This window comes from Sphingopyxis sp., from assembly GCF_036261875.1.
In the GTDB taxonomy this organism is placed as follows: domain Bacteria; phylum Pseudomonadota; class Alphaproteobacteria; order Sphingomonadales; family Sphingomonadaceae; genus Sphingopyxis.
On the sequence record NZ_DATAJZ010000020.1, the window covers coordinates 1 to 55,164 of the forward strand.

Here is a 55,164-nt window from a genome sequence, read left to right on the forward strand (position 1 = left end):
CTGTTCGTCAGCTCCGAGCTTTGCCTCCGGCTTCCTCCCCACCTCGCCTCGCGACGACGCAGTTGCCATTGGCTAGCGGTTCCGTTCAGCCGGCCCGCAAAGGACTTGCACCTCCAACATCAACGCCATGCCTGGCACACCAGAAAGGGCCGCGTTCCCGTAGGAAACGCGGCCCTCTCAAAAGGTTTGTGCTGAAAAAGCTCAGGCCTCTTCGGCTTCGTCCGCAGCCGGAGTTTCCTCGGCGGCGAGTTCCGACGGAGCGGGGCCCACGTCTTCGAACTCGTCTTCGCTGTCGGGCTCCAGCGCCGAAGCGACGGCTTCGGCCTGTTCTTCCTCGAACATCGCGGCGATGACGTCGATGCCCTGCTTCTGCATTTCGGCTTCGTCGGGCGAGCGCGCGACGTTGACGCCGACGGTCACGGCGACTTCGGGGTGCAGCTTGACCTTGACGTCGACGAGGCCGAGCGACTTGATCGGACGCTCAAGCTCGACCATCGCCTTGGTCACGCCGGTAACACCATCGTCAGCCAGTGCATCGACGATGTCGCGCACCGAAACCGAGCCGTAAAGCTGGCCGGTGTTCGACGCCTGACGGATCAGGACGACCTGCTTGCCGTCGATGTCCTTGGCGCGGCCTTCGGCGTCGGTGCGGCGTTCGGCGTTGTCGGCCTCGATCTTGTCGCGGTTGGCTTCGAACAGCTTGCGGTTCGCGTCGTTCGCGCGCAGCGCCTTGTTGTTGGGCAACAGGAAGTTGCGGGCAAAGCCGTTCTTGACGGTGACGACGTCGCCAATACCGCCCAGTTTCTCGATACGTTCGAGCAGGATGATTTCCATGACGCTGCCCTCCTTACTTCACGATATAGGGAAGCAGGCCGATGTGGCGCGAGCGCTTGATCGCCTTCGCCAGCTCACGCTGCTTCTTGGTGGACACCGCGGTGATCCGCGACGGGACGATCTTGCCGCGCTCCGACAGGTAACCCTGGAGCAGGCGGACGTCCTTGTAATCGATGACCGGGGCATCCTTCTGGCTGAAGGGGCAGGTCTTGCGGCGGCGGAAAAAGGGTCGTGCCATATTGCTGTTCCTTATTCTTCGCCGTCGCGGTCACGGCCACGGCCGCCGCGGCGTTCCTGCTTGCGCATCATCACCGACGGACCCTTTTCGAGTTCGTCGACCTTGATGGTGAGCCAGCGGATGATGTCTTCGTTGATCGCAGCCTGACGCTCGATCTCCGCGATCGCTTCGCCGGTGACTTCGGCCGACAGCATCACATAGTGACCCTTGCGGTTCTTCTGGATCTTGTAGGCAAGCTGCTTGAGGCCCCAGGTCTCGGTCTTGTGGACCGTGCCTTTGAACTCGCCGATGACGTTGGTGACGGTTTCCGCCAGCGCGTCGACCTGAGCCTGGCTCAGGTCCTGACGCGCGATAAAGACATGCTCGTAAAACGGCATGGTTCGCGTCCTTCGATTTGGCCGATCGCTGATTCCGCGCCAATCGCGAAACCCCTCCGGCTGTCGTCCGGCTTTGCCTGTTCGTGCAAAGCAAACGGGGCGACAGGCACAAGGCCTCGCCCCGAATGCGGGCGCCTATACAGATTCGGGCGTGGAAAGCAAGCTTGATCCTGCCTCTTCCGCTTGCGGGAGAAGGAGCTAGGCCAGCTTCTCCAGCAGCTCGCGCCCGAATTCGGTCAGCGTGTCGTCGCGCGCGCCGAGGATCAGGATGCGGTCGCCCGGCTGCGCCTCCTCCAGCATCGCGGCGCCGCATTCGGCGCGGGTGGTGAGGTGGACGGCATCGGCGCCCGCGCCGACGATCTCGGCGACCAGCGCCTCGCTGCCGGTGCTGCGGTCGACGGTGCCGCCGAAATAGACGGGATCGGAGATGTAGAGCTTGTCGCCGTCGCGTATCCCTGCGGCAAAGCTCGCGGCGAGTTCCTTGCCCATCTGGCGCAGCGGGCCATAGCCGTGCGGCTGGAAAAAGAGTAACGCGCGGCCCGGCAGTTCGGCGACGGCAGCGAGGGTCGCGGCGACCTTGTCGGGATTGTGCGCGAAATCGTCGATGACGGTAACACTCTGCGCCTGGCCCAGGACCTCGTAGCGCCGGGCAAGGCCGGCAAAGTCGGCCAGCGCCGCGACCGATTGCGCGACCGGCACATTCACCGCGCGCGCCGCCGCGATCGCGGCGAGAGCGTTGGCTGCATTGTGGCGGCCGGGCATTCGCAGGCGGACTTCATGGGTATCGCCCGCGAAACGGACCGTGAAGCGGCAGCCATCGGGCAAGGCTTCGAAACCGCCGCCGCGCATCGCCGCCGCGTCGGAGAAGCCGAAGCGCATGACATTGGCACCGCCGAGCAGCGGCGCCGATTCCGCATCGTCGGCGTTGACGACGGCGACGCGTGCTTTCGCCGCGAAATCGCCGAAGAGCTGGTGCAGTTCGGCCAGGCTCTTGTGGTCGAGGCTGATGTTGGTGACCACCGCGACGTCGGGGCGATAGAGCGCGATCGAACCGTCGCTTTCATCGACTTCGCTGACGTAAGTGGCGGCGTCGCCGACGAGCGCGCTGGCGAAAGGCGTGTCGGGACCGGCGAAATTGCGCATCACCGCGCCGTTCATCACCGTGGGCTTGCGGTCGGCGCGTTCCAATATCCAGCCGATCATGCCGGTGACGGTCGACTTGCCGCTGGTGCCGCCGACGCCGATCGCCTGTGCGGCGTCGTTGAACAGCGCCGCGTTGAGGTCGGCGCGGGTCAGGCGGGCAAGGCCGAGGCCGTTCGCAGCGGCGATGTCGGGAACATTGTCCTCGATCGCGGCCGAGGCGACGAGCGTCTGGCCCGCCGCGACCCCGCTGCCGTCCTGCGGGAACAGCGCGATGCCCTGCCGCTCGATCCAGTCGAACTTGCTCGGCGAGCGGCCCTGATCGCGGCTGCGATCCGACCCGGCGACCGCCGCGCCGCGCGCCGCGACAATCATTGCGAGCGGCAACATGCCCGATCCGCCGATGCCGCAGAAGAAATAGGATTTGTTTTCCGACATAGCGCGGCGTTATGGCCTTGGCGAGGGGTTTGCAATGCTTCCTGCCTGACCCTCTGCTTCCATCTTCGTCATGCTGAACTTGTTTCAGCATCCATGGCCGGCCTTTTCGGGAAACGCGGTGTTTTTTTTGTTTCGCACAAAGACACAAAGCCACGAAGAGGATGGCTTGGGCCGATCAGGCCCTTTTCTTATCAACGGTGCCGCGGGCCACACGGTCGGAAAGGGAAGCCGCTTCGCGGCAAGTGCGACTTCTTCGTGGCTTTGTGTCTTTGTGCGAAAATACAACTAGCGCCGCCCTATCAACCCGACACCGGGCCATGGATGCTGAAACAAGTTCAGCATGACGAAGAGAGAGGAAGGTCCGGCGGACGGAGCCATTCAGATTTCGCGAAAAACATTATAGAGGCTGGCTATGCGCATCGGAATCGTCGCTCCCTCCACCCCCATCCTCCCCGACGATGCCGAGGCCGTGCGCGCCATTGCCGCGATCGGCTATCCCGACATCGAGCTCGTCTTCGACGAGCAATGTTTCGCGGTCCACGGCCATTTCGCGGGCGAAGACGGGCATCGCTTCGCGGCGCTGGTCGAAATGGCGAACCGTCCCGACATCGATGCGATCTGGTTCGCGCGCGGCGGCTATGGCGCGTGCCGGATCGCGGAAGACGCCGTAGCGGCAATGACCGATGGCGCGCGGCGCAAGGCCTTTCTCGGCTATTCGGATCAGGGCAATCTGCTCGGCGCGCTCTATCGCGACGGTTTCGACCATGTCGCGCATGGCCCGATGGTCGCCGACATCCGGCGCGAAGGCGGCGATGCCGCGGTGATGCGCGCGCTCGACTGGCTGGTCGCGCGCGATCCGGCGGCGTGCGAGCCGGGGCTGGAGCATGGCGCGCGCCATGCGGCGTTCAACCTGATGACGCTGTCGATGCTGCTCGGCACTCCGCTCGAACCCGACCTTGCGGGACATGTGCTGCTGGTCGAGGAGGTGAGCGAATATCTCTACGCCTTCGACCGCGCCTTCTTCCATGTCGCGAGCTATCTGGCGCCGCGCGGGCTCGCCGGGCTGAGATTGGGACGCGTCAGCGACGTGCCCGCGAACGACCGGCCGTTCGGCCTGGAGGCCGAGGAAATCGCCCGCGACTGGTGCGTGCGCACCGGCATTCCATGGCTCGGCCGCGCCGACATCGGGCACGACGCGGCGAACAAGGTCGTGCCCTTCGGCTTGCATCGCGCAAGGTGACGCAATAGGCGCGGGGCTGATAAATCACACCATAGGGGACGCAACATGCGCGCATTCATCTTTCCGGGTCAGGGCAGCCAGGCGGTCGGCATGGGCAAGGCGCTCGCCGATGCGTCGCCGGTGGCGCGCGAAGTGTTTCAGGAAGTCGACGAGGCGCTCGGCCAGAATCTCTTCAAGCTGATGAGCGAAGGGCCCGAGGATCAGTTGACCCTCACCGAAAATGCCCAGCCCGCGATCATGGCGAACGCGGTCGCGACGCTGCGTGTGCTGGAGAAGGAAGGCGGCGTGACGCTCGCCGCCAAGGCGGCCTATGTCGCGGGCCACAGCCTGGGCGAATATAGCGCGCTCTGCGCGGCCGGCGCTTTCGATCTTGCGACGACCGCGCGGTTGCTGAAGACGCGCGGGCAGGCGATGCAGGCGGCGGTGCCGGTCGGCGTCGGCGCGATGGCGGCGCTGCTCGGTGCCGACATCGACACCGCGCAAAAGCTTGCCGACGCGGCTGCCGAGGGCGAGGTCTGCACCGTCGCCAACGACAATGACCCGTCGCAGGTCGTGATCTCGGGCCACAAGGGCGCGATCGAGCGCGCGGTGGCGTTGGTCAAGGATTTCGGAATCAAGCGCGGCGTCCTGCTGCCGGTATCGGCGCCCTTCCACTGTCCGCTGATGCAGGGAGCCGCCGATGCGATGGCCGAGGCGCTCGGCGCGAACCCACCTGCCGCGCCGCTGGTGCCGGTGGTCGCGAACGTCACTGCGAGCCCGGTCAGCGACGCCGAGGTGATCCGCGACCTTCTCGTAAGCCAAGTCACTGGCCGCGTCCGCTGGCGTGAGAGCGTCGGCGCGATGGAGGAGATCGGTGTCGGTCAGTTCATCGAATTCGGTGGCAAGGTGTTGTCGCCGATGGTCAAGCGCAGCGCATCGGGCGAGGTCGAGACGGTGAGCGTGATTTCGATGGATGATATCGAAGCGCTGCTGAAAACCTTTTGAGGTTCACGCGGAGATGTTGGAATTGGATTCACGCGAAGCCGCGAAGGCGCGAAGAGATTGCGCTTGCCGCGAAGCGGCTTTCGTCTTGCAACGTCGCAACAGGTTGCGCCGTGACCCAAAAAATGGCCGTTACGGCCAAAATCTTTTTCTTCGCGCCTTCGCGGCTTCGCGTGAACCATTCTCTTTCCACGCGGGGACTACCCGCACAAATGTCCGCTAATCGGACTCAAGATTAAGGAACAAGACCATGTTCGATCTCACCGGTATGACCGCCCTCGTGACCGGCGCCTCGGGCGGCATCGGGTCTGCCATTGCACAGGCGCTGGCGGCGCAGGGGGCGCGGTTGGCGGTGTCGGGGTCCAACGCCGACAAGTTGAATGGCTTTCGCGACAGCCTCGGCGGCGATCATATCGCCTTGCCTTGCAACCTCGGCGATGCCGCGGCGGTCGATGCGCTCGTGCCGTCGGCGGTTGAAGCACTCGGGCAACTCGATATTCTCGTCAACAATGCCGGGGTCACGCGCGACAATCTGATCATGCGGATGAAGGACGAGGAATGGTCGGACGTGATCCGCATCAACCTCGAGGCCAATTTCCGTCTCGCGCGGGCGGCGGCGAAGCCGATGATGAAGGCGCGGTTCGGGCGCATCATCTCGATCACCAGCGTCGTCGGGGCGACGGGCAATCCGGGGCAGGCCAATTATGCAGCGTCGAAGGCGGGGGTCACCGGGATGACCAAGGCGCTGGCGCAGGAACTCGCGAGCCGCGGCGTCACCGCGAATTGCGTCGCGCCGGGCTTTATCGCCACCGCGATGACCGACGACCTGCCCGATGCGCAGAAGGAAGCGCTCAACCAGCGCATCCCGGCGGGGCGGATGGGCGAGGGGAGCGATATCGCCGCGGCGGTCGTCTATCTCGCGTCGAAGGAAGCAGGGTATGTTACCGGGCAGACGCTGCATGTGAATGGCGGGATGGCGATGCTGTCGTAATATCCCGGGGTTGGGACGTTCGCGACTGAACGGCTGCTAACGGCCGATAGCTGACGTTAGCCCCTCTAGGGGTTGGGGTGGGGGCCATCGGCCTTGCGTAAGGCTGCTGGCCCCCACCCGCTGCGACTAACGAACAAGTTCGTAAGTCTCGCTGCCCTCCCCTGAAGGGGAGGGCGGGATTTTGCCTTAACGTCCGCCCCCCACCCGACAGCGGACTCCCGCTAGAAACTCGCGCGCGCCGTGATGCGGATGTCGCGGCCGGCCAGCGGGACATAATCCTTGGTGAAGCTGGCGTGGCGGCGGGCGTCGACATCGAAGATATTGTCGGCGGCGAGCGTCAGCGACAGGTGCCGGGTTTCGGGCAGCGGGCGCCAGGTCAGCGAGGCGTTGACCAAAGTGAAGCCCTTGGTCGGCGTCTCGAACGCCGCGATGCGGGTCTGGTCGTCGGTCCATTCGACCTCGGCGCGCGCGTCGAGCCGTTCGCTCGATGCCTCGATCCCGCCTCGGACGCGCAGCGGCGGAATGCGCGGCACATAGGGGCCATCGACGATCTTCGCGCGCGTCATGTCGGCGGTCGCGTCGGCGCCGATATGGAAGCCGCCGACCTGCGCGAGCGGCGCGGCGCCCTCGAACTCGAAGCCCCAGACGCGCGCCTTGTTCTGGCGGAACTCGAACAAAGGCAAGTCGTCGGCGATCAGGCCGGTGTCGGTTTCATAGATGAAATTGTCGAACCGGCTCGCATAGCCGGTCAGCCCCGCCGACCAGCCGTCGCGCTTGAACTTCAGCGAGGCTTCGCCGCCCCAGCTCGTTTCCTTGGCGAAATTCGGATTGCCGCGCTCATAGGTCAATGTCGCGGCGTGCGGGCCGTCAGACAGCAGCTCCTCGGCCGAGGGCGCGCGTTCACTGCGCGAGATCGAGACGCTGGCCTTGAGCCCATCGGCGAGCTGATAGCTGAGCCCCGCCGCGCCCGACAGGCTGCTGAACGAGCGGTCGAAGCCGATGCTTTCGGCGCGAACCTGCGACTTTTCAAGGCGCAGCGCGCCTTCGAGCGTCACCGGACCGCGTTCGAGTTCCTGCAGCGTGAAGGCGGCGATGCGCGTTGTTTCGTTCGCGGGCACGAAGGCTTCGTCGCCGATCGCCGCGAAGTCGCGGAAGCTGTACTGGACGCCGCTCGCGCCGCGCCAGCCGCCGCGGTCGTTCTGCGCCAGCTCGGCGCGCGCCTCGATGCCGCGGTTGGTGAAGCGGGTGCCGGGCTCTCCGTCGTCGAATTCGGTATGGGCATAGTCGGCATAGGCGCCGCGCACGCGCAATTTCTCGAACAATCCGTCGCCGAGCTCGACCTCGCCGCGCAGATCGACGCGATACTGGCGCGCCTTGATCGTCGGCACCTCGTCGATGTCGGCGCGCGGCGGAATGCCATATTCGTCCGCGAGATAGCCGAAGCTGATCCCGAGCGAGCCGCCGTCGTCGATGAAGGCGGCGCCGACGCCCGCGCTCTTGCTCGTGCTCTGGCTGTTCGGCACCTTGCCGCGGCTGTTCGCGGCGTCGGTCAGCCGCGCCGCCTCGTCGGCGTCGCCGTCGGCGGTCGCATCGGCGGCGAGGTCGAGCAGATGCGCGCGCAGGGCAGGGGCATAGATAAGCCCGCCGACGCGGACATTGTTCGAATCGCGGTAATTGCCGTCGGCGTGGACGACGAAGCGTTGGCCGACCGGCACGTCGATCGAGGCGCCGGCGCTCTTGTCGTCGGCGGCGGTTCCATAGCTGGCGAGCGCGTCGAGGTGGAAGGGGCTTTCGGGAATGCTGCGCGGAATGCGGCGGTCGAAGACGTTGACCGCGCCGCCCACCGCCTGGCTCGAAAAGAGCAGGACCGAGGGGCCGCGCAGGATTTCGATGCGCTCGGCGGTCAGGGGATCGATCGACACCGCATGGTCGGCCGAGGTCGAGGAGGCGTCGATCGCGCCGAGCCCGTCGATCAGCACCGCCGCGCGCTCGCCCGAAAAGCCGCGCAGGATCGGGCGCGAGGCGCCGGGCGAAAAGCTGCTCGACGACACGCCGGGTTGCGAGGCGAGCGTGTCGCCGATCTGGCCGCGGATATCCTGCGCCAGCTTCTCGCCCTCCATCACCGAGACATTGCCGAGGATGTCGAGGCTGCGGACATAGGGGGCGGTGACGACGATCGCCTGGTCGGTGTGATAATCGTCGTCGCCGGTCGGCTGCGGCGCGGCGTCCTGCGCGAAGGCGGGGGCGGCGATCATCAGGGCGAGCGTGAAACCGGCGGAGGAGAGGAGGCGCATGAAGGGGATTCCTGTTGTTCGGGACAGTAAGTCGCCGCTGCCAGTAATGATATACTGTTACAATGACAAGGGCGGTGCAGCGACGATGGATGCCGTTCGTCGGCGCTCGTGCCCCGTTGGTCGACAAAGCGGGCCTGTCCATGGAGCAAGCGAAGCTGTCTTGCGGCGCTGGGGCGGCGGTCCTAGATCAGGGGCATGACTATTGCCAAAACCAGCCTGGACCTGATCGGCAACACCCCGCTCGTCCTGCTCGAAGGCCCCAGCGAAGCGACGGGATGCGAAATCTGGGGCAAGTGCGAATATGCGAACCCCGGCGGATCGGTGAAGGACCGCGCCGCGCTCTATATCGTCCGCGACGCCGAAGCGAACGGCAGCCTGCGCCCCGGCGGCACGATCGTCGAGGGGACGGCGGGCAATACCGGCATCGGGCTCGCGCTCGTCGGCAATGCGCTCGGTTACAAGACGATCATCGTCATGCCCGACAACCAGAGCGCCGAGAAGATGGCGACGATCCGCGCGCTCGGCGCCGAGCTGGTGCTCGTGCCGCCCGCGCCCTTCGCCAACCCCGGCCATTTCGTCCACACCTCGCGCCGCATCGCCGAGGAAACCGACAATGCGATCTGGGCGAACCAGTTCGACAATATCGCCAACCGCAAGGCGCATATCTTCGGCACCGCCGAGGAAATATGGGAACAGATGGACGGCCGCATCGACGGCTTCACCTGCGCCGCGGGCACCGGTGGGACGATTGCCGGGACGGGGCTGGGCCTCAAGGCGAAGGATGCCGACATCACGGTCGCGCTCACCGATCCGCACGGCGCGGGGCTTTATAATTATTATCAGTGCGGCGAGCTGAAGCCCGAAGGGTCGAGCGTCGCGGAAGGCATCGGGCAGAACCGCATCACCGCCAATCTGGAAGGGGCGCCGATCGACACGCAGTTCCGCATCTCCGATGAAGAGGGGCTGAAGGTCGTGCGTCAGTTGCTCGACGAGGAGGGGCTGTGCCTCGGCCTGTCGTCGGGGATCAACGTCGCGGGCGCGATGGCGCTGGCGCGGCAGCTCGGGCCGGGCAAGCGGATCGCGACGATCCTTTGCGACAGCGGCTTTCGCTATCTGTCGACGCTCTACAATCCCGAATGGCTCGCGAGCAAGGGGCTGGCGGCATGACCGCCGGCGGCCCTTCCGCTTCGACTCCGCCCGCCCCGGTGAATGATTCGATGCGCCGGCTTCAGATCGGGATCGCCGGCTTGTTGACCGTGCTGCTGCTCGTCGGCATGGCCGGGCTCATCGGCGATCGCGCGCGCCAGAATGCGGCGCAGGAGGCCCCGGCGACGACGCAGATGGCGCCGCTCGATGCCGCGAAGGCCGGCAGCGCGCCGCTTGAGGAGCTGGGCGTGCAGCCGGTGTCGAAGGACCAGAATGAGGTCGGCGGCGTCAAGGCGCCGCAGCCGGCTCCTGCGGTTCCCGACCTCGAACCCGATCCAGCGCTCGCGCGGGCCCGCCAATCGAAACAGTGACCGCGCGCCGCCGCCCGGCTGTGCTGGACGCCGTGGTCGCGGTGTCGGCGCTGCTTGCGCTGGTGTGGTTCGCGGGCGGGCAGGCGGCGCTCGGGCGGATCGATCCGGCGCTGGTTCTGCCGTGGCTGGCGTTGGTGTGGGCGCCATTGACGCTGGTCCAGAACCGGATAACGAACCACCGTGTCCCCGCGAAGGCGGGGACCCATCATCCGGCGGCTCAAGATGGCGCTGGCCGGAGATGGACCAGTATCGGGTTGACCATGCCCCGCATGGTCAAGGATCGTCCGGGGGACGATCCGACCCGATGCTCCTTCGCGGGGGAACACGGCTTTCTTGTCGTGGTGCTCCTGCTCCTGTCGGCGCAGGCGATTCTTGCTCTGCTGCTCGCGGGGCAAATGCCTTGGGCGCAACTGGGGCTGGTTGGTGTCGGGGCCGTGCTGGCCGCGTGGCTTGCCGCCCATCTGGCGCGGTGGCGCGCGGGCAGGGCGATGCGAGGCATTGCCGCGCTGCTGCTGATCGGGGTCTGGTTCACCGGGTCGCATCTGTTGCTCGCCGCCCTCTATCGCCCACCGCCCGCTGCGGGCGCGCCCGTCACCATGCTCACCGGCCTGCCGCTGCGCTGGTCGGCGGAAGGCGACATGGCGGCGATGATCGCGCAAGGCATGAACGACGATCCGGCCTTGCAGCGGATCGAGGCGGCGGGGCCGGTGCGCCTGATCGACAGCCTGATCGACCATCCGCCCGCACCGGGCGGCACGCTGTTCCTCGCGCATCCGCGCGCGCTCGCGCCGCGTGAGCTGGTGGCCGTCGATGCTTTCGTGCGTGGGGGCGGGCGTGCCGTCATCCTCGCCGACGCACTGTCGGGCTGGCCCGCGCGCCATCCGCTGGGCGATCCGCGCAACCCGCCGGTCACCAGCCTGCTGACCCCGCTGCTCGACCATTGGGGCGTGACGCTCGGCGCCGCGCCGGCGGGAGAGGGGAAGCCACTGGCGGCCGATGTCGGCGGCGCGCGGCTGCGCCTGTTCAGCGCAGGGCGGTTCGAGCGGTTTCCCGCCACCTGTCAGGCCTATGCCGGCCGCCGCATCGTCCATTGCCGCATCGACCGGGGCGAGGCCTGGCTCGTCGGCGACGCCGATCTGATCTTCGCACCGCTCTGGAGGGCCGCGCCCGGCTGGGCGGCGCATCTGCGGCGGGCCGACACGATGGAATGGCTCGCCGCGTGCCTCTGGCCGCTTGGCAGGCAGGCAATCCTGAGACCCTTGTGGATTCGCACCATCGAACAGGCGGGCGAATAGGCGGGCGAAAGCAAAGGCTTCCCGGCCGCTCCCACGACCGATTCTCCTTTCATTCCCATGCTCGGGGCGCCGCATTGCGGCGTCCGGACCCGTTTTGACGCTCATTTCATCGCGAAATCACCTATTTGGGGCGTAATATCCCTATCTCACCCTAAAATACCCCTTTTCACCCCGATGGAGTCTTGATAGGCAGGAATCGGAGAGGGGCAATCTCCGCCTGAGTCTTTCGGCCCGAATCTGTCGATTCCGGGCGCAGGGAATTATTGCCCGGTGGCACGAGACGGGGGCTTCAGCGATGGCAGTTGTGACGCCTGGCCGTTACTCGGGCACCAACTTTGCCGCGATCGATGGCAAGGGACGCATCGCCGTCCCCTCGCAGTTCCGCAACAATGTGCCCCTCAATGCGGACGGCCAGCGCGTGCTTTGGGTCGGCTTCCACGAAAAGCTGCCGTGCCTCGTCGCCTATGGGCAGGATCAGTACGATCGCCTGTCGGACGAGATCGAGCGCGACCGCGACACGGCGCTGACCCGCAACCTCGATTTCGACGAGGACGAGGCGTTCAAGAAGCGCTTCAGCTATACCGAGGCCTATACCCTCGACGACAGTGGGCGCTTCCTGCCCAATTTCACCGCGCGTGATCGCGTGGGCGAGGCGGGCGCGACCGCCTTCGTCGGGTCGGGCCGCCGTTTCGAGATATGGTGGCTGCCGACGCTCGCCGAATGCGCCGAGGCCGATCCGGTGCTGCGGCGATTGGCCGGGGCCTGGGAAGAGACCAAGGGGAAGGCGCGAAAGTGACCGAACTCCCCCGAGACCTGCCCCGAGATCCCCGGCACGATCCGGTCCTCCGCGAAGAAGTCATCGCCGCTCTTGCCATCGCCCCCGGCGAGCGCCACGTCGATGCGACCTTCGGCGCCGGCGGCTATACGCGCGCGATGCTGTCGGCGGGCGCCGCGGTGATCGCGTGCGACCGCGACCCCGACGCGATCGCCGAAGGGCAGGCGCTGGTCGCCGAGGCCGATGGCCGCCTGACGCTGATCCACGGCCGCTTCGGCGAGATCGACCGGTTGCTCGCCGAGCGCGGGATCGAGGCGGTCGACGGCATCACCTTCGACATCGGCGTGTCGTCGATGCAGCTCGATCGCGACGCGCGCGGCTTTTCCTTTCAGAAAGACGGCCCGCTCGACATGCGCATGGCGCAAGAAGGCGAAAGCGCCGCCGAGTGGCTGAACCGTGCCGACGAGGGAGAGATCGCCAACGTCCTCTATCATTATGGCGACGAGCGCCAGTCGCGCCGGGTCGCGCGCGCGATCGTCGCCGCGCGGCCGCTGTCGCGCACCGGCGAACTGGCGACGGTGATCCGCAAGGCGCTTCGCCATCCGCCCGGCGCGCCCAAGGATCCGGCGACCAAGAGCTTTCAGGCGATCCGCATCCATATCAACGGCGAACTCGACGAACTGGCCGAGGGACTTGCCGCCGCCGAGCGCGTGCTGCGCCCCGGCGGGCGCCTTGCCGTGGTCAGCTTCCACAGCAGCGAAGACCGCATCGTCAAGAATTTCCTGCGCGAACGCAGCGGCGGCGACGCCGGCGGATCGCGCCACCGGCCCGCGCTCCAACCTCCGGCGCGGGCCGCAACTTTCGATCCGCCTGCGCGCAAGGTGCGCCCGTCGAAGGTGGAAGAGGCGCGCAATCCCCGCGCACGCTCTGCGACGCTGCGCAGCGCGGTGCGCACCGCGGCCCCGGCCTGGCCCGGCCAATCGACTATGAAGGAGTCCATGTCATGCTGATGGCGGCCCGCAAGCTCCAGGGAATCGGCCTGGTCCTGCTCGTGCTCCTCTTCGCGATGGCGCTCTATCCGGTCTCGCTGAAGGTCGCGGCGACGCGCAGCGAACTGACGCGGATCGAGCGGCAGATCGACCGGACGCAGGCGAATATCCGCTACCTCGAATCCGAGCTCGCGGTGCGCGCCTCGATGCGCCAGCTCGAACAGTGGAACGCCGACAGCTTCGGCTATTCGGCGCCGTCGGCCTCGCAATATCTGGAGAGCGAGCGCCAGCTCGCCTCGCTCGACGGCCTGCCGCGCGCGCGCGGCGCCAACGAAGTCGCGCCGGTGCTGATGGCGATGGTGAGTCCGGTGGGGGTTAGCCCGGTCGGCACGCCCGCGCCCGTATCGGCCGCCGCCGAGAAACCGGCGACCAAGCCCGCCGCTGAGAAGCCTGTCGTTCTCGCGCAGGCCGAAACCGGCGTGCGGAGCGATTCGCCGCCGCATATGGCGCCGACCCGCCGCCGCGAGCAGCTCAAGATGATCGAGGACCAGTTGCTCGCCGAATCGACGCTGGCCGACCTCAAGCGCGCCGCGGCGCGCGAGGCGAAGGAGGGCCGCACCGCGCCATGAACACGTTGGTCGTCCGTCCGGCCCGGGTGCGCACCGCTGGAGTGCGGCAGCAGATATTGCTGACCGCGCAGCAGCGGCTGATGATGCTCATGCTGGTGTTCATGGCGGCCTTTTTCCTGATTGCGATGCGCCTGCTGTTTTTCGCGCTGTTCGACACCTCGTCGGGGCACGGCAATGGCGCGGCGACCTTCATTCCTGCGCGCGCCGACATCGTCGACCGCAACGGCGTGCCGCTGGCGCGGACGATCGACGGCTATTCGATCCGCGTCGTGCCGTCGAAGCTGCTCAACAACCGGCAATATCTGGCCGACGAGCTGGTCAAGATCTTCCCCGACACCCCGCGCGAGGAATTTCTGGCGAAGCTGAGCGGTCCGCGCCCGACCTATATCCGCCGCCGCGCGCTGCCCGACCAGGTCGCGGCGGTGAACGCGATCGGCGATGTCGGGTTCGATTTTCCGCGCGAGAAGGAACGGCTCTATCCGCAGCTCAGCCTGGCGGCGCAGGTGCTGGGGTTCACCGATGCGGAAGGGCATGGCGTCACCGGCGTCGAAGGCGCGTTCGACAAGCAGCTCACCGACAAGGCGACGCGCGGCGAGCCGCTGGCGCTGTCGATCGACGCGCGCGTTCAGGGCGTGCTCGAAAGCGAACTCGGCAATGCGGTGACCAATCTGGAGGCGATAGGCGGCGCGGGCATCATCCTCGACGTTCACACGGGCGAGGTGCTGGCGATGACCTCGCTGCCGACCTATAATCCGAACAAACTGATCGCCGGCGATATGGCCGCGCGCCGCAACGCGGTGACCTATAATCTTTATGAGCTGGGGTCGGTCATCAAGCCGCTGTCGATCGGCGCGGCGATCGACAGCGGCGTCGTGACCAGCATGGCGAAACGCTATGACGCGACCAAGCCGCTCGCGATCGCGGGATTTCATATTCGCGATTCGCACATGATGGGGCGCTGGCTCAACGTGCCCGAGACGCTGATCCACAGCTCGAACATCGTGACGGCGCAGATCGCCGACCAGCTCGGCAAGGAAAAGATGGAGGCGATGTTCCGCAGCATCGAATTCAACAAGCGTCCGGCCATCGAACTCAAGGAACGCGCCTTTCCGCTGTGGCCCAAGGAATGGGGCCGGCTGTCGACGATGACGACCAGCTATGGCCACGGCATTGCGGTGACGCCGCTGCATCTCGCCAATGCCTATGCCGCGCTCGTCAACGGCGGTATCTGGCGCCCCGCGACGATTGTGAAGCTCGGCGACAAGGCGCCGCCGCAGGGGCATCGCGTCTTCAAGGCGTCGACCAGCGCGCGGATGCGCCAGCTCCTTCGCCTGATCGTCTCGGACGGCACCGGCCGCCAGGCCGACGCGCCGGGCTTTCGCGTCGGCGGCAAGACCGGCAGCGCCGAAAAGCCGGGCGCGGGCGGCTATCGCCGTCACTCGCTCGTCTCGACCTTCGCCGCCGTGTTCCCGATGGACAATCCGCGCTACGTCGTCATCGCGATGATCGACGAGCCGAAGGGCAATGCCTTCAGCTCGGGCCAGCGTACCGCGGGCTATACTGTTGCGCCGGTGGTCAAGAAGGTGGTGATGCGCGCGGGTCCGATGCTCGGCGTCTTCCCCGACGAAAGCCGCGACGTCGACGTGTCCGAACTGACCCCGCTGCTCTGGAAGAACGGGGAAAGCGAATAATGCGCCTGTCCGCGCTGACAGGCGATCATGGTCTGGCAGGGGCGGACCCGGTGGTGACCGGGCTCGCTATCGACCATCGCAAGGTCGCGCCGGGCACGATCTTCGGCGCCTTCGTCGGCGAGAGGTTCAACGGCGAGGATTTCATCCCCGCAGCCGTCGAGGCCGGCGCGATCGCCATCGTCGCGCGGCCCGAGGCGAAGGTCGAGGGCGCGGTCCATATCGCCGACGCCAACCCGCGCCGCGCCTTCGCGCATATCGCCGCGCGCTTCTTTCACCGCTTTCCCGCGACCTGCGTCGCGGTAACCGGCACCAACGGCAAGACCTCGACGGTCGAGATGACGCGTCAGCTCTGGCGCATGGCGGGCTTTCATGCCGCGTCGATCGGCACGCTGGGCATCACGACGTCGAACGACAGTGCCGCGACCGGGCTGACGACGCCCGACATCGTCACTTTCCTGTCCAACATGTCGGGCCTCGCCGCAGAGGGTGTGACCCATGCGGCGTTCGAGGCATCGAGTCACGGCCTCGACCAGTATCGCACCGAGGGATTGCGCGTGAAGGCGGCGGCGTTCACCAACCTCAGCCACGATCATCTCGATTATCATGGCGATATGGACAGCTATATGGCCGCGAAGATGCGGCTGTTCCGCGAGGTTGTCGACGCCGACGGCACGGCCATCATCTGGAACGACGATATGTGGTCGCCCGCCGCCGAATATGCGGCGAAGCAGCGCGGCCTTCGCATGCTCACCGTCGGCACGCACGGCGAGGATTTGCGCCTTGTTTCGCGCGAGCCGACCCAGCTCGGCCAGTCGCTGCTGATCCAGGCGGGGGCGCTGGCGCAGAAGGTCACGCTGCCGCTGATCGGCGCCTATCAGGTCGCCAATGCGCTCGTCGCGGCCGGGCTGGTCATCGCGACTGGCGGCGACGTGCAGCAGACGCTCGCCAATCTCGCGCGGCTCCAGCCGGTGCGCGGGCGGCTAGAACGCGCGGCGATCACGCGTGCCGGGGCGCCCGTCTACGTCGATTATGCGCATACGCCCGATGCGATCGAAGCCGCGCTCGACGCGCTCCGCCCGCACGCCGCGGGCCGGCTGATCCTCGTCTTCGGCGCGGGCGGCGATCGCGACCAGGCGAAGCGCGCCGAAATGGGGCGGGTCGCCGCCGCCAAGGCCGATGTCCTGATCATCACCGACGACAATCCGCGCGGCGAGGATGCCGCCGCGATCCGCGCCGCCATCGCCGAAGGCGCGCCCGATGCGCAAATCATCGGCGACCGCCGCGCCGCCATCGCTGCCGCGATGGCCGAAGCGCGCGCCGACGACATCGTCTGCATAGCGGGCAAGGGCCACGAGCAGGGCCAGATCGTCGGGCGCGGCGAGGCGATGCGCATCCTTCCCTTCGACGATGTCGCGGTCGCGCGCGAGGAGGCGGCATGAATCCGCTCTGGACCGCGCGTGCCATCGCGGCTGCTACGGGGGGCGCGGCCAGCGCCGACTTCACGGTGCAGGGCGTCGCCTTCGATTCGCGCGAAGTGACGAAGGGCGACCTGTTCATCGCGATGAAGGGCGAAGCGACCGACGGCCACAACTATATCGACAAGGCCATCGCCGCGGGCGCCGCGGGCGTCGTCTGCGAGACCGAAATCGATTTCCCGCACGTTCGCGTCGCCGACAGCGTCGCGGCGCTGAATGCGCTCGGCACCGCATCGCGCGCGCGCAGCCACGGGCGGATCATCGGCGTCACCGGATCGGCGGGCAAGACCGGGACGAAGGAAGCACTGTTCGCCGCGCTCGATCGCTTCCGCCCCGGCAAGGCGCATCGCTCGGTCAAGAGCTACAACAACCACGTCGGCGTGCCCTTGAGCCTCGCACGGATGCCCTCGACCGCCGATTTCGGCGTGTTCGAGATGGGGATGAACCACGCGGGCGAGCTTGCCGAGCTGACCCGCATGGTGCGCCCGCACGTCGCGATCGTCACCACCATCGCGCCCGCACATATGGAATATTTCGGCAGCGAAGCGGCGATCGCCGACGCGAAGGGCGAGATTTTCGAAGGGCTGGAACCCGGCGGCACCGCGATCCTGCCGTTCGACAGCCCGCATTATGCGCGGTTGCGCGCCAAGGCGGAACAGCATGCCGCGCATGTCGTCAGCTTCGGGCTGGGCGAGGGCGCCGACGTCCGCGCGGTCGACTGGCTGCCCGACGGGCAGGGCGGTTCGCTCGTCACCGCGCAGGTGCAGGATGCGCTGCTCTGCTTCACCATCGCGCAGGCGGGCGCGCATTGGGTGTCGAATGCGCTTGCGGTGCTCGCTGCGGTGAAGGCGGTCGGCGGCGACCTGCCCGCCGCGGGGCTGGCCTTTGCCGAGATGGGCGGGCTCGCGGGGCGCGGCGCGCGCCACCGGGTTCAGGTGCCCGGCGGCTCGATCCTCGTCATCGACGAAAGCTATAACGCCAATCCCGCCTCGATGGCCGCGACGATCGAACAGCTCGCGGCCGAATCCGGCGAGCGCAAGGTCGCGATTCTGGGCGCGATGAAGGAGCTCGGCCCCGACGGCGAGGCCTATCACGCCGCGCTCGCGGCTCCGCTCGTCGCGGCGGGCGTGCGGTTCGCCCTGCTTGTCGGCGAAGAGATGGCGCCGCTCGCCAAAGCGCTTGAGGGACGCATCGAATTCGAGCATGTGGCCGCCCATCCGGCCGCGACCGCGCGGCTGAAGGACTTGATCCGCCCCGGCGACGCGGTGCTGGTCAAGGGGTCGAACAGCGTTGGCCTGTCGCATGTGGTGACGGCGCTGACCAACGGGGAATATTGATGCTATACTGGCTGGCGGAATGGCTGGGCTTTCCGGGGGCTTTGAACCTCATCCGCTATCTGAGCTTCCGCTCGGGCGCCGCGGTGGCGACTGCGCTGATCATCGGCCTGTGGATCGGGCCGCGTTTCATCCTGATGCTGCGGATGCGGCAGGGGAAGGGGCAGCCGATCCGCGACGACGGTCCGCAAAGCCACCTCGCGAAAAAGGGCACGCCGACGATGGGCGGGCTGATGATCCTCATTTCGCTGATGATCTCCGCCCTGCTGTGGATGGACTTGTCGAACCGTTTCGTCTGGGCGTGCCTGTTCGTCACCGGCGGCTTCGCGGCGGTCGGCTTCCTCGACGATCTCGACAAGGTGACCAAGGCCAGCCATCGCGGGATTCCGGGGCGCGTGCGGCTGCTGATCGAGTTCGCGGTCGCCGCGGTCGCGGTGCTGCTGATCGTCTCGCGCACCGGTACCGACCTGTATCTGCCCTTTTTCAACGATGTTTATATCCCGCTCGGACCCTTTTACTATGTCTTCGCGATGGTGCTGATCGTCGGCTTCGGCAATGCGGTGAACCTGACCGACGGGCTCGACGGGCTCGCGACCTTTCCGGTGATGATCGCCAGCCTGACCTTCCTCGTCATCGTCTATCTGTCGGGTAACGTGAAATTCGCGGGCTACCTCGGCATTCCACACGTGCCGGGGGCGGGCGAGCTTGCGATCTTCGCCGCCGCGATCATCGGTGCGTGCCTTGCCTTCCTGTGGTTCAACGCGCCGCCCGCCGCTGTCTTCATGGGCGATACCGGCAGCCTCGCGCTCGGCGGCGCGCTGGCGACGGTCGCGGTGACCGCGCAGCACGAACTGGTGCTCGTCCTCGTCGGCGGGCTGTTCGTGGTCGAGGCGCTGTCGGTGATCATCCAGGTCTTCTGGTATAAAAGAACGGGCAAGCGCGTCTTCCGCATGGCGCCGATCCATCATCATTTCGAGCAGCTCGGCTGGCCCGAATCGACCGTCGTCATCCGCTTCTGGATCGTCTCGATCGTCCTCGCGCTCGCGGGGCTCGCGACGCTCAAGCTGCGGTGATCACCTCGCGCGCCTTTGCCGGCCGCCGCTATGCGGTGCTGGGGCTGGCGCGCTCGGGTCTGGCGACGGTCGAGACGCTCGTCGCCAGCGGCGCGGGCGTCACCGCGTGGGACAACCGTGAGGCCGCGCGTGACGAGGCGATGGCGCTGAACGCCGACATCGCCGACCCGCTCGAAATCGATCTCGTCGGCTTCGCGGGCGTCGTCGTATCGCCCGGGGTGCCGCTCAACCGCCACCCGATCGCCGCGCACGCGCGTGAGGCGCATGTCCCGGTGATCGGCGACGTCGAGCTGTTCGCCGAAGCGCGCGCTGATCTGCCGCCGCACAAGGTCGTCGGCATCACCGGCACCAACGGCAAGTCGACCGTCACCGCGCTCGTCGCCCATATGCTGGAGAGCGCGGGGGTGCCCGCGCTGATGGGCGGCAATATCGGCCTGCCGATCCTGTCGCGCGATCCCTTGCCTGAGGGAGGCGTCTATGTGCTGGAGCTGTCGAGCTATCAGATCGACCTCGCGCACAGCCTCGCCTGCGACGTCGCGGTGCTGACCAACCTGACCCCCGACCATCTCGACCGCTACGACGGCTTCGCGGGCTATGCCGCGTCGAAGGCGCGGCTGTTTTCGCTCCAGCATAGGGATCAGGTCGCGATCGTCGCGGTCGACGACGATCCGTCGCGGATGATCGCCGGGCGCATCAACCACCGTCTCCACCGCGTCTCGGCACAGGATATCGATCCCGCCGACCAGGCGCGCTGGCCCGCGCTGCAGGGACCGCACAACGCGCAGAACGCGGTGTGCGCGATTGCCGTCTGCCGGATGCTGGGGCTGAACGATGAAGAGATCGAGCGTGGGCTCGCCACCTATCGGGCGCTCCCGCATCGCATGGAATGGGTCGGCGAAGCCGCTGGCGCCCGCTGGTACAACGACAGCAAGGCGACCAACGCGGCTTCCGCTGCACCGGCGCTGGCGGCTTTCCCGCCGGCGCCGGACCAGCGTCTGCACTGGATCGCCGGGGGACAGGCCAAGGGCGACGGCCTGTCCGCCTGCCGCCCTTGGTTCGGTCATGTGAAGCGCGCCTATCTGATCGGCGAGGCGGTGGAGGCTTTCGCGGCCGAGATCGGCGATGCGATCCCGGTCGACCGGGCGGGCGACCTTGTCACCGCGGTCGCGCATGCCGCGGCGGCGGCCGAGCCCGGCGACATCGTCCTGCTCTCGCCCGCCTGCGCGTCGTTCGACCAGTTCCGGGACTATGAGCAGCGCGGCGACGCGTTCCGCGACCTCGTTCGGGCCCTGGCAGGGCGGGCATCGGGGGATGGATGAGGATATGAGCGGGGGGACCGACATGAATGCGACCGAACGCCCGGTCATCGCCGCGACGACGCGGACGGCGAAGCGGCGCGGCCCGCGCCTCAGCCGCGCCGACCGCACGCCGCTCGGCCTCTGGTTCTGGGAAATCGACCGGGTGCTGCTGCTGCTCGTCTCGATGCTGATCGCGGTCGGATTGGTCGCGGTCGCGGCGGCGTCACCGGTCGCGGCGCAAAAGCTGTCGACGACGACCGCCAGCCTCGACCCGCTCTATTATTTCTATCGCCAACTCATGTGGGTGATCGTCGGCGTGCCCGTCATGCTCGGCGTGTCGATGCTGCCCAAGGCGCAGGCGCGGCGCTTCGCCATCTATGGCACGATCAGTTTCCTTGTCCTGCTGTTCCTCGTGCCGCTGATCGGCACGTCGGTGAACGGCGCGCAGCGCTGGATCGGCAGCGGCGTCTTCCGCCTCCAGCCATCGGAATTTCTGAAGCCCTTCTTCGCGGTGTCGCTGGCGTGGATTCTGTCGCTGCGGCTGCATGACCAGAGCCTGCCCGTCGTGCCGCTGTCCTTTGTGCTGACGGGCGTCATTGGCGTGCTGCTGATGGGCCAGCCCGACCTCGGACAGACGATCATCTTCCTCGGCACCTGGCTGGTGCTGGTGATGGTCGCGGGGCTTTCGATGCGGATCATCGGCATTCTCGCGGCCGGCGGCTTCGCCGGGCTGGTCGTGGCCTATTTCACTTACTCGGTCGCCAACCAGCGCATCAACAGCTGGCTGTTCGGCGAGGGCGACAGCTTTCAGGAGGATCGCGCCCACGCGACGATCACCGCGGGCGGGCTGATCGGCACCGGCCCCGGCGCGGGGCTCGCCAAGTTCAAGCTGCCCGAGGCACACACCGACTATATCTTCTCGGTCATCGGCGAGGAGTTCGGGATCATCGCCTGCATCGCGATCGCGATCCTGTTTCTCGCGATCATCGTCCGCGTCCTCGTCCGCCTGCTCGACGAGGAGGATAGTTTCCAGATTCTCGCGGTTGCCGGGCTGATCGCGCAGTTCGGCGGGCAGGCAACAATCAACATGGCGGTGAACACCCAGCTTTTCCCGTCGAAGGGCATGACCTTGCCCTTCATCAGCTATGGTGGTTCGTCCTTCATCGCGCTGTCGATCGGCATGGGTTTGCTCTTGTCGCTGACCCGGCGAAACCCCTATGCCGCGCGGGTGTCGATGACCCGCAACTGGAACAAGCGATGACCGCAACGCGCCACTTTCTGCTCGCCGCCGGGGGGACCGGCGGCCATATGCTGCCCGCCTATGCCCTGGCGGGCGAATTGATTGCGCGCGGGCACCGCGTGGCGCTGGTCAGCGACGACCGCGGCCTGAAAATTCCGGGCGCGCCCGCCGAGCTTGAAACGCATGTGCTGCCCGCCGGCCGCGTCCACGGCGGCCCCGTCGGCTGGGTGAAGGCGGCGCTTGCGATCCGCAAGGGCCGCAGGCAAGCGATCGACCTGATCCGCACCTTCGACCCAGCGGTCGTCGTCGGCTTCGGCGGCTATCCCTCGCTTCCGAGCCTGCTCGCGGCGGGATCGACGAAGCGGCCGCGGGTGATCCACGAACAGAATGCGGTGCTCGGCCGCGTCAACCGGATGATGGCGCCGCGCGTCGACGCGGTCGCGGTCGCCTACCGCAATATCCAGCGCTTCCCGGCCGGGCACGAGATGAAGCTCCACATCACCGGCAATCCGGTGCGCGACGAGATTATCGCGATCCGCGAGGACGGCTTCCCGCCGCTGCCCGAGGACGGCATCTTCCGCCTGCTCGTCGTCGGCGGCAGTCTCGGTGCCACGGTGCTGAGCGACGTCGTGCCCGCCGCGATCGGGATGCTGCCGCGCGCCTTGCTCGACCGCTTGCAGGTCGTGCAGCAGGCGCGCGAGGACGATATCGCGGCGGTGCGCGCCAAATATGCCGAACTCGGCGTCGCCGCCGAATGCGCGCCTTACATCGCCGATTTTCCCGAGCGGCTGCGCTGGGCGCACCTGGTGATCGCGCGCGCGGGCGCCTCGACCGTCGCCGAACTCGCCTGCGCCGGGCGGCCCGCGATCTTCGTTCCCTATCCGCACGCAATGGACGATCACCAGACCTATAATGTCGTCGATATGGTTCAGGCGGGCGGGGCGATTTCCTTCCAGCAGCCTGATTTCACCGCCGCCGAGGTCGCGAAGCATATCCAGCGCATGGCGCTCGAACCCGGCGCGCTCGAAGAGGCGGCCGAGCGCGCTGCGAGCTGCGGGCTGCCGCAAGCGACGCGCGACCTTGCCGACCTGGTTGAATCCTTCGCCGCGCCGCCGATGATGGACGTGATCCGCGTCGGCGCCCCGGCGCGCGCCGCCGTCGCCGGCAGCATCGCCGCTACCCGCGCGGGAGACGCCTGATGCGCGGCGTCGCGACCGATATCGGCATCATCCACTTCATCGGCATCGGCGGCATCGGCATGTCGGGGATCGCCGAGGTGATGCACAATCTCGGCTATCAGGTGCAGGGCAGCGACATCGCGGATAGTTATGTTGTCGAAGGATTGCGCAAACGCGGGATCAAGGTCGCGATCGGGCATCAGGCGGCGAACGTCGATGGCGTCGCGGTCGTCGTCACCTCGACCGCGGTCAAGCGCGGCAATCCCGAGGTCGAGGCCGCGCTCGCGCACCGTATCCCCATCGTCCGCCGCGCCGAGATGCTCGCCGAACTGATGCGCCTCAAATCGACCGTCGCGGTCGCGGGGACGCACGGCAAGACGACGACGACCAGCCTCGTCGCGGCGCTGCTCGACGCGGGCGGGGTCGACCCGACCGTGATCAACGGCGGCATCATCAACAATTACGGCTCGAACGCGCGGCTCGGCGCGTCGGACTGGATGGTGGTCGAGGCCGATGAGAGCGACGGCAGTTTCCTGCGTCTCGACGGCACGATCGCGGTCGTCACCAACATCGATCCCGAACATCTCGACCATTATGGCAGCTTCGATGCGATCAAGGGCGCCTTCGTCGAATTTATCGAGAATGTGCCCTTCTACGGCGCGGCGATGCTGTGTCTCGATCATCCCGAGGTGCAGGCGATCATCCCGCGCATCCGCGACCGGCGCATCGTCACTTATGGTTTCTCGGCGCAGGCCGACGTGCGCGGCACCAATGTGACGCCCGGCCCCGACGGCAACCGCTTCGATGTCGTCGTACGCGACCGCGACGGGAACAGCCGGACGATTGCGGGCATCCACCTGCCGATGTCGGGGCGCCACAATGTCCAGAACGCGCTCGCCGCGATTGCGGTGGCGCTGCATATGGGGGTCAGCGACGACAAGATTGCGTCGGGTTTCAAGGGCTTCGCCGGGGTCAAGCGCCGCTTCACCAAGGTCGGCGAGATCGCCGCCGAGGGCGGCATCGTGACGGTGATCGACGACTATGCCCACCACCCGGTCGAAATCCGCGCCGTGCTGTCGGCGGCGCGCGAGGGCGCCGGGGCAGGGCGTGTCGTCGCGGTGGTCCAGCCGCATCGCTTCACGCGGCTGCGCGATCATATGGACGATTTTCAGCAGGCGTTCAACGACGCCGACATGGTGCTGGCGCTGCCCGTCTATGCGGCGGGCGAGAGTGCGATCGATGGCGTGTCGTCGGACGCGCTGGTCGCGGGATTGAAGGACCGCGGGCATCGTCATGCATCGACCGTCGCGAATGCCGATGCACTGGCCGCGACGATCGGCGAGGCGATGACGTCGGGCCAGCTCGGCGCGGGCGATAAGGTCATCTGTCTCGGCGCGGGCGACATCACCAAGATCGCGGCGGGGCTGGCAGCGGCGGTGGGGGCGGAGAAATGAGTTTCTGCCTCTCCTTCATCCCGTTCGTGTCGAGCGAAGTCGAGACACCCATCGGCCTTAGGCCTAGCCTGAGGGGCATCTCGACTTCGCTCGATGCGAACGGAAAAGGGGGGCGGTCATGAACGCGACCGCGATGCTCCCCACCGTGCGTGGCAAGCTCACCCCCAACGCCCCGCTGGCGCCGCTCGTCTGGTTCAAGTCCGGCGGCCCTGCCGATTGGCTGTTCGAGCCGAAGGACGCCGACGATCTGGCGGACTTCCTTCGCGATCTCGATCCGGCGATTCCGGTGATGGCGCTGGGCCTCGGCTCGAACCTCATCGTCCGCGATGGTGGCTTTCCGGGCGTCGTCGTCCGGCTAGGCAAGGCGTTCGCCAAGGTCGAGGCGATCGACGCTACGACGCTGCGCTGCGGCGGCGGCGCGTCGGGCATTCTCGTGTCCTCGACCGCGCGCGACGCAGGGGTCGCGGGGCTGGAGTTTCTGCGCTCGATCCCTGGCACCGTCGGTGGCTTCGTCCGCATGAACGGCGGCGCCTATGGCAGCGAGGTCAAGGACATATTGGTCGAGGCTGAAGTCGTCTTGCGCTCGGGCGAACGCCGGACGCTGCCGCTTGCCGACCTCGGCTACACCTATCGCCACAGCGAATTGCCCGAGGGGGCGGTGGTGATCGGCGCGACCTTCCGCGGCCGTCCCGGCGCGAGCGAAGCCATTCAGGCTGAAATGGACCGCATCGCGGCGAGCCGCGAAGCCTCGCAGCCTTTGCGATCCAAGACCGGCGGTTCGACCTTCAAGAACCCCGATGGGCACAAGGCGTGGCAGCTCGTCGACGAGGCGGGGTGCCGCGGTCTCGCCGTCGGCGGAGCGCAGGTCAGTGAGAAGCATACCAATTTCCTGATCAACACCGGCGATGCGACGAGCGCCGACATCGAGTCGCTCGGCGAGGAAGTCCGTCGCCGGGTGAAGGCGAAGAGCGGCATCGAACTGCAATGGGAAATTCAGCGCGTGGGAATCGAGAAATGAGCCGGGGTCCGTGGCATGTCGCCGTCCTGATGGGCGGTTGGTCCGCCGAGCGCGAGGTGTCGCTGATGAGCGGCCGGGACATCGCCGACGCGCTTGAGAGCCGCGGCCACAGGGTCACCCGCATCGACATGGACCGCGACGTCGCGCTGCGGCTCGCCGAGGCGAAGCCCGACATCGTGTTCAATGCGCTCCATGGCGTTCCCGGCGAGGATGGGACGGTGCAGGGGATGCTCGACCTGATGGGCCTCAAATATACTCACAGCGGGCTCGTCACCTCGGTGATCGCGATCGACAAGGAATTGACGAAGCAGGCGCTCGTGCCGCATGGTGTGCCCATGCCGACGGGGACGATGGTCGACAGCGAAAGCCTGTTTTCAGTCGATCCGCTGCCGCGCCCCTATGTGCTGAAACCCGTCAACGAAGGTTCGTCGGTCGGGGTCGCGATCGTCAAGGACGACAGCAATTACGGCAACCCGATCGCGCGCGAAGCCGTCGGCCCGTGGCAGGAATTCGACCGGCTGCTCGCCGAACCCTTCATCAAGGGGCGCGAGCTGACCGTCGCGGTGCTCGGCGACACCGCGCTCGGCGTCACCGAACTGCGCGTCAAATCTGGCTTCTACGACTATGACGCCAAATATACCGAGGGACTGACCCAACATGTCTGTCCGGCCGAAATCCCCGCCGACATCGCGCAGCGGATGAAGGACCTCGCGGTCCAGGCGCACCGGCTGCTCGGCTGCAAGGGCACGTCGCGATCGGATTTCCGCTGGGACGACGAGCATGGCCTGGCCGGCATCTATCTGCTGGAGGTCAACACCCAGCCCGGCATGACGCCGTTCAGCCTCGTGCCCGAACAGGCGCGCGCGGTCGGCATCGATTATGCCGAACTCGTCGAGCGCATCGTGGAGGAAGCCCTATGAGCAGCACGCGGATCAAGCGCGGCAAGGCGCCTCCGCGCCGCCCCGCGCGCGCGCCGAAGAAGCGGCGGAAAATCCAGAAGTCGCGGCTGAACGCGGTGATCAACGCGTTGCCGGTCAGCCCGGCGACGCTGCAGCGCGCCGCGAACTGGACGATCGGCATCGGTCTGGCCGCCGCGGTCGCGCTCGCCGCCCACGCGACGGGGGTTACCGCGAAGATCCACGAGGAATATGCGCAGGCGGTCGGCCGCGCGGGCTTTCAGGTCAAGAAGGTCGAGGTCGTCGGCGCCGACCGCATCGACCGGCTCAAGGTCTATGACATCGCGCTCGCGCAGAAGGACCGCTCCATGGCGGCGGTCGATCTCGAGGATGTCCGCCACGACCTGATGCAATATGGCTGGATCAAGGATGCGCGCGTCTCGCGCCGCCTGCCCGACACGCTGGTCGTCGATATCGTCGAGCGCACTCCGGCGGCGATCTGGCAGCATAATAATCGCCTGTCGCTGATCGACGCGAAGGGCGTCGTGCTCGAACCCGTCAGCGTCGCGACGATGCCCGACCTGCCGCTCGTCATCGGCCCGCACGCGAACCGCCGTGCGCAGGATCTCGACCGGCTGCTGGCCGAGGCGAGCTCCCTGAAGGAATTGCTCGCGGGTGCGACCTGGGTCGGCAACCGCCGCTGGGATTTGCGCTTCCGCAGCGGCGAGACGCTGTCGCTTCCCGAGGGCGAGGTCGAGGCGAAGGCGGCGCTCGCCAAATTCGCGCATATGGACGGCGCCAACCGGCTGCTCGGCCGCGGCATCTTGCGCTTCGACATGCGCGATCCAACGCGTTTCGTGCTGCGCCTGCCGCACGAGGGGCAGGTGGCGCCCGCGAAGCTCGACGATGCGCATGATGCGGCCGATGCTGTTGCCGCCGCCGCTTCGGCGGAGAAGGGATAAGCCATGGCGCCGCCCCGCATCGAAAAGATCATCACCGCGCTCGACGTCGGGTCGTGGAAGGTCTGCGCGCTGATCGCGGGGCAGACCGCCGACGGCCAGCTCCATGTCCTCGGCACCGGCCAGCGCGAGAGCCGCGGCGTCCAGCGCGGCTATGTCGCCGACATGGAGCAGACCGAACATGTCGTGCGCGAGGCGATCGAGCAGGCCGAGCGGATCGCGGGGCTCAACATCGACGACGTCTGGGTCAGCTTCTCGGCAGGCAGCCTCTTGAGCGACGTCGCGCCGATCGAGAGCGAGCTCGGCGGCCACCGCATCGAGCAGGAGGATATCGACGACCTGCTCGCCGCGGGCCGCGCCGGGATCGATCCCGAGGGACGAATGATCCTCCATGCCCAGCCAGCGCTTTACACGCTTGACGGGCTGACGGGGGTCAAGAACCCGATCGGACTGCACGCCGACCGGCTTGGCGTCGACATTCACATCATCATGGCCGACGGCGCGCCGGTGCGGAACCTCGAGGCGGCGGTGCGGCAGGCGCATCTCGACGTCAACGCCGTGGTCGCTTCGCCGATCGCCGCCGGGCTCGCCTGCCTGTCGGACGAGGAGCGCGATCTCGGCGTCGCGCTGGTCGAACTGGGCGCGGCGGTCACCACCGTCTCGCTCTATGCCGGCGGAATGCTCGTCGAGATGGCGTCGCTGCCCTTCGGCGCGAGCGACATCACCGACGACATCGCCTCGGCCTTCGGCATCCGGCGCAGCCAGGCGCAGCGCCTGCAGAGTTTCTACGGCTCGGCCTCGGCCTCTCCGCGCGACAATAACGAGATCATCGAGCTCGATCCCGGCGCCCCTGCGGGCAGCGATTCGCCGCGTATCACGCGGGCGCAGCTCGTCGCGGTGATCCGCCAGCGCCTCGACGCGATGATGGGGGACATCGGCCGGACGCTGAAAGACCTGCATTTCGTCGGGCCGGTCGGGCGTCAGGTCGTGCTGGTCGGCGGCGGCGCCGACCTGAAAGGGCTCGCCGACTACACGCAAAGCGCGCTCGGCCGCGCCGCGCGCGTCGGGCGACCGCGCGGTCTGCACGGCCTGCCCGATGCCCATGGCGGTCCGGCTTTCGCGACGCTCGCGGGTCTGGTTCTCTATGCTGCGTCGGACCCGGTGGACCTTCGCGATCTGCCGATGATGGCGCAGGATGTGTATCGGCCGAAGAATGCGGGCATCATCAATCGATTGATGGCCGCTCTCAAAAGCAGTTTTTGAGCGGCGGACGTGGGAAAGGTTAATTTTTTGGGTGATTCCCACGTCACAATAGTGCAATGCGGTCACAGAATTCCGGACGGTGGGACTGACGTCCGGATGGGTCGCAAGGTGAGGGACGCGGCGCAGGTCCGCCGCACAGGGAGATGAGTGGATGAGCATCAATATTGGCCCGCCGCAGGTCGATGAACTGAAGCCGCGCATCGCGGTGATCGGGGTCGGCGGCGCCGGGGGCAATGCCATCGCCAACATGATCGCCGCTCGCGTCGAGGGCGTCGATTTCATCGTCGCGAACACCGACGCGCAGGCGCTGAACGCCTCGCCGGCCGAACGGCGCATCCAGCTGGGGACGCAGATCACCCAGGGGCTGGGCGCGGGTTCGCGGCCCGAGGTCGGACGCGCGGCGGCCGAGGAAAGCATCGCGCAGGTCGAGGAAGCGCTGAACGGCGCGCATATGTGCTTCGTTGCGGCGGGCATGGGCGGCGGCACCGGCACCGGCGCGGCGCCGGTGATCGCCAAGGCGGCGCGCGACCGCGGCATCCTGACCGTCGGCGTGGTGACCAAGCCCTTCACCTTCGAGGGGCAGCGCCGGATGCGGTCGGCGGACTCGGGCATTGCCGAGCTTCAGGACCATGTCGACACGCTGATCGTCATTCCCAATCAGAATCTCTTCCTCGTCGCCAACCCGAACACGACCTTCAAGGAAGCGTTCACCATGGCCGACGAAGTGCTCCAGCAGGGCGTCCGCGGCATCACCGACCTGATGGTCATGCCCGGCCTGATCAACCTCGACTTCGCCGACGTGCGCAGCGTGATGCGCGAAATGGGCAAGGCGATGATGGGTACCGGCGAAGCCGAAGGCGACGGCCGCGCGCTCGAAGCGGCGCAAAAGGCGATCGCCAACCCGCTGCTCGACGGCGTGTCGATGGCGGGCGCGAAGGGTGTCATCATCTCGATCACCGGCGGTGAGGACATGCGCCTGATGGAAGTTGATGAGGCCGCGAACCATATCCGCGAGCTGGTCGATCCCGACGCGAACATCATCTGGGGCAGCGCCTTCAACGACAATCTCGACGGCAAGATTCGCGTGTCGGTCGTCGCGACCGGCATCGACAGCACCGGCGACACGTCGGTGCAGGCTGCGCCCGCGACGCGCAGCTTCTCGTTCCAGCCCGCGCGCACCGTCGCACCGGCTCCGGTCGCAGAGGAGCCTGTCGAGGCGGCCGCGCCCGAAACGCCGGTCGAGGCTCCTGTCGAAACCGACAATGACCCGGCCCCCGGCTTCTCGCTCGGCGACGCGCCGCAGGCCGCAGCGCCCGCCGAAGCCGTTGCCGAGGAAGAGCCGATGGAACTCTCGCAGGTCGCGGCGCGCTACGACGATACCGCCGACGAACTGGTGCTCAGCGAGCCCGAGGCTCCGACCGGTTATCAGCCTGCTGCTCCGGCTGCCGAAGCGGCTCCGCACGCTGCGCCTGCCGAGGATGCGCCCGCGCGTTCGCTCGGTGGCGGAACGCTGTTCGAGCGCATGTCGCGCCTGTCGCGCGGTTCGACCGCCGACCGCGAAGAGGACAAGGAGGACGGGGTCGATATCCCGCGCTTCCTCGGACGCCAGAACAACCAGTAACAGGGCAGTAAGCGGCCGTTGCTCCGGGCAAGGCGGGCCTGAAATCGGGATGATCTGACTTGCCCTTGCGGCCATGGAAAGCGATGCGGCGACACGGTTGGGCCGCCGGACCCGGACGGGCCCGGCGCCTGGCCGCGACGGCGGGCGCGCTGCTGCTGACGAGCGCGGTCGTCACGCCCGCGCTCGCCTTTCAGGCAGCGACGCCCGATGCGGCGACGAAAGCGGCGATGGACAAGCGCACCGCGGCGCGAACGCTGCTGTCGTCGGCGCTCGGGCGGCTGGCGACGAACAGCAATGATGCCGCGGCGCTGCTCGATGCCGGGCGCGCTTCGAACGAGCTCGAGGATTATCGCGCCGCGGTCGGCTTCCTGACCCGCGCCGAGCAGGCGAGCCCGCGCGATGGCGCGGTCAAGGCGGCGCTTGGGTCGGCGATGGTCCATATGGAAAGCCCGACGCGCGCGCTCGACTATTTCGGCGAAGCGCAGCTTCTCGGCGCGCCCGAACGCCTGTTTCTCGCCGACCGCGGGCTCGCGCGCGACCTGCTGGGGCAGCAGGATGCGGCGCAGCGCGACTATCAGCTCGCGCTGTCGATCGCCCCCAATGACGAGGTGACGCGCCGTTATGCGCTCTCACTCGGGATCAGCGGCGAGCCCGACCGCGCGGTGCAGTTGCTGACCCCGCAGCTTCGCGCGCAGGATCGCGCGGCGTGGCGGCTGCGCGCGATGATCCTGGCGATGAACGGCCGCGATGCCGAGGCGACCGAGATTGTCAATGCGACGATGCCCCCGGCGCTCGCGCAGAATATCCTGCCCTATCTGACGCAGATGGACCGGCTCAACCCGGCGCAGCAGGCCGCCGCCGCGCATTTCGGCCGTTTCCCGAGCGGCGAACTCGGCCCGCGCCGGGGGCCGGTGCAGGTCGCCGCCGCGACGCCGGCTCCGACGCCTCCGCCCGCAGTCACAACCGGCAAAAGGGCGGAACGAAGCAAGCCGCCAGCATCGGCCATGCCGAAACCCGCTTCGAAACCGGCGCCGAAACCCGTGCCGGCCGTTTCGCCGGCGCCGCAACCGGCAGCATCCGCGGTACCCGTTCCAGCGGCAGCTCCGCCCGCGTCGCAGCCTCCCGCCGCGCATAGTCCCGCTCCCTCCGCCGCCGGCAGTCCGGCGCCGGTTCCCGCAAGGACGGAAATGGCTATCGCCACGCCGCCCGCCCCCGTTTCGTCGGCGCCGGCTTCGTCTGCGCCTGCCCCTTCCACGGCCACGTCTGTCGCCCCGATCGGTACCAATCCCGTGCAATCGTCGACACCCGTCGGTCCCGGCTTTTCGATCGCCGACGTCGGACGCCCCGCGCCGGCTCCGGCGGCGGCTCCCATGACGCCGCCGCCTTCGATCGCCCCGGCGGGAAGCGCGGTGACGCCCGAGGCGCCGCTGGCCTCGCTCGCCGCTATCGCCAGCTCGATCGAGATTCCGCCCGAGGAACTGGCGCGGCCCGACAATGCGATCGGCGCCGACGTGCTCGCTAGGCTGCGCGAGGACAAGAAGCGCGCCGATGCCGCCGAAGAGGCGAAGCGCGAGAAGGAAGAGGCAGCCGCCAAGGCGAAAGCCGAAGCCGACGCGAAGGCCAAGGCCGAAGCGGCGGAAAAGAAAGCGAATCCCGCGCGCATCTGGGTGCAGATCGCGACCGGCGCCAATGCCAAGGCGCTGGCGTTCGACTATGACCGGTTCGCGAAGAAGAACGCGGCGCTGTTCAAGGGAAAATCGGCCGCAACCACCGAATGGGGCAAGACGCGGCGCCTGCTCGTCGGGCCATTCAAGGATCGCGCGGCGGCGCAGGACTGGCTTGGCGACTACAAGAAGGCGGGCGGCGACGGCTTCCTGTTCAACAGCGACGCCGGCCAGAGCGTCGACCCGGTCAAATGAGCGTCGCCGCCTGCGCCAGCAATCCGGCGCAGAGCCGCGGCCGCCGCCACGAAGAGCCCGGCCGCGTCGTGCGCGGTCCGCGCGACGCCTTTCAGCGCGACCGCGACCGCATCATCCACTCGATCGCCTTTCGCCGCCTGCGCCACAAGACGCAGGTCTTCGTCGCGCCCGACGGCGATCATTATCGCGTCCGCCTGACCCACAGTATCGAGGTCGCGCAGATCGGCCGCGGCATCGTCCGCGCGCTCGGCCTCAACGAGGATCTGACCGAAGCGCTCTGCCTCGCGCACGATATCGGCCACCCGCCCTTCGGCCATGCGGGCGAGGATGCGCTGAAGGCCGCGATGGCGGGTCACGGCGGCTTCGATCATAACGGCCATACGCTGCGGACATTGGCGCGGCTCGAATGTCCCTATCCGCGCTTCGACGGGCTGAATCTCAGTTGGGAGACGCTGGAGGGGCTCGCCAAGCACAACGGCCCGGTGCGTCGCCCCGGCTGGGCGCTGGCCGAGATCGACGGTGAATTTCCGCTCGACCTTCCGAGCCACGCCAGCCTCGAGGCGCAGATCGCGGCGGTCGCCGACGACATCGCCTATGACAATCACGACATCGACGACGGGCTGCGCGCGGGGCTGCTGACGCTCGACCAGTTGATGGGCCAGCCCTTCGTCGCCGCCAATTACCGCGCGGTCGAGGGCCGCTTTCCCGGCGCGCCGCGCGACCGCTTGCTGCGCGAACTGGTGCGCGACCAGATCGGCGTGATGGTCAACGACGTGATCGCCGCAACCGAAGCGAACGTCGCCGCCGCCGGGGTCGCGAGCGTGGGCGAGGTCCGCGCGGCGGGCCGCACGCTCGGCGATTTCTCGGACGAACTCGCGAGGGCGGAGCGCGATCTCAAGCGCTTCATGTATGCGAACCTCTATCACCATCCCTCGCAGATCGAGGCGGCGGCGGGGGCAAAGGAGGTCGTGTCGCGCCTGTTCGGCGCCTATGCGGCCGACCCGCGCCTGATGGGCGAGGATTGGGCGTCGCGCCTGCCCGAAGGCGACAGCGCGACGGTGCGCCATATCGGCGACTATATCGCCGGGATGACCGACCGCTTTGCGATTGACCGCTTTGCCGAGATTTTCGGACGCGAAGCGGTGCCAGAGGCGCTGGCGCACGCCTGAACGCCGCGCACTGTGCGCGAAAAATGACCCACATTGCCAACCCCACCCGACGCGGCATAGGATGGTTCCATGGCGTCACCCGATATCATCCTGATCGGTGCAACCGGCCTTGTCGGCGGCGTTGTGGCACGGTCGGTCGCGGCGACGAGCCTCGTTCGCCGCGCGCCCGATGATCCGGATTCGCAACCGGAAATGGTCGTTGCGCCCGGCGAGCAATGGCCCGCGCTCATTGCCGAACGGCGGCCCGCGATCCTCATCTCCTGCCTCGGCACCACGATCCGGCAGGCGGGGTCGCAGGCGGCGTTTCGCGCGGTCGATCATGATTTGGTTCTCGCCTGCGCGCGCGCCGCGAAAGAGGCAGGGGTGCGGCATATGATCGCGGTCAGCAGCGTCGGGGCGTCATCGAAAGCCTCCAATTTCTACCTGCGGACCAAGGGTGAGGTCGAGGATGCGCTTCGGGCGCTGGGGTTCGATCGGCTCGACCTTCTGCGGCCCGGCCTGTTGACCGGGAACCGCGCGGGGCCGCCGCGGCTGGGCGAGGGCATTGCGATGGTCGCGGCGCCGCTGACCGATGCGCTGCTTCACGGATCGCTGCGCCGCTATCGCTCGATTCCCGCCGAAAGGGTCGCGAGGGCGATGGCCCGGCTGACCGGCGAGCGGGCGTCCGGCGTCTATATCCACGAAAACGACGCGATCCGCGCGCTCGCCGATTGACTCCGTAAAAAGGCGACGCCAAGGCTCGGGCGTCTGTCGGGCCTTCTTGCGGAGATTCGGCCGGCCGCGCGGGAGAGCGCGGAGCAGGGCGACCTGCGCCGCCACCGAAGGAGCAACCGCCCCGGAAACTCTCAGGTCAACGGACCGCGCAGGCTGGAACGGACACTCTGGAAAGCGTTCCGGCGAAGGTCGTCGGGACCACCGAAGGGGTAACCCTGCGTTCTCGCAGGGGAAAACTCTCAGGTTCCCGTGACAGAGGGGGCATGGCGACAGGACGGCATCGGGCCGCGCCTTGCCATGTCAACCGCGGGAGACTGACATGACCGAAACGGACTTTACGGGCGAAGAAGCGGTTCCCACCGCAACGCTGCCGCTCGACGCCTGGCACCGCGCGAAGGGCGGCCGGATGGTCGAATTCGCCGGTTACTGGATGCCGATCCAATATGAAGGCATCATGGCCGAACATCAGTGGACGCGCGAGAATGCGGGTCTGTTCGACGTCAGTCACATGGGGCAGCTCAGCCTTGAAGGCGAAGGCGCCGTGGAGGCGCTCGAAACGCTCGTCCCCGGCGACATCGCGGCGCTCAAGCCCGGCCGCATGCGCTATTCGCTGCTGCTCGGCGAGGATGGCGGCATACTCGACGATCTGATGATCACCAACGAGGGCGATCAGCTCGGCATCGTCGTCAACGGCGCGGTGAAGTGGGACGATATCGGCTATCTTCGCGAAAATCTTCCTGACGATGTCACGCTCAATCATAACGAGGATTATGGCCTGCTCGCGCTCCAGGGGCCGAAGGCGGCTGACGCACTGGCGCGGCTGGTGCCAGAATGCACGGACATGGTGTTCATGCAGGCCGCGCAGGCGACGTGGAACGACCATGCGATCGCGCTCAGCCGCTCGGGCTATACCGGCGAGGACGGCTTTGAAATCTCGCTCCCGAACGAAGCGCTCGCGGCCTTTGCCGATGCGCTGTGCGCGATGGAAGACGTGAAGCCGATCGGGCTCGGCGCGCGCGACAGCCTGCGGCTCGAAGCCGGGTTGCCGCTCTATGGCCACGACCTCAGCGAAGACACCGATCCGATCGAAGGCGACCTTGGCTTCGCGATCGGCAAGCGCCGCCGCGAAGAAGCGAATTTCCCCGGCGCCGCGCGCATTCTCGGCCACCTCGCCGACGGTCCGCCGCGCAAGCGCGTCGGCCTGCTCGTCGATGGCAAACTGCCGGTGCGCGAGGGCGCCAAGCTGTTCGACGGCAACACCGAAATCGGCGTCGTGACCTCGGGCGGCTTTGCTCCCAGCGTCGGCGCGCCGATCGCGATGGGCTATGTGCCGCGCGACCACGCGGCGCCCGGTACCGCGATCGCTGCCGAGGTTCGCGGCAAGCGCGTGCCGTGCACCGTCGCCGCCATGCCCTTCATTCCCCATCATTATGTCCGCAAACAGGGAGGCTGACCGATGCCGCGTTATTATACCGAAGAGCATGAGTGGGTCGATGTCGATGGCGACGTCGCGACGGTCGGCATCACCGACTTTGCGCAGAGCCAGCTCGGCGACATCGTGTTCGTCGAGGTTCCCGACACCGGCGCCGAACTGGCCGCGGGCGGCGACGCCGCGGTCGTCGAATCGGTCAAGGCCGCCAGCGACGTCTATGCGCCGGTCGACGGCGTGGTGACCGAGGGCAATGGCCAGCTCGAAGAGGACCCGGCCCTCGTCAACAGCGACCCCGAGGGCGAAGGCTGGTTCTTCCGCATGACGCTGACCGACAAGAGCCAGCTCGACGGCCTGATGAATGCCGAAGCCTATAAGGCCTTCATCGCCGACCTTTGACCGCTTTCACCCCTCTCCTGAAGGGGAGGGGCCTTGGAGGCTTCGATGAGCGCATCCGACGCCGCCTTCGCCGATTGCCGCCTGATGGTGGCGACGCCCATCTATGACGGGGCGCAGGGCAGCTATGTCCGCGCGGCGCTCGACCTCGCGTTGAAGGCGCAGGCGGCGGGCATCGCGGTGCGGTTCGAGTTCATCCTCTATCAGGCGTCGATCACCCGCGCGCGCGACTTGCTCTCGGCGATCTTCCGCGCCAGCGACTGCACCCATCTGCTGTTTGTTGACGCCGATATCGATTTCGCGGCCGACGATGTCTTTTCGATGCTGCGCGCGATGCGCGAGCAGGAGGATTGCGCGATTCTTGCCGCCGCCTGTCCGCGGCGGATGATCAACTGGTCCAATGTCGCGCGCGCGGTCGAGCGCGGGATGGCGACGGACGATCCCGGCGAGTTCGCGCGCTTCGGCGGCGAGTTCGCGCTGCATTTCCTGCATCGGGACCAGCGTTTCGCGCTGACCGACCTCGTCGAACTGACGCGCGCCGGGACCGGGATGATGCTGATCCGCCGCGATGTGCTCGATGGCCTCGCAGCGCGGCACCCCGAGCTCGCCTTTCGCACCGACCCCGGCGAGCGCATTGCGCACGGCGTCGCGGACAGCGAACAGAGCTTCTTCCTGCCGATGATCGACCCCGACAGCCGCGAATTGCTGTCCGACGATTATGCCTTTTGCCGCCGCGCGCGCGATGCGGGTTTCCGCATCTGGCTCGCGCCGTGGGTGCGCACGACGCACAGCGGCCCCGCGATCTTTCAGGGATCGCTTCCCGACCTCGCCCAGCTTTTTGCCGTCCATTCCGCTTCTTCCACGGAGTAGTTCATGCGTTATCTTCCCCTCACCAGCGACGACCGCGCGGCGATGCTCGCCGCCGTCGGCGCCGCGTCGATCGACGATCTCTTCGTCGACGTGCCCGCCGAAGCGCGGCTCGACGGCACGATCGCCGGGCTTCCCGACCATGCCAGCGAGCTTGCGGTCGAGCGCCACATGGCGGCACTCGCGCGGCGGAACATGGCGGCGGGCGACGGACCCTTCTTCCTCGGCGCCGGCGCCTATCGCCACCATGTCCCGGCGAGCGTCGACCATCTGATCCAGCGCGGCGAGTTCCTGACCGCCTACACTCCCTATCAGCCCGAAATCGCGCAGGGCACGTTGCAGATGCTGTTCGAGTTTCAGAGCCAGGTCGCGCGCCTGCTCGGCACCGATGTTGCCAATGCGTCGATGTACGACGGCTCGACCGCCTGCTGGGAAGCGATCGTCATGGCGCGGCGCGTCACGCGGCGCAGCAAGGCGCTGCTCTCGACCGGGCTTCATCCGCATTATCGCAGCGTTGCCCGCACGATGGCGAAATATACCGGCGACGTGCTCGTCGACGGCGATCCGAACCTCGAGGCTGGCACCGATTGGGCCGCACTCGCGGCGGCGGTCGACAAGGAGACGAGCTGCGTCGTCGTCCAATATCCCGACATCCTCGGCCGCATCGATGACATGGCCGCGCTGGCGAATGCCTGCCAGGCCGCGGGCGCGCTGCTGATCGCGGTGGTGACCGAACCCGTCGCGCTCGGCCTGATCAAGGCGCCGGGCGAGATGGGCGCCGACATCGTCGTCGGTGAGGGGCAGTCGATCGGCGTCGGGCTGCAGTTCGGCGGTCCCTATCTGGGTCTGTTCGGCTGCAAGGCCAAATATGTCCGCCAGATGCCGGGGCGCCTGTGCGGCGAGACCGCCGACGCCAATGGCAAGCGCGGCTTCGTGCTGACGCTCTCGACCCGCGAGCAGCATATCCGGCGCGAGAAGGCGACGAGCAATATCTGCACCAATTCGGGGCTTTGCGCGCTGGCCTTCAGCATTCACATGACCCTGCTGGGCGAAGCGGGGCTCCGCCAATTGGCGGGCATCAACCATGGCCGCGCCAAGGCCGCCGCCGTCGAACTGGCGAAGGTGCCGGGCGTGTCGCTGCTGAACGGCGGCTTCTTCAACGAATTCACCTTGGTCCTGCCGAAGGCGGCGCGGCCCGTCATCCATGAGCTGGCGGAGAAGGGCATTCTCGGCGGCGTCTCGCTTGGCCGCCTCTACCCCGACAATGACGCGCTGGCGAACGGGCTTGTCGTCGCGGTGACCGAGACCGTCACCGAAGAGGATATCGCCGGCTTTGCTGCGGCGCTGAAGGAGGTGCTGGCATGACCGCGCTCAACCGCGCCGGATGGCGCCCCGAAATGAACGCCGGCGGCGTCGACGATACGACGACCTTCACCGGCAACCGTGCGCTGATGCTCGAAGAACCGTTGATCTTCGAGATCGGCGGCAGCGAGACGACCGGCGTCGATTTTGACGAAGCGGCGCCCGCCGCCGACCTCGGCGCGCTTGCGCGCTCGGCGCCGATCGGCCTGCCGGGGCTCAGCGAGTCCGAAACGGTGCGCCATTATACGCGGCTGTCGCGGCAGAATTATGCGATCGACCTCGGCCTCTTCCCGCTCGGAAGCTGCACGATGAAGCACAACCCGCGCCTCAATGAAAAGGTCGCGCGGATGCCGGGCTTCGCCGACGTCCACCCGCTCCAGCCGCAGGAAACGGTGCAGGGCGCCTATGCGGTGATCCACGAACTCGCCGAATGGCTGATCACCCTCACCGGGATGCACAGCGTCGCCATGTCGCCCAAGGCGGGGGCGCATGGCGAACTGTGCGGCATCCTCTGCATCAAGGCGGCCTTGGAAGCGCGCGGCGAGGACCGCCGCGTCATCCTCGTCCCCGAAAGCGCGCACGGCACCAATCCCGCCACCGCCGCCTTCGCGGGTTTCAGCGTCGAGGATATTCCGGCGACCGGCGAAGGCCGCGTCGATCTCGCGGCGCTCAGGGCGCGGCTCGGCCCCGATGTCGCGGGGGTGATGATCACCAACCCCAACACCTGCGGCCTGTTCGAGCGTGAGATGAAGGCGATTTCGGACGCGGTCCACGCCGCGGGCGGCTATGTCTATTGCGATGGCGCCAATTTCAACGCGATCGTCGGGCGCGTCCGCCCCGGCGACCTGGGCGTCGACGCGATGCACATCAATCTGCACAAGACCTTCTCGACCCCGCACGGCGGCGGCGGTCCGGGTTCGGGGCCGGTGGTGCTGTCCGAAGCGCTCGCGCCCTTCGCGCCGCTGCCCTTCGTCACCAGCGAAGAAGGGCGTTTCCGCCTGATCGAGGAGGAAAATGCGGGCGAGGATCATCCACAGACCTTTGGCCGGATGACCGCCTTTCACGGCCAGATGGGCATGTTCACCCGCGCGCTCGCCTATATTCTCAGCCACGGCGCCGACGGGCTCAAGCAGGTTGCCGAGGATGCGGTGCTCAACGCGAACTATGTGCTGCGCAGCCTCGAGGATGTGCTCGACGCGCCGTTCGCGGCGTCGGGGCCGTGCATGCACGAGGCGCTGTTCAGCGACAAGGGGCTGGCCGAGGGCTTCTCGACGCTCGACGTCGCCAAGGGGCTGATCGACGAGGGCTATCACCCGATGACGGTCTTTTTCCCGCTCGTCGTCCACGGCGCGATGCTGGTCGAGCCGACCGAGACCGAGAGCAAGGCGGTGCTCGATCAGTTCATCGGCGCGCTGCGCAGCATCGCGCTGCGCGCGAAGAACGGCGATCCGGCGCTCAAGTCGGCGCCGCATTTCGCCCCGCGCGCCCGGCTCGACGAAACGCTCGCGGCGCGAAAGCCCGTGCTCGCGTGGAGTGAGCCCGAGGTGGCGCCGGGCGCGCCGTCGCTGAGCGAGATCGGCGGCAGTTGACCGGCGCCGACGACGCTGCGGCGAAGCGCCCCGGTGCCGGCTGCCTCGCCGGCGGGGCGCTGTTCGCGGTCATCTTCGTCGCGATCTGGCTGGCCGCGATCACGCTCTACGGGCTGATCGTCGAACAATGGGAACTGGTCCGCGTCCGCCGCGGGTTCAGCTATGACTGGGCTTTTCTCTATGCGCCGCTGATCGCGCTGGGGGTCGGGCTCACGGCGGCCTTCTTCGCGACCCGGCGGCTGCCCGCGGCGCGGATGACGCTGCTGATTCTGACGGTCGGCCTGATCGCGTTGTTCGGCGGCATCCTGCTCTTTGGGCTGGGTGGGTTGATCTGAGCGGGCAGAACGATCATCCCGGCTTTCGCCGGAATGACGAAAGGGGGTTTATATGAGCTGGAACAACCTCTTTCTCATCGCCAATTACTGGGCGATCGCCGGCTGGCTGCTGCTCGCCTTCGCGCCGCGCAGTCCGCGGACATTGTCCACCATCCTCTATGCTGGCGTGTCGCTGCTCTGCCTGCTGTATATCGTTCTCATCATCGGCTTCCTGACCGGGGGGATCGACCCGGGCGGGGCCGGCGGCAGTTTCACGTCGCTCGCCGGGGTGATGAAGCTGTTCGCGGCGCCGGGCGGAGCGACGCTCGGCTGGGTCCATTATCTCGCCTTCGACCTGTTCACCGGCCTGTGGATCGCGCGCGACGCCGACAACAAGGGGTTCGACCGCGTCGTGCAGTTCCCGTTCCTCTTTCTGACCCTGATGGCGGGGCCGGTCGGCTTGTTCCTCTGGCTGGTCGTTCGCGAACGCCGCGCGCGGGAACAGGCGCGCGCCGCATGACCCAGCCGTGGCTGGCAGAGGATGGCGGCGCGGGAGCGAAGCGCCACGCCCCCGCGACGATGCGCAACCGCGATGCGATCGCCGCCGTACTCGCCGACTGGTTGCCGCCCGCGGGCACGGTGCTGGAGGTCGCGAGCGGGTCGGGTGAACATGCCGTCCATTTCGCCGCCGCCTTTCCGGGGCTCTCCTGGCAGCCGAGCGATCCCGACCCCGCGGCGCTGACGTCGATCGCCGCATGGCGCGCCGAGGCGGGTCTTGCGAATGTCGCCATGCCGCTCCTGCTCGACGCCGCCGCGCCCGAATGGCCGGTGGACGCGGCCGACGCGCTGCTGTGCATCAACATGGTGCATATCAGCCCATGGGCCGCGACACTGGGGCTTCTCGCGGGGGCACGCCGCATCTTGCCGCCCGGCGCGCCGCTGATCCTTTATGGTCCCTATGTCGAAAGCGAAGTGGAAACTGCTCCATCGAACCTCGCCTTCGACCGCTCGCTTAAGGAGCGCAATGCCGACTGGGGGCTGCGCGATCTGGACGCGGTCAAGGCGGCCGCCGCCGAGGCGGGTCTCGCCTTTGCCGAGCGCCGCGCGATGCCCGCGAACAATCTGATGCTGCTTTTTCATCGCCGCTGATTGCACCCTGTCACATCTACGCGCTTTTCCCCCACGCGCCGAGCCGCTAGCCTTGCCATCGATTGCAAAAAGCAACGCGATTCGAGGAGAGAGAATCGATGGCCGCCGACCTTTCGGACCTGGTGACGTTCGACGAATTCATTACCCATTGGGCGGCCGACAGGCCGGATCGCATCGCGATGCGCGAGGAGGACCGGGTCTTCACCTATGCCGAACTCGATGAGCGCACCGCGCGCGTCGCGAGCGCCTTGCTCGCCGCGGGGCTGGAGAAAGGCGACCGCATCGCGTGGATCGGCAAGAACAGCGACCTTTATTTCACCATCTTCTTCGGCGCGGCGCGCGCGGGCATCGTGATGGCGCCGATCGGCTGGCGGCTGTCGCCAACCGAATGGGCCTATATCGTCAATGACACGAAGGCGAAGATCGTCTTCACCGGCCCCGGCTTCGACAATGCGGCGGAGCAGCTTGCCGGCAAGCTCGACCACGCTCCGCGGATCATCGGCGCCGACGAAGCGCGCGCGCTGATCGACGGCACGCCGCGCGCCGCCTTCGCGCCTTCGGGGCCGAACGAGGCGGTGCTGCAACTCTATACCTCGGGCACCACCGGCAATCCCAAGGGCGCGGTGCTGTCGAACCGCAACCTCTTCGCGCTGCGCAAGAATTCCGCCGACGCCGACCTTGCCTATACGAAATGGGACGATGACGAGGCGGTGCTGGTCGCCATGCCCTGCGCGCATATCGGCGGCACCGGTCTCGGCATCATGGCGCTCGCGGCGGGGCTGCCGGGCATCGTCCTTGCCGAGTTCAATCCCGACGGCGTGTTCGACGCGGTCGAGCAGCATGGCGTCACGCGCTTCTTCATCGTCCCCGCGGCGCTCCAGATGCTGCTGATGCATCCGCGCTGCGCCAGCGTCGATTACAGCCGGCTCAAATATATCCTCTACGGCGCCGCGCCGATCCCGCTCGACCTGCTGCGCCAGTGCATCAAGATGTTCGGCGCCGAGTTCATCCAGGCTTATGGGATGACCGAGACCACCGGCACGATCTGCATGTTGCCGCCCGAGGATCATGACCCCGAAGGCAATAAGCGGATGCGCTCGGCGGGCAAGGCGCTACCCGGCGTCGAGATCAAAATCCTTGGCGCTGACGGCCGGGAAGTGCCGACGGGCGATGTTGGCGAGGTCGTCACCCGCTCGTCGAACAATATGCTCGGCTATTGGAACCTGCCCGACGCCACCGCGAAGACGATGACCGGGGACGGCTGGATCCACACCGGCGACGCGGGCTATCTCGACGAGGACGGCTATCTCTTCATCCACGACCGGATGAAGGATATGATCATCTCGGGCGGCGAGAATGTCTATCCGGCCGAGGTCGAAAGCGCGATCTTCGGCCACCCCGCGGTGCAGGAGGTCGCGGTGATCGGCATCCCCGACCAGAAATGGGGCGAGACGGTGAAGGCCGTCGTCGTCGCCAAGCCCGGCATGAGCATCGAGGAAGCCGACATCATCGCCTGGGCCCGCGACCGCATCGCCGCCTTCAAGGCCCCGCGCAGCGTTGACGTGATCGAAGCGCTGCCGCGGAATGCTAGCGGCAAGATTTTGCGCAAGGACCTGCGCGCGCCCTATTGGGAGGGGTATGAACGGATGGTGAATTAAGGGACGGCTAACGACCGATTGCGGACATAGGTAAGGATCACACTCTCTCCCCTTGAGGGAGAGATACGAAGGCTTGGCAGCTTGCTGCCTAGCCGAAGTTGAGAGGGGGTTTTGCGTCCGCTGACGTCGCACCCCTCTCCAAGCTTCGCTAGCTCCCAGGGGAGCAAGCTGCGCTATCCTCTCCCTCAAGGGGAGAGGAGGCTATATCCGCTTCCCACCCCAAAGCCGACAAAATGTTCAGAGAATCTCGCGCACCCGGTCCTGCGGGCGGCAATAGCGGACGCCCTTTTCGGTCTCGACGAAAGGGCGGTCGACATAGGCGGGATTGGCCGTCATCGCGGCGACGATCGCATCCTCGTCCGCGTCCGCCAGCCCGCGTTCCTCGGCGTCGGTGCCGCGCAGGCGGAGCGCCTCGCGCGCGGTCAGGCCGGCATCGCGGAAAAGCTGGCGCAGCTTGTCCGCCGTATAGGGGGTCTTCAGATATTCGACCACCTCGACCTCGACGCCGGGGGTCTCTTCGAGAATCGCCAGCGTCTTGCGCGAGGTGCCGCAGGCGGGGTTGTGCCAGATGACTGCCTTCATGCCCCCGCCCTAACGACAGCTTACCGCAGCGTAAACCCGCTATTCATGGCATATATGGCACATCTGCCCGCATGAAGGGGAACCACCAGCTTGCCTTTCCCGGCCCGGATACGATCTATGAGAGATCGAGGGACCGCCAGAGGCGGCCAATGCGGGGTTGCTGCTCAAGTGAATGAACTGATCGATCGGCGGACATTGCTGGCGGGACTGGCGGGTGCGGGGGCGCTCGCCGCGACGTCGGCGCGGGCCGCCCAATTGCCCGGCTGGATGGCGCAGCCGTCGTCACCGATACCCCCGGCGCCCGTGCGGGCGCCGGTCGACTATCTTGCCGTCGCGCGCAAGCAGCTCGCGCTGCAATCGCGCAACATCCACCAGACCGACCGCGTCGGCATCGTCGATTTCGGCCTCCCCTCGTCGCGCCCGCGCTTCGCGCTGATCGACATGGCGGCGGGCAAGATCGAGATGTTCCCGGTGACTCACGGGCGCGGGTCGGACCCGCAGCACGACGGCTGGCTCAAGCGCTTCTCGAACGCGCCGGGCAGCCTCGCCTCGTCGCGCGGCGCCTATCGCACCAGCGACTATTATTGGGGCGCCAACGGCTCGTCGATGCGGCTCGCGGGGCTGGAGGCCGACAACAGCAACGCCGACATGCGCGCGATCGTCATCCACGGCGCCTGGTATGCCGAACCGGCGCTGATCGCGACGCAGGGCAAGCTGGGGCGCAGCGAGGGCTGCTTCGTCTTCGGCGAGGAATTGCTGCCGATGGTCCTCTACAAGCTGGGGCCGGGACGGCTGCTCTTCGCCGACAAGCTGAGCGCGCCGCCGCCGATGCCGAGCTTCCAGATGCCGACGGAGCCGCTGCCGGGGACCGAGAATATCATCCGCACCAGCGCGAGCAGCGGGACGATGCCGAAGACGGCGGAGTAGCCTATATCGAGCGTTAAATCATCATCACCTCAATTCCGTTCGTGTCGAGCGAAGTCGAGACACCCATCGGTATAGCGCTATGCCGATGGGTGTCTCGACTTCGCTCGACACGAACGGAACGATGGGTCAGATTAAGGGCTCGCCGCTATAGCGGCCCCCGCCTTCGCGGGGGCGACGGCTGTCTCAATAAATCCCGCTGTCGCCCAGCTTGCCGGCCTGCGTCGTTGCCGGCGTCACCGGCGCCGTCGGCACCACCGCCGGCGGATTGGGCGAAATCACCACCGCCGCGGCGCGGCCGGGCTTGGCGAAGCTCGCGACGACAGGCGCGTCGCGGCCGTAAATGTCGGCGAGCTTGGTGATGCCGCCCTTGGCGCCCGGAACCACCGTCCAATAGGCGACATAGACGGGGAAAGGATCGTCGAAGCTGAACTTCGTCGTCTTGCCGCTGGCGATCGCCTCGCCGAATTCCTCGGGGCTCTTGCCGGCGAAATAGACCGCCATCAGGCCCGAGAAATGCAGCGCGCGCTCGGTGCGGATGCAGCCGTGGCTGAAGGCGCGCGCGGCGGCGGCGAAGGCGCCCTTCGACGGCGTGTCGTGAAGGTAGATGGCGTGCGGGTTGAGCATCTCCATCTTCATCACCCCCAGCGCATTGTTCGCGCCCGGCTGCTGCACCACCGACAGCGTCTTGCCGCTGCCCGTCCAGGTGTAACCCTGCGCGCGGGCGCGGGCGGGGTTGTTCGCGATCGTCGCGCCGATGCCTTCGGCGATGATGCTGCGCGGCAGCGTCCAGGTCGGATTGACGATGATGCCGGTCGCCATCGGGTTGAGCTGCGGCGTCGGGGTCGACGGCTTGCCGACGACCGCCTTGTGCGTCGCGATCACCGTGCCGCCATGAATGACGCGGGTCAGATATTCGGGGACGTTGCTGACGACATAGCGCTCGCCGAGATCGCGCGGCATCCAGCGCCAGCGTTCCATGTTGACGCGGATCGCATTGGCGTCGGCGGGGGTTTTCGCGCTCTTGAGCGCGGTCTTCAGCACCGCGAAATTGGGATGCACCGGGTCGAGCCCGGCGAGCGCCGTGGGAACCGAATTGGACGTCAGCGCCGAGGTCAGCAGCGCGACCAGCGGCTCGGTCTCCGCATCGCTGTCGGTCATGAACCACTGCTTGCGCGCCACATTGGGCGTGCGGCCGTCGCGCAGATGGGTCGCGAGCAGCAGAAAGCTGTCGGTCGCGACCTGATCGAGCGTGTCCTGATCGCCGCCGTCGATCGCGGCCTGCAGCGCGTCGGGATTATAATCCTTGGCGAAGAGTCCTTCGTCGCCGACGCTCTGGATGAAACCGAGAAGCGCCTTGGCGTTTGCCTTCGACCAGTCGGGCAGGTTGGCCTGCGTCATCGTTTCGACGACGGGGGCGTCGTCCTTGACCTTGTCGGGCTGCAGGACGACCGAATCCTCCTTGACGTTGGTCTGCGCGACCGCGGGGGCAGCAAGCAGCGTCAGGGGGAGGAGCAGCGCCGCGGGATGGCGCAGGGCGAGGGGGGAGTTTTTGACCATGGCGAAGGCCATAGCCAAAAAGATCACGTAGTTAAAGTGAGCTGGGGCACACGCAACGGGTGGTAGGACGAATTCGGTCGCAAACGTTCGTCATTCCCGCGAAGGCGGGAATCCAGCTTTGCGCCAGCGCCGGAACGAGCTGGATTCCCGCCTTCGCGGGAATGACGGAAATGGGTGGATGCGGAGGGTAGGCTTTAAGCTTGGCCCTCTTCATCCTGCTTTGCGAGCCATTCTTCGAGCCATTTGATCGTGTAGTCGCCGTGGATCACGTCGGGGTCGGCGAGCAAGGCCTGATGCAGCGGAATGTTCGTCTTGACCCCGCCGATCACCATTTCCGCCAGCGCGCGGCGCATCCGCATCATGCAGCTTTCGCGGCTGCGGCCATAGACGATCAGCTTGCCGATCATGCTGTCATAATAGGGCGGGATCGAATAGCCGGCGTAAAGCCCGCTATCGACGCGGACATGCATGCCGCCCGCCGCATGATAGCTCGTCACCTTGCCCGGCGAGGGCAGGAAGCTGCGCGGATCCTCGGCATTGATGCGGCACTCCATCGCATGGCCGCGAAATTCGAGGTCTTCCTGACGGACCGACAGCCCCGCGCCGCCCGCGATGCGGATCTGTTCGCGGACGAGGTCGAAGCCGGTGATCATCTCGGTTACCGGATGCTCGACCTGGATGCGCGTGTTCATCTCGATGAAGAAGAATTCGCCGTTTTCCCACAGGAATTCGATGGTCCCGGCGCCGCGATAGCCCATCTTCGCCATCGCGTCGGCGCAGATGCCGCCCATGCGCGCGCGCTCCTCGGCCGAGATGATCGGCGAGGGGGCTTCCTCGAGCACCTTCTGGTGGCGGCGCTGGAGCGAGCAGTCGCGCTCGCCGAGATGAATCGCGTTGCCGTTGCCGTCGCCGAAGACCTGAAATTCGATGTGGCGCGGATTGCCCAGATATTTTTCCATATAGACGGTCGGGTCGCCGAAGGCGGCCGCCGCTTCGCTCGACGCCTGACCCATCAGGCTTTCGAGGCTGTCCTCGTCGGGAACGACCTTCATGCCGCGGCCGCCGCCACCCGATGCGGCCTTGATCAGCACCGGATAGCCGATGTCCTGCGCGAGCTTCTTGGTCTCCTCGCTGAACGTCACCGCGCCGGGCGAACCCGGAACCACCGGCAGGCCGAGCTTGACCGCGGTGCGCTTCGCCTCGACCTTGTCGCCCATGGTGCGGATATGCTCGGGCTTCGGCCCGACGAAGATCATGTTATGCGCTTCGATGATCTCGGCAAACCGCTCGTTCTCGGAGAGGAAGCCGTAACCGGGATGGATCGCGTCGGCGCCGGTGATCTCGGCCGCCGAGATGATCGCGGGAATGTTGAGATAGCTGTCCTTCGCGGCGGGCGGCCCGATGCACACGGCTTCGTCGGCGAGGCGGACATGCATCGCGTCGGTGTCGGCGGTCGAATGGACCGCGACCGTCTTGATGCCCATTTCATGGCACGCGCGGTGGATGCGCAGCGCGATCTCGCCGCGGTTGGCGATCAGGAGTTTTTCGATAGCCATCGGGTGGATCAGCCGATGGTGAACAGCGGCTGGTCGAACTCGACCGGCTGGCTGTTCTCGACATGCACGGCCTTCAGCGTGCCCGCGGCGGGGGCGACGATCGGGTTCATCACCTTCATCGCCTCGATGATCAGGATCGTGTCGCCCGCCTTCACCGCCGATCCGGGCGCGGCGAAATTGGGGGCGCCGGGTTCGGGCGCGAGATAGACGGTCCCGACCATCGGCGACTTCACCGCGTCGGCGAAAGCGTCGGCGGCGGGCGCTGCAGCAGCGGGAGCGGCGGCCGGGGCGGCCGGAACAGCGGCAGGCGCCTGGGCGGGCGCAGGCGCATAGGCTACGGGCGCCGCGGCGGCGGTCAGCGTGCGCGCGACGCGCACCTTGCGGTCACCGTCCTCGACCTCGATTTCCGAAAGCTGCGTGTCGTCGAGCAGTTCGGCGAGCGCGCGCACGAACGCCGGATCGATGTTGATGCCATTGTCTTTATGGTCACCCATGAGAATTTTCCTGTTGTTGCGGCCCCGGTCTGGCGGTGCCTGACCCCTGTTCTGATGACGCCCTCTTGTCAGAGACGGGCGGCGGCGTCCAGCGCCAGCGTATAGCTTTGCGCGCCATGCCCCGCAAAATGCGCGGCGGCGGCCATGCCGACATAGCTCACATGGCGGAACGGCTCGCGCTGCATCGGGTCCGACAGATGAACCTCGATCACCGGCACCTTGATCGACTTGATCGCGTCGTGGATCGCGATCGAGGTGTGGGTATAGCCGCCCGCGTTGAGCAGCACCGCCCTAGCGCCCTCGAGATTGGCCTCGTGCAGCCAGTCGATCAGCACGCCCTCGTGGTTCGTCTGCCGGCATTCGACGCGGAGTCCGAGTTCGGTAGCCTGCGCCTCCAGCCGTGCGTGAATGTCGTTCAGCGTGTCGTGGCCGTAAATCTCTGGCTCGCGGGTGCCGAGCAGGTTGAGATTGGGGCCTGAGAGGACATAGACGAGCGGCGTTTCGGACAAGGGGCGGCCTTTCGGACAGGGAAGAAGGGATCAGCTTTCGCGATCCTGATAGCGGAAGATTCCCAATATCACGATCCGATCATCGTGAATCGCGTAAGCGATTTTGAAATGATATCTGATCGTCACGATACGCCGGAACGGCCGGTCCGGAACCTGCATCCCCGATCGCGGGTAGCGCCCGAGCTGGTCGATCGTGCGATGAATGTCGGACAGGATGTTCGGAAGCGAGTCCGGGGCGATACTCTCATAATGATCGACGATGGCGCGCAGATCGGCTTCCGCCTCCTTGCGGAACAGGATCGCCGTCATGCCGAGAAGGGGTGGCCAAAAATCCTGGCAATGTCGTCGGGGTCCGAAAATTCGGGTGCCGGATCAGCGGCACGGCGATCGATTTCGGCAAGCTCCCTTGCGGAGAAACTGAACCGTTCCGACATCGAATCCATTAGCGCGGCCAGCGCTTCCTCGACCGCTTCAAGCTGATCCGCAGGCAGTCGCTGCGCAAAGGAAAAGAATTTTTCGAGCGATGTCATGCCGCGATCATAAAGGAAAAAAGGGGCGCAGGATATGGTGTTTTCCGTGAAAGCCGGTAAGCGGAGCGCCATCATGTCGCTGATCAATATCATCCTCAACGGCGAACCGCGGGAGGTGCGCGCAGGCAGCATCGCCGACCTCGTCGCGTCGCTGGGGCTCGACGTGAAGAAGGTCGCGGTCGAGCGCAATCGCGAAATCGTGCCGCGCTCGACGCTCGCCGAGGTGACGCTCGCCGAGGGCGACGCGCTGGAGATCGTCCATTTTGTGGGCGGCGGCTGATGGCGGTCGCGCGCATCATAGCCAATCGCTACACGGATGATCCGAAGGCGGGGGCAGGCTTCTTCAACGAGGTGCTGGGGCTGGAGACCGCGATGGCGATGGATTTCATCACCATCTATCGCTCGGCCGCGCAGCCGATGGTGCAGATCAGCATTCTCAGCGAAGACCCGTCCGGGCTGTGTCCCGCCTATTCGGTCGGCGTCGACGATGTCGACGCGGTCCACGCGCGCGCCGTCGAAGCGGGGCACGAGATCGTCTATGCCCTGCGCGACGAGCCATGGGGCGTCCGCCGCTTCTTCGTTCGCGACCCGCTCGGCGACATCGCGAATATCGTTCAGAACAAGGATTGAATGTGGACAAGATCGACAGTTGGAGCGTTGCCGGGCGGACCTTCACGTCGCGGCTGATCGTCGGAACCGGCAAATATAAGGATTTCGAGCAGAATGCCGCCGCGGTCGCGGCTTCGGGGGCGGAGATCGTCACCGTCGCGGTGCGCCGCGTCAATGTGTCGGACCCGAATGCGCCGATGCTCACCGACTATATCGACCCGAAGAAGATCACCTACCTGCCCAATACCGCGGGCTGCTTCAACGCCGACGACGCGATCCGCACGCTGCGGCTGGCGCGCGAGGCCGGCGGCTGGGATCTGGTGAAGCTGGAAGTGCTGGGCGAGGCGAAGACGCTTTATCCGAACATGCGCGAGACGCTCGAGGCGACCGAGGTGCTTGCGAAAGAGGGCTTCCTGCCGATGGTCTATTGCGTCGACGATCCGATCGCCGCGAAGCAGCTCGAGGATGCGGGCGCGGTCGCGGTCATGCCGCTCGGCGCGCCGATCGGATCGGGGCTGGGCATCCAGAACCGCGTGACGATCCGCCTGATCGTCGAGGGCGCGTCGGTGCCGGTGCTCGTCGATGCCGGCGTCGGCACCGCGAGCGATGCGGCGGTGGCGATGGAACTCGGCTGCGACGGCGTGCTGATGAACACCGCGATCGCCGAAGCCAAAGACCCCATTCGCATGGCGCGCGCGATGAAGCTCGCGGTGGAGGCGGGGCGCGATGCCTATCTGTCGGGCCGCATGGGACAGCGGCGCTATGCCGATCCGTCGAGCCCGCTCGCGGGGTTGATTTAGTTTTCCCTACCGGGTCGTCATCCCGGCCTTCGCCGGGATGACGGCGGGTGTCAGGGCACCCGCTTGACCGGCGGCGCGATCCAGCTTCCTTCGAGCGCCGGGCGGCGCGGAAGGTAGAGGCGCAGGTTCATGCTGAACGGCCCCTCCGGCGCGGGCAGCCAGTTGGCTTCCTTGTCCGCGCCCGGATTGTCCTTTTGGATATAGAGGTCGAGCGAGCCGTCGGCGTTGAAGCTCAGCTTGTCGCGGTCGCCGATCGCGAAACGGTCGATCGGGTTCGCGACGAAGAACTGGTCGGCCCCGTACATGGTCAGCGACCAGAAGGCGTCGGCGGGCGGTATCTGATCCTTGTCGAAATGGAGGACATAGCGCGACGCGCCGGTCAGCGGCTTGCCGTCGCTGTCGAGCGGCGCCATCGGATAAATGGCTTCCTCGGGCGGCAGCGCGCCGAGGCCGGCAAAGGCGACGAAGGCGCGCTGGAGATAATCATTGCCATAGACGCCGAGCGCATTGCCCATCGCGACCCAATTGTTGCGCGTAAGGCTGAGGTTCTTGCGCCGGCCGATGATCCGCTGCCACGCATCGGCGGCGGCGCGCGTCAGCCCGCGCTGCACCGCCGGATCGGCCGCGGCGAGGTCGAAGCTCTGCCCCGGAACCAGCCCCACGCGCTCGATCCGCGCCAGCACCGCATAGTCGCTGGCGTGCGGCGGGTTGTGTTTCAGCGTTTCGGCGAACAGCGCGAAGAAGGCGGCGGGGGTCATTTTCGCGACCTGCTCGACCGGCGGCGTTTTCATGTCGATCGTCGGATCGGACTTCAGCGCCGCGGGTGCCTGCGGCTTGCCCCAGGCCGACAGCGGCGTTGCGGCATAGCTCGCCTGGAGGGCGTGAACATGGTCGTAATCGGCGGCGCCGTTGGTCTGGATGCGGCCGATGATCCAGCCCATCTCGGTCGGGCTGCGGACCATCCGCATTCCCTTTGGCAGCGTCCCCTGCCAGTGCGGCCCGACGAGCGCGACGATGCCGCCGTCGTTGCCGGTGGTGCGCGTGCCGAGCGCGGCGAAGACGTCGGTCCACATGTCCATGATCGGCACGACGTGATAGCGGCCCGCCGTTTTCGGCAGGGTGATGACCAGCGGTTCCTTGCCGACATCGAACCACAGCGGCGAATAGAGCGTGTCGGCATTGGGACGCACGACGTCCTTGAACGTCGCGTCGGGATAGGTCCGCATATGCCCGAACCGGTTCATCGGCGCGCGCATCCGGCCTTCGCTCGCGTTGGTCGACACGCGCCGCGTGGTTTCCATCAGCACCATCGGATAGGCATAGGTATAGGCTTCGAGGCCGATGGCATAGGCGTCGTCCTCGCTGACCGGGGCAGCGTGCGCCGCGCCAGTCATGAAGGCGGCCGCCATCGCCAGAAGGGCAAGCAGGCTTTTCATCGAATCACACTCCCGCGAGATATTGATGAGCGGGCCATAGGGGCGGGTCGTTCGTCAGTCTGTCATCGCGCCGACAATCTCCTTTAGGAATATCGATACCGCATTCGAAGCGAGGATTTAAACAACCCCAATCCCGTTCGTGTCGAGCGAAGTCGAGACACCCATCGGCGTAGCGCAAGGCCGATGGGTGTCTCGACTTCGCTCGACACGAACGGAAAGGCGAGGCAAATATGGGTTCCATCGCTCTGGGGTGGGGAGGGCGACGCATATGGCGACAGGGGTGAAAGCGAACGGGCGGTCCTGGACTGCCGCCGACCGCCTCGCCGCGCTCCGTCTCTGCCCGCTGTTCGCCGGCTGGCCCGAGGCGCGGCTCGCCGAGGTCGCGGCGATCGCGCGCGCCGAGCCATATCGGCGCGGCGCCGAAATCTTCGCGCGCGATCCCGAGCGGCGCGAGGCGTTCGTCATCGCCGCGGGTGAGGTCGAGGTCAGCCGCGCGTCGGCGGCGGGCAAGAAATTCGTGCTGAGCCTGCAGGGGCCGCACGAAATCCTGGCGATCGTGCGCCTGCTTGCCGAGCCGCCGATTCATTATGTCTATACCGCTTACGAGGACAGCGTGCTGCTGCACCTGCCGTGCGACGGGCTGGCCGCGATCCTCGACGCGGCCCCCATTCTCTGGCGCGACATCGCGCTGCTGATGTGCGCGCGGCACGGCGACAGCCTGCGCCAGCTCAACAATCAGAAGCTCGGCTCGCTCGAACAGCGGATGGCGGCGACTCTCGCCGATCTTGCGCGGATTCACGGCGTTGCGGGCCCCGCGGGGATCGAACTGGCGCTGCGCCTGCCGCAGGAGCAGCTCGGCGCGATGCTCGGCGTGACGCGGCAGAGCATCAACAAACTGCTGCGCGGGTTCGAGGCGGCGGGGCTGATCGCGGTCGATTATAATCGCGTGACGATCCTGAGCCCGGCGGCGCTCGACGACATCGCCGCGAGCGGATGATCCCTGCTTCAGGGCCGTTGGTCTCGCAAAGGGGAACAAGGCGCGCGCAGTCTCGTTGATCCGGCAAGAGGCGCACCCCTTTCGCCTCTGGAAATCAAGGAGAAATCCCGTGGGTGAACTGAAGGACAAGGCCAAGGGCCTCGCCAACGAAGCCGCCGGCAATGTGAAGCAGGCGGTCGGCAAGGCGACCGACAACGAACGGCTGCGCGCCGAAGGTGCAGCGCAGGAGCGCAAGGGCGAGGCCCAGAATCTGAGGGGCAAGGTCGTCGGCGCGCTCGGTGACAAAATCTGACGATCGCGCATCGTCACGCAGCGAAAGGCCCCGGAGTTCCGGGGCCTTTTCTTCTAGGGCAGGGTAGCATTTTCTTCGTCACCCCGGACTTGATCCGGGGTCCCGCTCAGCGACGGTGACAAGCGGGACCCCGGATCAAGTCCGGGGTGACGAAGAGGTTTCAGATTTAACGCTCGATACGTCCGCGCCTTATTTCCCGCCCGACGCGACCAGATCGACGTCGGTCATGCCGCCGTCGCGGCGCGCGAAAACGACATAGGCGAGGTCGCCCTTGGTGCCGCCGAGCATATGCTCGTTGCCACGCACGCGGTGGTCGCTGGTGTATCCGCCGCGCACCGCCATCGTGTGATAATAGTCGAGCACGCCCTGGATCGAGGCGGCGGTCTGGAAATTGACGACGCGGATGTTGCACTTGCCGCCGGCGACCCCCGCGGCCTCGCGCAGCGTCGCGCGCGGATAGACTTTTAACGCGGCGGGCAGGCGGTCGGCCCATGCATTGCCATAGGTCAGCTTGGCGTCGCAGCTTCCCTTCTGCTGCTCGCGCGCCAGCGCGCCGATCGTCACCGGGCGCTTCGCGGCGCAATCGCCGTTGCAGCCTTCCTCGAACGGCAGGGCCTTCGGCGCGGCGAGCAATTTACCCGCCGCCTGCGCCGCCGCGGCTTCGGCGGCGGCCGCCGCCTTGCCGGCCGCGATACCGGGGACGCCGCCGTCTACCGGCCGGTTGCCGGGCGCCGCGGCGTTGCGGTTCGCCTGGCCGGTCAGCTTGGGATCGACCATGATCTTGTCTTCGAGCGCGCCCTTGACCGCCGGGTCGCTGTCGGTCAGGCCGTCGTCGAGCGGCTGGAGGTCGGCCTTGGCGGCCGGATTGTCGCGGCAGCCCGCCAGCGGCACCGTCGCCGCCACCATCAGGCCCGCGATCAGCCATTTGCCCCGCACGATCATAGCTAACACTCCCTTAATATCCCCTCGGGAATGCCCGATCCTGGTTAAAAAGGCCCAAATAAAATGCGTTAACGGGTAAGACTTTGTTAGCCCAAAACTGTGCCGGAGCGAGACGGAATCGACATCCTTCGCAAGTCTTCCTCGTCATTGCGAGGAGCGAAGCGACGAAGCAATCGCCAGCCATCAGCCTTGCACGACGCCGAGGGCTGGAGATTGCCGCGTCGCCTTCGGCTCCTCGCAATGACGTGCTGGATCAATCGGCAAATCGCCCCGAACCCGTCTCGCGCGGCGCCGTGCGGATCAGCCGCGAAGTCTCGACCGCGGCCTGGCGGTGGACGACCGCCTGGCGATAGACCGGGTCGGTCACCATCGCCATGAAGGCGCCGCTGTTCGGATATTCGGCGACGAACATCGCGTCCCAATGCTCGCCGTCGGGGCCGATCACCATCGCCTCCATCGCGCCGCGCCAGACGATGCGGCCGCCGAGCCGTTCGAACACAGGTCCGCTGTCGCGCCCGTAATTCGCATAGGCCTCCGCCCCGTTGAGGTTCGCGCTCGCGAGCGGGTGATCGGCGGGATAGGTCGCCTTGTCCTTGAAGCGGACGAGGTTGAGCATGTGAATCACCGTGTCGCGCGGCAGCGCCTTGAAGGCGTCGAACTGCGCTCGCTCGGGGTCGACGTGGCGGTCTGTCATGGCTGGAACTCCTTGCGTTTCGCGCGCCAGGCATCGGCGCTTTGCGTCCAGGCGTCGACCGGCGCATCCTGAAACGGCGCGGGGAGGCGGGTCGGGCCGCTGTTCGTCGCGCCGAGCCGCTTTGCCAGCGCCTGCGAGCGCGTGTTGGCGGGATCGATGCTGTGCATCAGTTCGGGCCATTTCAGAAATTCGACCGCGAAATCGCACGCCGCGACCGCGCCCTCGAAGGCATAGCCCTTGCCCGCGAATTTCGCGCATACGCCATAGCCGATTTCGGGCGCGGGCCAGCCGTCGGGCTCCCACGGCCCGAGGCGGCCGACCCATTCGCCGCTGTCGCGCTCGATCACCGAGAACATCGAAAAGCCGCGGATATGCCATGCGCCGGCCAGCGTGCACCACTGACGCCATGCCGCCGACCGCGGGCAGGTGCCGCCG

The 55,164-nt window shown here is 67.0% G+C and carries 56 protein-coding genes and 2 riboswitches (1 of these 58 only partly in view); of the genes, 40 read left to right on the forward strand and 16 right to left on the reverse strand.

The window, feature by feature from the left end:
* Positions 1 to 201: 201 nt before the first annotated feature.
* From rplI to VHO04_RS08860, 4 genes are all read right to left on the reverse strand, one after another.
* Positions 202 to 834 carry a 50S ribosomal protein L9 gene (gene rplI, locus VHO04_RS08845; RefSeq protein ID WP_329627985.1) on the reverse strand — a complete coding sequence of 211 codons (633 nt, stop codon included), beginning with the start codon at positions 832 to 834 and terminating at the stop codon, positions 202 to 204.
* A 13-nt stretch (positions 835 to 847) separates the two neighbouring features.
* Complete coding sequence (gene rpsR, locus VHO04_RS08850; RefSeq protein ID WP_037517582.1) at positions 848 to 1,072, reverse strand: 30S ribosomal protein S18; 225 nt, start codon at positions 1,070 to 1,072, stop codon at positions 848 to 850.
* A gap of 11 nt (positions 1,073 to 1,083) precedes the next feature.
* Positions 1,084 to 1,449, reverse strand: coding sequence for a 30S ribosomal protein S6 (gene rpsF / locus VHO04_RS08855; protein ID WP_294029015.1), 366 nt, complete (start codon positions 1,447 to 1,449; stop codon positions 1,084 to 1,086).
* A gap of 198 nt (positions 1,450 to 1,647) precedes the next feature.
* Positions 1,648 to 3,027 carry a Mur ligase family protein gene (locus VHO04_RS08860; protein WP_329627986.1) on the reverse strand — a complete coding sequence of 460 codons (1,380 nt, stop codon included), beginning with the start codon at positions 3,025 to 3,027 and terminating at the stop codon, positions 1,648 to 1,650.
* Positions 3,028 to 3,439: 412 nt separating this feature from the next.
* Here VHO04_RS08860 and VHO04_RS08865 point away from each other — a divergent pair, with 412 nt between their 5' ends.
* The 3 genes from VHO04_RS08865 to fabG all read left to right on the forward strand — a co-directional run bounded on the left by VHO04_RS08865 (position 3,440) and on the right by fabG (position 6,239).
* Positions 3,440 to 4,267, forward strand: a complete 828-nt coding sequence (locus VHO04_RS08865; protein ID WP_329627987.1) for an LD-carboxypeptidase — start codon at positions 3,440 to 3,442, stop codon at positions 4,265 to 4,267.
* Positions 4,268 to 4,312: 45 nt separating this feature from the next.
* Complete coding sequence (fabD, locus tag VHO04_RS08870; RefSeq protein ID WP_329627988.1) at positions 4,313 to 5,251, forward strand: ACP S-malonyltransferase; 939 nt, start codon at positions 4,313 to 4,315, stop codon at positions 5,249 to 5,251.
* A 247-nt stretch (positions 5,252 to 5,498) separates the two neighbouring features.
* Entirely contained in the window at positions 5,499 to 6,239 is a 741-nt protein-coding gene (fabG, locus tag VHO04_RS08875; protein ID WP_329627989.1) for a 3-oxoacyl-[acyl-carrier-protein] reductase, read from the forward strand.
* A 221-nt stretch (positions 6,240 to 6,460) separates the two neighbouring features.
* On the opposite strand, the gene VHO04_RS08880 is transcribed toward fabG, so the two are convergent.
* Entirely contained in the window at positions 6,461 to 8,533 is a 2,073-nt protein-coding gene (locus tag VHO04_RS08880) for a TonB-dependent receptor (protein WP_329627990.1), read from the reverse strand.
* 195 nt (positions 8,534 to 8,728) lie between these two features.
* Here VHO04_RS08880 and VHO04_RS08885 point away from each other — a divergent pair, with 195 nt between their 5' ends.
* The 31 genes from VHO04_RS08885 to VHO04_RS09035 all read left to right on the forward strand — a co-directional run bounded on the left by VHO04_RS08885 (position 8,729) and on the right by VHO04_RS09035 (position 42,804).
* Positions 8,729 to 9,700 (forward strand): cysteine synthase A, encoded by a 972-nt coding sequence (locus VHO04_RS08885; protein WP_329627991.1) that lies wholly within the window; start codon positions 8,729 to 8,731, stop codon positions 9,698 to 9,700.
* Positions 9,697 to 10,050, forward strand: coding sequence for a hypothetical protein (locus VHO04_RS08890; protein WP_329627992.1), 354 nt, complete (start codon positions 9,697 to 9,699; stop codon positions 10,048 to 10,050). Before VHO04_RS08885 ends, VHO04_RS08890 begins: the two co-directional genes overlap by 4 nt.
* 20 nt (positions 10,051 to 10,070) lie before the next feature.
* Positions 10,071 to 11,345: a hypothetical protein gene (locus VHO04_RS08895; RefSeq protein ID WP_329627993.1), complete on the forward strand. Its 1,275-nt coding sequence runs from the start codon at positions 10,071 to 10,073 to the stop codon at positions 11,343 to 11,345.
* Positions 11,346 to 11,640: 295 nt separating this feature from the next.
* A complete protein-coding gene (locus tag VHO04_RS08900; protein WP_329627994.1) occupies positions 11,641 to 12,141 on the forward strand; it encodes a division/cell wall cluster transcriptional repressor MraZ in 501 nt (166 codons plus the stop codon).
* Positions 12,138 to 13,130 carry a 16S rRNA (cytosine(1402)-N(4))-methyltransferase RsmH gene (gene rsmH / locus VHO04_RS08905; RefSeq protein WP_329627995.1) on the forward strand — a complete coding sequence of 331 codons (993 nt, stop codon included), beginning with the start codon at positions 12,138 to 12,140 and terminating at the stop codon, positions 13,128 to 13,130. The genes VHO04_RS08900 and rsmH overlap by 4 nt, the downstream gene beginning before the upstream one ends.
* Positions 13,124 to 13,738 carry a hypothetical protein gene (locus VHO04_RS08910; protein WP_329627996.1) on the forward strand — a complete coding sequence of 205 codons (615 nt, stop codon included), beginning with the start codon at positions 13,124 to 13,126 and terminating at the stop codon, positions 13,736 to 13,738. Before rsmH ends, VHO04_RS08910 begins: the two co-directional genes overlap by 7 nt.
* On the forward strand, positions 13,735 to 15,429 hold the full coding sequence (locus VHO04_RS08915; RefSeq protein ID WP_329627997.1) for a penicillin-binding protein 2: 1,695 nt from the start codon (positions 13,735 to 13,737) through the stop codon (positions 15,427 to 15,429). Before VHO04_RS08910 ends, VHO04_RS08915 begins: the two co-directional genes overlap by 4 nt.
* Positions 15,429 to 16,868 carry a UDP-N-acetylmuramoyl-L-alanyl-D-glutamate--2,6-diaminopimelate ligase gene (locus VHO04_RS08920; protein ID WP_329627998.1) on the forward strand — a complete coding sequence of 480 codons (1,440 nt, stop codon included), beginning with the start codon at positions 15,429 to 15,431 and terminating at the stop codon, positions 16,866 to 16,868. Before VHO04_RS08915 ends, VHO04_RS08920 begins: the two co-directional genes overlap by 1 nt.
* The gene (locus tag VHO04_RS08925) at positions 16,865 to 18,241 is read left to right on the forward strand and encodes a UDP-N-acetylmuramoyl-tripeptide--D-alanyl-D-alanine ligase (protein WP_329627999.1); all 1,377 of its coding nucleotides are present in this window, start codon (positions 16,865 to 16,867) and stop codon (positions 18,239 to 18,241) included. The genes VHO04_RS08920 and VHO04_RS08925 overlap by 4 nt, the downstream gene beginning before the upstream one ends.
* The gene (gene mraY / locus VHO04_RS08930) at positions 18,241 to 19,311 is read left to right on the forward strand and encodes a phospho-N-acetylmuramoyl-pentapeptide-transferase (RefSeq protein WP_329628000.1); all 1,071 of its coding nucleotides are present in this window, start codon (positions 18,241 to 18,243) and stop codon (positions 19,309 to 19,311) included. Before VHO04_RS08925 ends, mraY begins: the two co-directional genes overlap by 1 nt.
* Positions 19,308 to 20,630 carry a UDP-N-acetylmuramoyl-L-alanine--D-glutamate ligase gene (gene murD, locus VHO04_RS08935; RefSeq protein WP_329628001.1) on the forward strand — a complete coding sequence of 441 codons (1,323 nt, stop codon included), beginning with the start codon at positions 19,308 to 19,310 and terminating at the stop codon, positions 20,628 to 20,630. Before mraY ends, murD begins: the two co-directional genes overlap by 4 nt.
* Positions 20,631 to 20,634: 4 nt before the next feature.
* Complete coding sequence (locus VHO04_RS08940; protein ID WP_329628002.1) at positions 20,635 to 21,870, forward strand: putative peptidoglycan glycosyltransferase FtsW; 1,236 nt, start codon at positions 20,635 to 20,637, stop codon at positions 21,868 to 21,870.
* The gene (gene murG / locus VHO04_RS08945) at positions 21,867 to 23,048 is read left to right on the forward strand and encodes an undecaprenyldiphospho-muramoylpentapeptide beta-N-acetylglucosaminyltransferase (RefSeq protein ID WP_329628003.1); all 1,182 of its coding nucleotides are present in this window, start codon (positions 21,867 to 21,869) and stop codon (positions 23,046 to 23,048) included. The genes VHO04_RS08940 and murG overlap by 4 nt, the downstream gene beginning before the upstream one ends.
* Complete coding sequence (murC, locus tag VHO04_RS08950) at positions 23,048 to 24,481, forward strand: UDP-N-acetylmuramate--L-alanine ligase (RefSeq protein WP_329628004.1); 1,434 nt, start codon at positions 23,048 to 23,050, stop codon at positions 24,479 to 24,481. Before murG ends, murC begins: the two co-directional genes overlap by 1 nt.
* A gap of 118 nt (positions 24,482 to 24,599) precedes the next feature.
* Complete coding sequence (murB, locus tag VHO04_RS08955; RefSeq protein WP_329628005.1) at positions 24,600 to 25,499, forward strand: UDP-N-acetylmuramate dehydrogenase; 900 nt, start codon at positions 24,600 to 24,602, stop codon at positions 25,497 to 25,499.
* Positions 25,496 to 26,419, forward strand: coding sequence for a D-alanine--D-alanine ligase (locus VHO04_RS08960; protein WP_329628006.1), 924 nt, complete (start codon positions 25,496 to 25,498; stop codon positions 26,417 to 26,419). Before murB ends, VHO04_RS08960 begins: the two co-directional genes overlap by 4 nt.
* Positions 26,416 to 27,357 carry a cell division protein FtsQ/DivIB gene (locus VHO04_RS08965; protein WP_257544156.1) on the forward strand — a complete coding sequence of 314 codons (942 nt, stop codon included), beginning with the start codon at positions 26,416 to 26,418 and terminating at the stop codon, positions 27,355 to 27,357. The genes VHO04_RS08960 and VHO04_RS08965 overlap by 4 nt, the downstream gene beginning before the upstream one ends.
* 3 nt (positions 27,358 to 27,360) lie before the next feature.
* Complete coding sequence (gene ftsA, locus VHO04_RS08970; protein WP_257544154.1) at positions 27,361 to 28,617, forward strand: cell division protein FtsA; 1,257 nt, start codon at positions 27,361 to 27,363, stop codon at positions 28,615 to 28,617.
* Positions 28,618 to 28,768: 151 nt separating this feature from the next.
* On the forward strand, positions 28,769 to 30,238 hold the full coding sequence (gene ftsZ, locus VHO04_RS08975; protein WP_329628007.1) for a cell division protein FtsZ: 1,470 nt from the start codon (positions 28,769 to 28,771) through the stop codon (positions 30,236 to 30,238).
* 83 nt (positions 30,239 to 30,321) lie between these two features.
* Positions 30,322 to 32,157 (forward strand): SPOR domain-containing protein, encoded by a 1,836-nt coding sequence (locus VHO04_RS08980; protein ID WP_329628008.1) that lies wholly within the window; start codon positions 30,322 to 30,324, stop codon positions 32,155 to 32,157.
* Positions 32,154 to 33,326: a deoxyguanosinetriphosphate triphosphohydrolase gene (locus VHO04_RS08985; RefSeq protein WP_329628009.1), complete on the forward strand. Its 1,173-nt coding sequence runs from the start codon at positions 32,154 to 32,156 to the stop codon at positions 33,324 to 33,326. Before VHO04_RS08980 ends, VHO04_RS08985 begins: the two co-directional genes overlap by 4 nt.
* A gap of 69 nt (positions 33,327 to 33,395) precedes the next feature.
* On the forward strand, positions 33,396 to 34,040 hold the full coding sequence (locus VHO04_RS08990; protein ID WP_329628010.1) for an NAD(P)H-binding protein: 645 nt from the start codon (positions 33,396 to 33,398) through the stop codon (positions 34,038 to 34,040).
* A gap of 59 nt (positions 34,041 to 34,099) precedes the next feature.
* Positions 34,100 to 34,197, forward strand: a riboswitch (glycine riboswitch).
* Positions 34,198 to 34,306: riboswitch (glycine riboswitch) on the forward strand.
* Positions 34,307 to 34,359: 53 nt separating this feature from the next.
* Positions 34,360 to 35,493 carry a glycine cleavage system aminomethyltransferase GcvT gene (gcvT, locus tag VHO04_RS08995; RefSeq protein WP_329628011.1) on the forward strand — a complete coding sequence of 378 codons (1,134 nt, stop codon included), beginning with the start codon at positions 34,360 to 34,362 and terminating at the stop codon, positions 35,491 to 35,493.
* Positions 35,494 to 35,496: 3 nt separating this feature from the next.
* Positions 35,497 to 35,868 carry a glycine cleavage system protein GcvH gene (gene gcvH / locus VHO04_RS09000; protein ID WP_329628012.1) on the forward strand — a complete coding sequence of 124 codons (372 nt, stop codon included), beginning with the start codon at positions 35,497 to 35,499 and terminating at the stop codon, positions 35,866 to 35,868.
* A 45-nt stretch (positions 35,869 to 35,913) separates the two neighbouring features.
* A complete protein-coding gene (locus VHO04_RS09005; protein WP_329628013.1) occupies positions 35,914 to 36,735 on the forward strand; it encodes a glycosyltransferase in 822 nt (273 codons plus the stop codon).
* Between the two features lie 3 nt (positions 36,736 to 36,738).
* Complete coding sequence (gene gcvPA / locus VHO04_RS09010) at positions 36,739 to 38,097, forward strand: aminomethyl-transferring glycine dehydrogenase subunit GcvPA (protein ID WP_329628014.1); 1,359 nt, start codon at positions 36,739 to 36,741, stop codon at positions 38,095 to 38,097.
* A 32-nt stretch (positions 38,098 to 38,129) separates the two neighbouring features.
* Entirely contained in the window at positions 38,130 to 39,683 is a 1,554-nt protein-coding gene (gene gcvPB, locus VHO04_RS09015) for an aminomethyl-transferring glycine dehydrogenase subunit GcvPB (protein ID WP_329628059.1), read from the forward strand.
* Positions 39,680 to 40,018 carry a hypothetical protein gene (locus VHO04_RS09020; RefSeq protein WP_329628015.1) on the forward strand — a complete coding sequence of 113 codons (339 nt, stop codon included), beginning with the start codon at positions 39,680 to 39,682 and terminating at the stop codon, positions 40,016 to 40,018. Before gcvPB ends, VHO04_RS09020 begins: the two co-directional genes overlap by 4 nt.
* A gap of 52 nt (positions 40,019 to 40,070) precedes the next feature.
* Positions 40,071 to 40,517, forward strand: a complete 447-nt coding sequence (locus VHO04_RS09025) for an ABA4-like family protein (RefSeq protein WP_329628016.1) — start codon at positions 40,071 to 40,073, stop codon at positions 40,515 to 40,517.
* Positions 40,514 to 41,146 carry a DUF938 domain-containing protein gene (locus VHO04_RS09030; RefSeq protein WP_329628017.1) on the forward strand — a complete coding sequence of 211 codons (633 nt, stop codon included), beginning with the start codon at positions 40,514 to 40,516 and terminating at the stop codon, positions 41,144 to 41,146. Before VHO04_RS09025 ends, VHO04_RS09030 begins: the two co-directional genes overlap by 4 nt.
* 98 nt (positions 41,147 to 41,244) lie before the next feature.
* A complete protein-coding gene (locus VHO04_RS09035; protein ID WP_329628018.1) occupies positions 41,245 to 42,804 on the forward strand; it encodes a fatty acid--CoA ligase in 1,560 nt (519 codons plus the stop codon).
* Positions 42,805 to 43,041: 237 nt separating this feature from the next.
* Here the strand turns inward: VHO04_RS09035 and VHO04_RS09040 are convergent, their stop codons facing one another.
* Entirely contained in the window at positions 43,042 to 43,386 is a 345-nt protein-coding gene (locus tag VHO04_RS09040) for an arsenate reductase family protein (protein ID WP_329628019.1), read from the reverse strand.
* A 168-nt stretch (positions 43,387 to 43,554) separates the two neighbouring features.
* On the opposite strand from VHO04_RS09040, the gene VHO04_RS09045 reads away from it, so the two are divergent.
* Positions 43,555 to 44,313: a murein L,D-transpeptidase catalytic domain family protein gene (locus VHO04_RS09045; RefSeq protein WP_329628020.1), complete on the forward strand. Its 759-nt coding sequence runs from the start codon at positions 43,555 to 43,557 to the stop codon at positions 44,311 to 44,313.
* A 183-nt stretch (positions 44,314 to 44,496) separates the two neighbouring features.
* Here VHO04_RS09045 and VHO04_RS09050 read toward each other — a convergent pair whose 3' ends face one another.
* The 6 genes from VHO04_RS09050 to VHO04_RS09075 all read right to left on the reverse strand — a co-directional run bounded on the left by VHO04_RS09050 (position 44,497) and on the right by VHO04_RS09075 (position 49,034).
* A complete protein-coding gene (locus VHO04_RS09050) occupies positions 44,497 to 45,870 on the reverse strand; it encodes a L,D-transpeptidase family protein (protein WP_329628021.1) in 1,374 nt (457 codons plus the stop codon).
* A gap of 194 nt (positions 45,871 to 46,064) precedes the next feature.
* A complete protein-coding gene (gene accC, locus VHO04_RS09055) occupies positions 46,065 to 47,426 on the reverse strand; it encodes an acetyl-CoA carboxylase biotin carboxylase subunit (RefSeq protein ID WP_329628022.1) in 1,362 nt (453 codons plus the stop codon).
* Positions 47,427 to 47,434: 8 nt separating this feature from the next.
* The gene (gene accB / locus VHO04_RS09060; RefSeq protein WP_329628023.1) at positions 47,435 to 47,920 is read right to left on the reverse strand and encodes an acetyl-CoA carboxylase biotin carboxyl carrier protein; all 486 of its coding nucleotides are present in this window, start codon (positions 47,918 to 47,920) and stop codon (positions 47,435 to 47,437) included.
* Positions 47,921 to 47,988: 68 nt separating this feature from the next.
* Positions 47,989 to 48,429, reverse strand: coding sequence for a type II 3-dehydroquinate dehydratase (locus VHO04_RS09065; RefSeq protein WP_329628024.1), 441 nt, complete (start codon positions 48,427 to 48,429; stop codon positions 47,989 to 47,991).
* Positions 48,430 to 48,459: 30 nt separating this feature from the next.
* Positions 48,460 to 48,738 carry a type II toxin-antitoxin system RelE/ParE family toxin gene (locus VHO04_RS09070; protein WP_329628025.1) on the reverse strand — a complete coding sequence of 93 codons (279 nt, stop codon included), beginning with the start codon at positions 48,736 to 48,738 and terminating at the stop codon, positions 48,460 to 48,462.
* On the reverse strand, positions 48,735 to 49,034 hold the full coding sequence (locus VHO04_RS09075) for a hypothetical protein (RefSeq protein WP_329628026.1): 300 nt from the start codon (positions 49,032 to 49,034) through the stop codon (positions 48,735 to 48,737). Before VHO04_RS09075 ends, VHO04_RS09070 begins: the two co-directional genes overlap by 4 nt.
* On the opposite strand from VHO04_RS09075, the gene thiS reads away from it, so the two are divergent.
* Genes thiS through VHO04_RS09090 form a run of 3 tightly spaced genes read left to right on the forward strand, consistent with a single transcriptional unit; the run spans position 49,033 to position 50,368 of the window.
* Complete coding sequence (thiS, locus tag VHO04_RS09080) at positions 49,033 to 49,239, forward strand: sulfur carrier protein ThiS (RefSeq protein WP_329628027.1); 207 nt, start codon at positions 49,033 to 49,035, stop codon at positions 49,237 to 49,239. The two genes, VHO04_RS09075 and thiS, sit on opposite strands and share 2 nt — an antisense overlap.
* A complete protein-coding gene (locus VHO04_RS09085) occupies positions 49,239 to 49,589 on the forward strand; it encodes a VOC family protein (RefSeq protein ID WP_329628028.1) in 351 nt (116 codons plus the stop codon). Before thiS ends, VHO04_RS09085 begins: the two co-directional genes overlap by 1 nt.
* Before the next feature lie 2 nt (positions 49,590 to 49,591).
* The gene (locus tag VHO04_RS09090) at positions 49,592 to 50,368 is read left to right on the forward strand and encodes a thiazole synthase (protein WP_329628029.1); all 777 of its coding nucleotides are present in this window, start codon (positions 49,592 to 49,594) and stop codon (positions 50,366 to 50,368) included.
* A 50-nt stretch (positions 50,369 to 50,418) separates the two neighbouring features.
* Here the strand turns inward: VHO04_RS09090 and VHO04_RS09095 are convergent, their stop codons facing one another.
* Positions 50,419 to 51,804 carry a DUF1254 domain-containing protein gene (locus VHO04_RS09095; protein ID WP_329628030.1) on the reverse strand — a complete coding sequence of 462 codons (1,386 nt, stop codon included), beginning with the start codon at positions 51,802 to 51,804 and terminating at the stop codon, positions 50,419 to 50,421.
* Positions 51,805 to 52,072: 268 nt separating this feature from the next.
* Between VHO04_RS09095 and VHO04_RS09100 the strand changes: the two genes are divergently transcribed.
* Entirely contained in the window at positions 52,073 to 52,801 is a 729-nt protein-coding gene (locus VHO04_RS09100; RefSeq protein WP_329628031.1) for a Crp/Fnr family transcriptional regulator, read from the forward strand.
* Positions 52,802 to 52,910: 109 nt separating this feature from the next.
* Entirely contained in the window at positions 52,911 to 53,093 is a 183-nt protein-coding gene (locus VHO04_RS09105; protein ID WP_329628032.1) for a CsbD family protein, read from the forward strand.
* 189 nt (positions 53,094 to 53,282) lie between these two features.
* Here the strand turns inward: VHO04_RS09105 and VHO04_RS09110 are convergent, their stop codons facing one another.
* The 3 genes from VHO04_RS09110 to VHO04_RS09120 form a co-directional block, all read right to left on the reverse strand.
* A complete protein-coding gene (locus VHO04_RS09110) occupies positions 53,283 to 54,035 on the reverse strand; it encodes a hypothetical protein (RefSeq protein WP_329628033.1) in 753 nt (250 codons plus the stop codon).
* Positions 54,036 to 54,288: 253 nt separating this feature from the next.
* A complete protein-coding gene (locus VHO04_RS09115) occupies positions 54,289 to 54,729 on the reverse strand; it encodes a DUF1330 domain-containing protein (protein WP_329628034.1) in 441 nt (146 codons plus the stop codon).
* A protein-coding gene (locus VHO04_RS09120; RefSeq protein WP_329628035.1) for a GNAT family N-acetyltransferase crosses the window boundary here: on the reverse strand, positions 54,726 to 55,164 show its 3' portion. It continues 113 nt past the right edge of the window; only the last 439 of its 552 coding nucleotides appear in the window; its start codon lies off the right edge, out of view — the gene reads right to left on this strand; the stop codon is at positions 54,726 to 54,728. The genes VHO04_RS09115 and VHO04_RS09120 overlap by 4 nt, the downstream gene beginning before the upstream one ends.

What these genes read in the sequence shown, in the direction of transcription:
- rplI (WP_329627985.1), bottom strand. Translation starts at nt 834, where the DNA reads ATGGAAATCATCCTGCTCGAACGTATCGAGAAACTGGGCGGTATTGGC.
- rpsR (WP_037517582.1), bottom strand. Translation starts at nt 1,072, where the DNA reads ATGGCACGACCCTTTTTCCGCCGCCGCAAGACCTGCCCCTTCAGCCAG.
- rpsF (WP_294029015.1), bottom strand. Translation starts at nt 1,449, where the DNA reads ATGCCGTTTTACGAGCATGTCTTTATCGCGCGTCAGGACCTGAGCCAG.
- VHO04_RS08860 (WP_329627986.1), bottom strand. Translation starts at nt 3,027, where the DNA reads ATGTCGGAAAACAAATCCTATTTCTTCTGCGGCATCGGCGGATCGGGC.
- VHO04_RS08865 (WP_329627987.1), top strand. Translation starts at nt 3,440, where the DNA reads ATGCGCATCGGAATCGTCGCTCCCTCCACCCCCATCCTCCCCGACGAT.
- fabD (WP_329627988.1), top strand. Translation starts at nt 4,313, where the DNA reads ATGCGCGCATTCATCTTTCCGGGTCAGGGCAGCCAGGCGGTCGGCATG.
- fabG (WP_329627989.1), top strand. Translation starts at nt 5,499, where the DNA reads ATGTTCGATCTCACCGGTATGACCGCCCTCGTGACCGGCGCCTCGGGC.
- VHO04_RS08880 (WP_329627990.1), bottom strand. Translation starts at nt 8,533, where the DNA reads ATGCGCCTCCTCTCCTCCGCCGGTTTCACGCTCGCCCTGATGATCGCC.
- VHO04_RS08885 (WP_329627991.1), top strand. Translation starts at nt 8,729, where the DNA reads ATGACTATTGCCAAAACCAGCCTGGACCTGATCGGCAACACCCCGCTC.
- VHO04_RS08890 (WP_329627992.1), top strand. Translation starts at nt 9,697, where the DNA reads ATGACCGCCGGCGGCCCTTCCGCTTCGACTCCGCCCGCCCCGGTGAAT.
- VHO04_RS08900 (WP_329627994.1), top strand. Translation starts at nt 11,641, where the DNA reads ATGGCAGTTGTGACGCCTGGCCGTTACTCGGGCACCAACTTTGCCGCG.
- VHO04_RS08910 (WP_329627996.1), top strand. Translation starts at nt 13,124, where the DNA reads ATGCTGATGGCGGCCCGCAAGCTCCAGGGAATCGGCCTGGTCCTGCTC.
- VHO04_RS08915 (WP_329627997.1), top strand. Translation starts at nt 13,735, where the DNA reads ATGAACACGTTGGTCGTCCGTCCGGCCCGGGTGCGCACCGCTGGAGTG.
- VHO04_RS08920 (WP_329627998.1), top strand. Translation starts at nt 15,429, where the DNA reads ATGCGCCTGTCCGCGCTGACAGGCGATCATGGTCTGGCAGGGGCGGAC.
- VHO04_RS08925 (WP_329627999.1), top strand. Translation starts at nt 16,865, where the DNA reads ATGAATCCGCTCTGGACCGCGCGTGCCATCGCGGCTGCTACGGGGGGC.
- mraY (WP_329628000.1), top strand. Translation starts at nt 18,241, where the DNA reads ATGCTATACTGGCTGGCGGAATGGCTGGGCTTTCCGGGGGCTTTGAAC.
- VHO04_RS08940 (WP_329628002.1), top strand. Translation starts at nt 20,635, where the DNA reads ATGAGCGGGGGGACCGACATGAATGCGACCGAACGCCCGGTCATCGCC.
- murG (WP_329628003.1), top strand. Translation starts at nt 21,867, where the DNA reads ATGACCGCAACGCGCCACTTTCTGCTCGCCGCCGGGGGGACCGGCGGC.
- murC (WP_329628004.1), top strand. Translation starts at nt 23,048, where the DNA reads ATGCGCGGCGTCGCGACCGATATCGGCATCATCCACTTCATCGGCATC.
- murB (WP_329628005.1), top strand. Translation starts at nt 24,600, where the DNA reads ATGAACGCGACCGCGATGCTCCCCACCGTGCGTGGCAAGCTCACCCCC.
- VHO04_RS08960 (WP_329628006.1), top strand. Translation starts at nt 25,496, where the DNA reads ATGAGCCGGGGTCCGTGGCATGTCGCCGTCCTGATGGGCGGTTGGTCC.
- VHO04_RS08965 (WP_257544156.1), top strand. Translation starts at nt 26,416, where the DNA reads ATGAGCAGCACGCGGATCAAGCGCGGCAAGGCGCCTCCGCGCCGCCCC.
- ftsA (WP_257544154.1), top strand. Translation starts at nt 27,361, where the DNA reads ATGGCGCCGCCCCGCATCGAAAAGATCATCACCGCGCTCGACGTCGGG.
- ftsZ (WP_329628007.1), top strand. Translation starts at nt 28,769, where the DNA reads ATGAGCATCAATATTGGCCCGCCGCAGGTCGATGAACTGAAGCCGCGC.
- VHO04_RS08980 (WP_329628008.1), top strand. Translation starts at nt 30,322, where the DNA reads ATGCGGCGACACGGTTGGGCCGCCGGACCCGGACGGGCCCGGCGCCTG.
- VHO04_RS08985 (WP_329628009.1), top strand. Translation starts at nt 32,154, where the DNA reads ATGAGCGTCGCCGCCTGCGCCAGCAATCCGGCGCAGAGCCGCGGCCGC.
- VHO04_RS08990 (WP_329628010.1), top strand. Translation starts at nt 33,396, where the DNA reads ATGGCGTCACCCGATATCATCCTGATCGGTGCAACCGGCCTTGTCGGC.
- gcvT (WP_329628011.1), top strand. Translation starts at nt 34,360, where the DNA reads ATGACCGAAACGGACTTTACGGGCGAAGAAGCGGTTCCCACCGCAACG.
- gcvH (WP_329628012.1), top strand. Translation starts at nt 35,497, where the DNA reads ATGCCGCGTTATTATACCGAAGAGCATGAGTGGGTCGATGTCGATGGC.
- VHO04_RS09005 (WP_329628013.1), top strand. Translation starts at nt 35,914, where the DNA reads ATGAGCGCATCCGACGCCGCCTTCGCCGATTGCCGCCTGATGGTGGCG.
- gcvPA (WP_329628014.1), top strand. Translation starts at nt 36,739, where the DNA reads ATGCGTTATCTTCCCCTCACCAGCGACGACCGCGCGGCGATGCTCGCC.
- gcvPB (WP_329628059.1), top strand. Translation starts at nt 38,130, where the DNA reads ATGAACGCCGGCGGCGTCGACGATACGACGACCTTCACCGGCAACCGT.
- VHO04_RS09025 (WP_329628016.1), top strand. Translation starts at nt 40,071, where the DNA reads ATGAGCTGGAACAACCTCTTTCTCATCGCCAATTACTGGGCGATCGCC.
- VHO04_RS09030 (WP_329628017.1), top strand. Translation starts at nt 40,514, where the DNA reads ATGACCCAGCCGTGGCTGGCAGAGGATGGCGGCGCGGGAGCGAAGCGC.
- VHO04_RS09035 (WP_329628018.1), top strand. Translation starts at nt 41,245, where the DNA reads ATGGCCGCCGACCTTTCGGACCTGGTGACGTTCGACGAATTCATTACC.
- VHO04_RS09040 (WP_329628019.1), bottom strand. Translation starts at nt 43,386, where the DNA reads ATGAAGGCAGTCATCTGGCACAACCCCGCCTGCGGCACCTCGCGCAAG.
- VHO04_RS09050 (WP_329628021.1), bottom strand. Translation starts at nt 45,870, where the DNA reads ATGGTCAAAAACTCCCCCCTCGCCCTGCGCCATCCCGCGGCGCTGCTC.
- accC (WP_329628022.1), bottom strand. Translation starts at nt 47,426, where the DNA reads ATGGCTATCGAAAAACTCCTGATCGCCAACCGCGGCGAGATCGCGCTG.
- accB (WP_329628023.1), bottom strand. Translation starts at nt 47,920, where the DNA reads ATGGGTGACCATAAAGACAATGGCATCAACATCGATCCGGCGTTCGTG.
- VHO04_RS09070 (WP_329628025.1), bottom strand. Translation starts at nt 48,738, where the DNA reads ATGACGGCGATCCTGTTCCGCAAGGAGGCGGAAGCCGATCTGCGCGCC.
- thiS (WP_329628027.1), top strand. Translation starts at nt 49,033, where the DNA reads ATGTCGCTGATCAATATCATCCTCAACGGCGAACCGCGGGAGGTGCGC.
- VHO04_RS09075 (WP_329628026.1), bottom strand. Translation starts at nt 49,034, where the DNA reads ATGATGGCGCTCCGCTTACCGGCTTTCACGGAAAACACCATATCCTGC.
- VHO04_RS09085 (WP_329628028.1), top strand. Translation starts at nt 49,239, where the DNA reads ATGGCGGTCGCGCGCATCATAGCCAATCGCTACACGGATGATCCGAAG.
- VHO04_RS09095 (WP_329628030.1), bottom strand. Translation starts at nt 51,804, where the DNA reads ATGAAAAGCCTGCTTGCCCTTCTGGCGATGGCGGCCGCCTTCATGACT.
- VHO04_RS09100 (WP_329628031.1), top strand. Translation starts at nt 52,073, where the DNA reads ATGGCGACAGGGGTGAAAGCGAACGGGCGGTCCTGGACTGCCGCCGAC.
- VHO04_RS09110 (WP_329628033.1), bottom strand. Translation starts at nt 54,035, where the DNA reads ATGATCGTGCGGGGCAAATGGCTGATCGCGGGCCTGATGGTGGCGGCG.
- VHO04_RS09115 (WP_329628034.1), bottom strand. Translation starts at nt 54,729, where the DNA reads ATGACAGACCGCCACGTCGACCCCGAGCGAGCGCAGTTCGACGCCTTC.